Here is a 46,702-nt window from a genome sequence, read left to right as displayed (position 1 = left end):
GATCTAACACGGAATGAAGCTGTAATTTTGTTTGTGCGGATACACCCGAAATGCTTTCGTGCAGTCTTGTTAGATTACGAAGGTTTAAGTGTTGGATCTCCCTTTTTTTATAAGGCTCTAGTTCTTCTTTATAATAAAGTTCACATAGATGAAAGGCATCAAGGGCATCGGTTTTAACCTTCCGTAAGCTTGAACTTTTAGCTCGATAAGCAATAAATGGATTGACGATAATATACACATATTGATGCTCCTCTAAAAATTGAACAATAGGAGTATGGTAGTGTCCCGTTGATTCCAAAATAACCGTAGGCATTTTACCCGCCAGGGTCTCAATTTCTTTTAAGAACTTTAGAAAAACAGTATTAAATTCCTCAACATGATGAAGGATGCTAAAGCTTTTACGATAAGGCTTTCGTTTATCCAAAAATGCTTGAACTTGACTTTCTCCTTTGGCTACATCCAGACCAATGACTGGATTCATACGAATTCTCCTCCTTAATCATACTTAATTGTCGGTATCCCCTAAGGCTTCTTGTAATGTCATAGGTTCGCTTGTTAAACGGGATCTGGTCCCAACCAGCCTGAAACATGTTTATACAAGTAGGAGGTGAACAGTTTAGCTGACGGGATAAAATCCCACGGGAACTTCGTTCTACCCCGACTACCGTAATAATAAGACCCTATGAAAAAAGGTCAACCAGAAATATCTGGCTAACCTTATATTACGAACTGGGAACGATAGTTCAATAAATAAGAGTAGTCTCAAACTATATTTTCTAGTTCCAGACTGCTCTTTGTTGATCGATAATTTAGTTTCATAGGTTCTTATCGAATGTACGAAAATGGATATTTTCGTACATTCAAATCCTTGATTTTACTACCTTCATCCGGTAAACTCATCCTTATATAAGATAATCATACATTCAACGTATGATTCCATCATAAAGGAGCCGGAGTATGACTAAAAAACAACCTACGATGTGCAGCCGCTGCGCTCGCTCCAGGACATCGAGGATATGAAGCAGTCCCTACGTCGCTGGTGCAGCGAACGGGATTATTTTCTGTTTCTGCTGGGGATTAACACCGGGTTGCGCGTAAGTAAGCCGATAAAGGACTTCTGGCCGAGTGATTGGAGTGTTGAGTTTTACGAGCGCAGCGGCTATCAGCGTTGTATAGAAGCTATGGAACTGATGTTGGAATGATGATGAAAGGTGAATGCCCCAACTGAGGCATTTGCGCGGAGGAGCCTATGAACGATTTAAAGCTAATACAAGATTACAAGCATCTGTCCGAATACCGGCTAAGCTTTAACGAGCTGGCTGCCCAGGTCTTTCATATAGATTTTGAACAATGGTACCAGCGGGGCTGCTGGGATGATACCTATACGTGTTATTCTTATATAGACGGAAATACCGTTGTTGCCAATTTATCTGTGAGCAGGCTGGAGCTTGTTTTGAATAGTCAACACTACAAGGCGATTCAAATCGGCACTGTCATGACGCGTCCGGATTATCGCAGCAGAGGCCTCTCCAGAAAGCTATTGGAGTTCGTGCTGTCCGAATATGAAGCAAAGTGCGATTTGATGTATTTGTTTGCGAACAAAAGTGTGCTTGACTTTTATCCGAAATTTGGTTTCAGTCCCGTACATGAAGCCAGTTTTACAGTTCCTGCTTCTAATCTGGAGCCTAAGCGCTCAAGTCTGCGAAAGCTGGATGTCAATGTTGCCGCGGATTGGGAGCTGATTCAGACCCTTGCGGCAGAGCGCCAACCGATCTCGCAGCAGTGCGGAGTGATAGGGGCGACAGGAATCTTTTTGTGGTATTGTCTGAATGTTTTTGGTGAAGATATTTATCTGATTGAGGACACACAAACCCTTGTTATTGCTCAATATGAGGACAAGGAGCTGCATCTATTCGATGTGATCAGTAAGGAGCCGGTTGAACTGACAGCCTTGCTGGCTACTGTTATTAGCAGCGCGATCAGCAGCGTTCACTTTCATTTTACGCCGAAGTTTAACGATATCGAGGTTGCAGCTACGCCTTACCTTGTTGAGCCGGATACTACACTTTTCATTCGTTCAAATTGTCCTCGCATATCAATGCCAAACCCTCTGCGATTTCCTCTTGTGGCACAGGCCTGAGTAAAGGGTAAAGCAGCCTTCTGGAATAGCAAGGCTGCCTGATTGGTTGTCTTTTATTTAATTGATGTCACCACTGTTCACATACTTGATGCCTTCGACTTTTACCGAAATGACCCCGGAGGGTATGGCTAGCTGATACGTCTCATTGATTTGAGACATGAGTAATTGAATCCCCATGGGAGACAAGAACGATATCAGGTTTTGGTTAGGGTCGGCATGTTGGGGGAAAACAATGGTGAAGGATTCGATCCAATCATCGTTTACATACCGCAGCTCCAATCGGCTTCCGATCAACGCAACGGAGTTTAGACGGTCTTCGCTAAGATCAGCGACGATTTTTTCGAGAGTTGAAGTATAATCTGATAATATCCGCTCAAACGCACTGCGTTTGTGATTGTTTTCCGGGAAATAATGATTCAAGAAATTGGTCTTTTCTTCATCAAAATAAACAAGCTGATTGATCAACTGCAATCGTGAACCAACGAGCAACGGACTACGGTTCATAGTAGATCTCGCCTCCTTCACGACTCACGAACTCTCTTGGATGGTTACAATCCATTTTCACACAAATCCCTCCTATATAAATAGAGGTCTCCCTTACGGAGACCTTTACAACAGTATACCAAGTATTATATGTAAATCCAATCCATTCCTTTTTGCAAAAGAGCAATTATTTATTTCGACGTTCAATAACTTTGTTTGACAGTGGCCCCGTAGGGTGCTAAGATAACTTAAAGTGAAGGCATTCCGCAAGTTTTGCGGAATGCCTCATTGTATTTTCACACCCCTCTTACATTAAATGTAACCGAATACAGGGGTGCGCGTCATGGAGCCACTTCTTGTGCTGCATGGATGTAAAACCATTTGAAAAGGAGCTGCTGCAATGATCCAAGTTAAAGAATTTCTCGATACGGATAACTCTTATGCCGAGAACAAAGCGAATGAGTTTTTGGCCGGTTTAAAAGATGATCAATTGATTAACGTGTGTTACGGTTCGGTCATCAAGTCAACACTTTCTGGTGTAGAGCACCAAAGAAGTGCGATTCTGGTCGTTTACAAGACGAACGAAAAAAAGCGAGTGACTTAGAAAAGCCACTCGCCGAATGATGAGGTGGGCTGTGCAATGAATAAGAAACCATTTCTCGATTTCAACAAATTAAGCAAAGACAAAACCCGTTCATTTTTACTGTTAGTATCAGTGTGCTCTACCGTGGTTCTTGTAGTTTTCGCCATTTATGTTGTCCTTACAATTATTTTCAATAAATAGTTTATCAACAGGAGGCTGGTTTAAATGGAACCCTTAGTGTTATCGCATGGTGTACTTGCATCGAGAGTGATCTACAATGAACCGTAGTGAATCATCCAAAGCCGCAGGAACTATGTAACGCTGAGTCGATTCTACACGCGGCTCCTCTGCATAAATTTAACATTACCACTCATATAGACATATCTTGATTCATGGAGATCATGCCCTGTTGTTGAAGGGAGATGGTCTCTTTTTTTACGAGGCTGTCTCAGAAATTATAAATGGTATAATAGAAAGTTAATAAATTGGATCTATAGATAAGGCCAATCTCTTGATATGATTGAAGAAAATGATTCAGGAGCGTGATCGCTTGTTGGAAAAGGTGACTTTAACAGGGAAACGGGTCAAGCTGGTTCCGCTTGAGCAAGGACACGTGCAGGGTTTGTTTGACGCCGGAAATGATCAGCAAATCTGGACGTACCTTCCGAGCCAAATGAATACACTCGAGCATATGAATGAGCTCGTGCTGGAGGCTCTGGAGGCGCAGGAAAATGGACTACAGGTACCTTTTACGATTATGGATGTGCAGACCAACGATATCATGGGATCGACCCGATTTTTGAACATCTCGTTGCCCAACAAGAACCTGGAAATAGGCTGGACCTGGTATTCACCGAAAGTATGGCGAACCCATGTGAACACCGAGTGTAAGTATTTACTGCTGCGATATGGCTTTGAGGAGCTTGGGCTGATCCGTATACAATTCCGGGCAGATGTGCGAAACGTAAGGTCCAATACAGCGATTCTCAGAATTGGCGCCAAGCATGAAGGTACCATAAGAAAGGATCGTGTTCTTTATAGCGGTTTTATTCGAGATACTCAGCAATACAGCATCCTTGATGAGGAATGGCCAGAGGTGAAAGTGCGACTGGAAACTCAGCTCTTGAGAGTATATTGAGATTGGACTGAACAGATTGACAATGTGGATGACGAAGGAAGGCACTTGGATTACCCTCTATGGGTAGCCTGAGTGCCTTCCTGTGTGTATCAGACTCTGTAGATAGCCAAACTGCAAGGTTACACTCATGATGAGACGATGCTCCAGGCCACGTGTTCATGATTACAGGCCAGCCAGCTTGACGTTATCGCTTCGATTTTTTCGTATAACACTTCCGCTTGTGAAAGGAGATGGACCTGTAGGTCCTGGCCAGCTTCTTGATCCTTTTTTGGGGAATTCCAGCCGGATTCATGCTTAGGCTCTTGTTCAGTGCTTTTTTCAGAATGACACGTTTGGGGGAACTGGCATACAGAAAATTTCCGTACGTCTCGAATTCGGAAAAACCAAACTGCTTTGATTTATTAATACTGCGGATGATCGCGGAGTGCCAGCTGGTGTTGTGTCGGGCGGCGATCTTCTTTTTGAGTCGGGACAGCTTCGCTTTTTCAAACAGCATATAGTGGGTGACGAAGGAGGACGGTCTGGGTGCACGCTTCCCCAGCAGTTTTCGATAGGTATTAAAGTATTCAGGCTGACTCCAGTTACGGCAATAAAATATTTGCTTGCCGCCTGATCTGAACAAATGTGGTCGTATAAGCACGGTGTCTGCGTCGATAACGAGATAAAATTTTTGGGAAACCTTCGAGCTGCCTCCAAATTTTAACAGCTGTTGGAACAGCCAGCCGGATCGGTCCCATTTACGGGAGCTGTAATGGATATTTTTTTTGGTTATCGGCAGGACGGTATTTTCATGAACAAAGGTACAATTCTTCCGTGCGCAGAGGCTTTTGATCCGTTCGCTGTCCGGGGATACAATCATAATCTTCCCGATGGGATGCATCACATATTTTCTTACACTGTCAATAACGTAAGGTAACGTAGCTAAATCCTTATCAATGGCAGGGATGAGCACATCGATCTTCGTGCGGCTGCGCCGCTGAATCCGGGTTGCACTGGACATTTGGTCAACTCCATCGGCTATTGGTTTTGGGCGAAAGCGCTTGTGAGCCGATAATTATTGGACTCCACGCCACAGCCCTCTATGAATTAAGAGTATGTGGATGCAGCAGGTGGCGTTCCGAATAAGTCATGCAACTTTGGCCCAATTGCGCTAAAATGAAATCAAAGAGGTTAAGGAGCCAAATATCTATGTTTGAGGAACAAGAGGCGAGACGTAATATTGGGATATTTGCTCATGTGGATGCAGGTAAAACGACGACGACGGAGCAGATGCTATATCAGAGCGGCCGCATTCGCACGCTGGGCAGCGTAGATACAGGAACGGCACAGACCGATTCGCTGGATGTGGAGCGGGAGCGGGGTATTTCTGTAAGGGCTTCCGTTACACGCTTATCCTGGCAGGGGGTTTCGATCAATCTGGTGGATACGCCAGGGCATGTCGATTTTCTATCCGAGGTCGAACGGTCGCTGCGTGTGATGGATGGTGCGGTTTTGATTATTTCAGCCGTGGAGGGTGTGCAGTCGCAGACGGAGGTCATCTGGCAGGCTCTGCGTGATATGCGAATGCCTACGATTATATATATGAATAAAATGGATCGGGTAGGTGCAGATCCGCTGGCTGTTATGGAGCAAATTCGACGGCTGCTCACTCCCGGTGCAGTACCGATTCAAGCTCCAAATGGAGTTGAGGATGCCTTTGCCGGTCCGGTGGATCTGCTGGATGTGAGCAGGACCGAATATGAGGCATGGGCAGCCCCTTACAGGAAGCTGCTTGTCGAGTATGCAGCTGAGCAGGATGATACATTGATGCTGCAGTATATGGATACGGAGGATGTGCGTACCGCAGAGCTGCTGCCTGTCCTCCTTGATTCGGTACAGCGTTCGCACTGTGTGCCTATATGCTTTGGGGCTTCGAATCGGGGCATGGGTGTAGCACAGCTGATGGACATGATGGTGCATCTGCTGCCAGCTCCTGCAGGTGTCAATGAGGCGGAGCTTTCCGGAATCGTCTTCAAGCTGGAAAAGGACGCGACGATGGGACGTATCGCTCACGTGCGCCTCTATAACGGGGTGATCCGCAATCGCGATACAGTGCCTAATCATACGCTTGGCATTGAGGAAAAGGTTACACAGATTCGTAAAGTAGAGGGACAGAAGACGATAGATACAGGGATTTTGCAGGCGGGCGATATCGCTTCTGTATACGGCTGGAGCCGGGCAAGAATTGGCGACATTATAGGTTCCCCGAAGGGCGTGCCGGGAGAGCAGCGGTTGGCGGTTCCACTGCTCACCGTGCAGGTGCATTGGCGTAATGAAGCCGAATATCCGGCAGTCATAGCTGCCATGCAGGAGCTGGCTGATGAAGATCCTTTGCTGGATCTGCAGTGGCTGCAGGATGATCGGGAGCTGCATCTCAAGGTTATGGGACGCATTCAGATGGAGATCATTACACATCTGCTAAGCAGCCGGTTCGGACTCGTTGTCACGCTGGGCGAACCATCGGTGATCTATAAAGAAACACCCGTACATGCGGGGGAAGGTTTTATGGCTTATACGATGCCTAAGCCCTGCTGGGCCATTTTGCGATTTCGGATCGAGCCTGGAGCCAGAGGTAGCGGGCTGCGGTACAGCTCGATAGTCAGAAATGAGCATCTGCTGGAACGGTATCAGAATGAAGTGGCACGGCGGGTGCCGATTGCTCTGGAGCAAGGATTGAGGGGATGGGAGGTCACGGATTTAATCATCACGCTGGTCGAAGGCGAGCATCATGTATGGCATACGCATCCGTTGGATTTTGTTATTGCGACCCCGATGGGGATTATGGACGGATTAGCCAACACCGGCACGAAGCTGCTGGAGCCGATGCTGCGGTTTCGCTTGTCCACACCGGAGGAATACGGCGGCAAGCTGATGAATGAGCTCGTACTGATGCGCGGTCAGTTTGATACTCCCGTGCTGCGGAATGGACGAATGGACATAGAAGGCATACTTCCTGTCGCGACATCGCTCGATTTCCCTTCACGGCTTGGCTCACTGACCAAGGGGCGAGGGATGTTATCCGTGTTTTTTGCAGGTTATCAGGATTGTCCGCCGGAGGTAGAGGTGGAACGTCAACGAAGAGGGGTTAACCCGCTCGATCAGTCCAAGTATATTCTTGCTGTTCGGAATGCGCTTACACAGCTGTAAAGAAGCCAAGAGAATGACATCCATTCAAGATGAAGGAACGAGGCGCTTTTTGCATGATACAGTCCTATGTACTGCTGATTTTGTGCGTGATCTGTTGGGGCAGTAACTTCGTATTTGGCTCGATGCTGGTTCATGAGTTTCCGCCGCTATTGCTGTCGGCTTTTCGATTAACGGCGACTTCGATTTGCCTGCTCAGCTATGCTTGGGGTACACGGAAGCTGGGTAAGCTGTCCCTTCGGGATTGGAAGCTGCTGGTTCCGCTCGCTATTTTCGGAACACTGCTCAACCAAACGGCGTTTTTTACCGGTCTTCAAACTGTTGATGCGACGACAGCTTCGTTGATTTTATCGTTGGCTCCGCTGACGATTGCTTTGCTGGCAAGGATTTTTCTGAAAGAATTAATTACCAAGCAAATGCTGGTGGGCTCTGTGATTGCGATTACTGGTATTTTCTTTGTGGTAGGGGCAGATCAGATGGTCTTCAGATTTCCATAGGGATGCTGTATGTTTTTATAGCGATGTTCACCTTCTCCGTGTCCGTCATTATTATGCGTAAGCTGACGGAGCGAATGGGGGCGTTTACCGCTACCGTGTATTCGACGGTTATCGGCTCGAGCTTGGTCATACCAGTAGCACTGATCAAAGAACCGCTTCATCAGGTGAGCCCGCATCTGTGGGCTTGGGTGCTGTTGTTTGCAACAGGCATTGTGATGCAGGGTGTTTGCTCGGTCATTTGGAATATCCAGTTAACGCGGGTAGGGGCGGGCAAGGCATCGGTGTTTTTGAATTTACAACCGTTTGTCGCAATGCTTGTGGGATTCCTGCTCCTTGGCACTGCGGTGTCTATCGTCCAGGTCGTCGGTGCGCTGCTCATTGTGGGTGGAGTGGTGATGGCGACACTGCAAAGAAGGGTTAAGATTGATGGTGTCGGCAGGACGAGGGCTAAACCGGATTCTGTAAACAAGCTGATGTAGTGTAATAATTAACGGGAAAACAGGAGAAAACATAACTTCATGGTGGGAGTGAGTTCCTTGAATCGGTTGATTCGATCCATCCAGCCCAGCTCGCTAAAGTATCGCCTATTCTTTGCGTTCCTGCTTCTCATCATTTTGCCTTTTTTCGCTTTGCAGGTAAGGAACCATACACAGGTTGAACGCTTGTATGAATATCGGATCAGTGAGCAAAGCCAAAATCAGCTGGATCAAATGAAGCAATCCTTCGAACAGATCAAGAGCCAAATGCTGTTAGCCGCCCTGCAGTTGGAGAAGGAATCTACAGTCCAAACTGCACTGAAGAAAGAAACGGATCCCGGAGCGATGTTCCCTTCTCAGTCGGGAATTATAGCTCCTGCCGGGTCGGGTAAAGAGGACGGTATCGTGGAGATTCTAACGGTATTCAAAAACAGGATGCTCCCGGTCGGTGAGCATCTCCACTATTCGCTCACCGACCTGCGCGGACATCTCTATGTTTCCTATGAACCGAAATCGAATGCGACCTATGGAACCTTTATGGAACAGCCTGCAGTGAAGAATCTGCTAGCGGGTCAGGAGCCGTATGCCTGGGTTACCGATGCAACTAATGATATGCAAACGAATGCTTATGAAAGCTCTCCGCTTATATCACTATATATGGTGTTGAAGGATGAGGACAATCATGCCGTAGGCTTACTGCGTGTTGGCTTTGCTTATCAGGGATGGCTGAAAAAGAATATGAGCAACTTCCTGATCCAACAGGACTATTACATTTTGAATGAAACCGGCCGGGTTGTATACGAGAGCAGACCTGACGGCATGCTTCCGGAGGATATCGGAGCTATCGTGAAGCGACAGAAGGATAGCCTCGGCCGGAAGTACGAGGTGCATGAAGCCACTTCGTCGATAATTAACAGCAGCTATATCGGCTCTATGAATTGGTATTTGATCGCCCAGTTTCCGCTCGAGGTATTCTTCGGGGATATTCGTTCTATGAACCAGCAATTTTTCATAACCTTCGGGTTGTTTACACTGCTTTTTATCATCATTACTTTTTTTATCCTATCCACAATAACCAGGCCGCTTATGCTGTTGAAGAAGAAGATGTCCGAAATCATTGTGAAAAATTTCCTGACCTCCATTCCAACCGACAATTATAAAGGAGAGATTCTGGAAATTGCTGTAACGTTCAACAATATGGCCAAGGATTTGACCCAACTCGTGGACAGATTGAAGGTAGAGGAACGTCAAAAGGAAGCGATCCGGTTTCAAATGCTGCTGCAGCAGATGAATCCTCATTTTCTATTAAATACCCTCAATACGATCAAGTGGAATGTTTTGTCCAAAGGAGATCAAGCTAGCGCGGATATTTGTATCTCACTAGGCAAGCTGCTGGAGACAAGCTTAAACTCGGAAGCGGATCTAATTCATTTGCATGACGAATTGGAATTGATTGAGGCTTATGCCGCCATCCAAAATTTCCGTTATGACCAAAGGTTCGAGGTCCGTTACGAATATGAGGATTCCCTGCGTTATGCTTTGGTACCTAAGCTATCGCTTCAACCTCTGGTAGAAAATGCGATACAACATGGCTTGGCAAAAATGAAAACGGGAGGGTGCATTCTGATACGGATCTATACGCATGTAAATAACCGTTTAATTCTGGAGGTCGAGGACAACGGAGCCGGTTTGTCCTACAAGCCTTCTGCCGATCCCCTAAGAAAGAGAAGTCGGATAGGTTTGAAAAACCTGAAGGAAAGGCTGCAGCTTTTGTTCAGAACCGCCGCTGATTTGGAGTTGATCGAATTAGATAGGGGAACATTGGCTCGTATGAGCCTCCCGCTTCTCATTTCGCCGCCCTATGAACATGGAGGACATACACATGTGGAAGACCATAATCGTTGAGGACGAGCCCTTCGTTAGAAGGACGATTGTCCAATTGGTGGACTGGCGAGCCATGGGCTTTGAAATTGTCGGGGAAGCGGATGATGGGGAGATGGCGTTAGAGCAAATAAAGGCGCATCAACCTGATTTAGTCATCACCGACATCCTGATGCCAGGGATTAACGGCATCGAGCTGCTGCGTCGCGCGAAGGATGAAGGCTTCGAAGGCGCATTTGTCATGTTGACCTGCATGAATGAATTTGAATATGCACGGCAAGCGTTGGAATATGGGGCAAGTGGCTATGTGCTGAAGCTGTCTATGAGTCAGGAGTCCATAAGCATCACCTTGGACAAAGTTAAAGCGGAATTATCGCGAAAAGAACGGCAGCGATCAGACGTAACCTTTAACCAAGCCTATAATGAGGCTTGGCATGCTTTTACGTCTCATGGAGGCGAGTTGCAGAGCTTCGATTGGAAGCGGACGCCTGTTTGGGGAGACCGCATGTACCGCTATTTATGTATTTGCTCAATACTTCACGGCAGCCGGGTATTTGACCAAGCGCCGTATACGGATTGGTTTGGGATGATGAAGGACTCGATCCCGTCTGTACACTCGTTTACTTATTATGGGGTAACGACTGTTTTCTGTTGGAGTGATAGTCCGCTAAAGCTGCAGATGCTTAAAGGCATATTGCCGCAAGGACCGGCGATTTGTTCCGGATTTGTCCCTGCTGAGCAATTCCCGGCCGTTTGGTTTGATGTGCTTCGTCAGTTGAATTCGCACTGGTACAAGGGTCGTCCAGGACTTTACTGGCTTAACCCCGCGACCTTGATGCAGCCTGATTCGTCTCCATTCAACTGGAAGCAAGAAATGGAGCTGTATCATCATCTGGAAGAAGGGAAAATAACAGCAGCCTTGAAGCTGCTTCGTGAAGCTTGGACCGAAATGGAGCAAAAGCAGCCGCATTGGGTGAAGGTCAAAGAAATCGTTAGCCGTTTGGCTAATTGGCTCCAACGACAATACCCTTCCATACCGAAGGAAGCCCTGCGGCAAATGGCTGATAACGCCGGGCATGAGGAACTGCTTACGGTTGTGACCGACACCATTCAATTGCATTTGAAGGATCAGGCTAAGCGTAATCTTAGCCTAACGGACCATCCGGAGGTTAATGAGGCTATCCGTTATATTCACGAGCATTACGAAGAGAACGTGACGCTGAAGATAGTAGCTCAAGAGATCAACATGGATGAGAAGTATGTAAGCGGATTGTTTGCCAAAAAAGTAGGAGAGCCGATGATACAATATTTGCAGCGCGTCCGGGTGGATAAAGCGAAGCAGCTGCTGACGAAAACAGGATTGACGGTGAACGAAATCGGCGAGCGGGTCGGCTTCGTGAACGCCAATTATTTCTATAAAATTTTTAAACGCAGGTCTGGGCTGACGCCGAACGATTACCGGAACCTGTATGGCGGCGAAGGCCAGACTGAAGAATAGGAGGAAGCCCAATATTCCGGTGACGGATATTGGGCTTTTTTTTCTTGTACGGAATAAGTGGATTTTGTTCACTCTTTAAGAGGAGTTTGTTCATTATCGGAAAGCGATTGCACTGGTAATGTATGAAGTAGGTATTCCATCTTAAGGAGGTCGGGAATCATGAAACCCACTACAATCAGATCTGCGCCAACGATGTCCGCCTTGTCTCTACGGCTTCTACACCATGTTAAACGGCTGATGAGATTTAAAGCGCTCTATCTGATGATGCTGCCCGGCGTCGTTTACTATATCGTGTACCGGTATATTCCGATGTACGGTGTCGTCATCGCGTTTAAAGATTTTAACATTTTGGAAGGGATTCTGAGTAGCCCATGGGCTGACCCTTGGTACAAGCATTTTAAACAATTTTACGAATCGCCTTATTTTGCCGAACTGCTAGGCAATACTGTTTTAATCAGTATCTATAAGCTGGTCTTTGGCATCGTTCCGCCAATTCTGCTCGCGCTGCTGCTGAACGAGTGCCGGACATACTGGTTCAAAACATTGATCCAAACCTTAAGCTACATGCCGCATTTCCTTTCGTGGATTATCATTTACGGAATTTCGCTGGTGCTCTTCTCGGAGAGCTCCGGTCTCATTAATTATTGGATTGTTAACAACGGAGGTAGCGCGATTCCGTTCATGACCTCCACAGAGTGGTTTCGAAGCCTTCTGGTTGGATCGGAAATTTGGCAGAATCTAGGATGGGGGGCGATTATTTATTTGGCTGCAATGACCGGCATAGATCCGACGCTGTATGAGGCGGCGCGTGTCGATGGAGCTTCCCGCCTACGAATGATTTGGCATATTACTTTACCAGGTATTCGGCATGTAATTATTATGCTGTTGATACTAAAACTTGGCCATGTCATGGATGCAGGGTTTGAACAGATCTATATTTTTTACAATATTCACGTTTATCCGGTAGCGGATATTCTGGATACATGGGTATTCCGGACAGGCTTGGAACAGCTCAATTTCAGCCTGGCTTCTGCGGTGGGATTGTTTAAATCGGCGATTGGACTTGTGCTTGTGCTTGGTTCGAACTGGCTCGCCAAAAAATGGGGGCAAGGCATATGGTAAGAGGCACAGAAGACAAACTGTTTAATACTTTCATTTATATCATCTTGGGCCTTGTGGGTCTGGCGGCCGTCGTCCCTCTACTCTACGTAGTTTCCGTTTCTCTTACTCCGTATGGTGAAGTACTCCGAAACGGAGGCTACGTGCTGATCCCTAAAGCAGTCACCTTCCAGGCCTATATGAAGATACTGAGCGCCTCTGATATTTGGAGCTCATTCCGAGTTACGTTGTTCATTACCTTTGTCGGTACAGCTATTAGCTTGATTGTCACGATGCTGCTGGCCTATCCGCTCAGTCGTAAAGGGCTACCGTACCGCAAATGGTTTCTATTTATGATTGTATTAACGCTATTATTTAGCGGTGGTATCATACCTACCTATTTGATTGTCAAAAATACGGGGCTGCTGGACACCGTATGGGCGCTGATTCTTCCGAATGCGATCTGGAGCTTTAATGTGCTGATCATGAAAAGCTTCTTCGAGAATTTACCGGAAGAACTATTCGAATCAGCAAGGATTGATGGGGCAGGTGAATTCCGGATTCTTTGGCAGCTTGTTGTTCCATTGTCAATGCCTTCAATTATAACCATAGGATTATTTTATGCAGTTGGCCAATGGAACCAATTTTTCCAAGCTATTATGTATGTGACAGACCGCACGCTATTTCCACTGCAGGTGGTGGTCAGAGAAATGCTGATGCTTTCCCAGCAAGCGATGGAAAATTCGGAAAATATGGTGCCGACGGTTACAATGCAGATGAGTGCTGTTGTGGTGGCCAGCCTGCCTATTATACTCGTGTATCCGTTCCTGCAAAAGCATCTCACCAAAGGCATGCTGCTAGGCTCAATCAAAGGCTGAATCCTTGGTAGGGTATCACGGGATTCTTAATCCCTTTCATATCAATCAACTCATTCATAGACGAAAGCAGGGGTAAGTATGAAAATGAAATTTTGGAACGCTTCAACAGGCATGTTCCTGGTGGTATCCTGCCTGTTGGCGGGCTGCTCAGGTGGAAGCCAGCCAGCTAAGGAAGGTGCTGCGGATGCGAAGAGTAAGGAGCCTGTGAAAATCAGCATGAGCTTAGAAGGAGCCGGTCTGCCGTCGCCTCAGGAGGACTGGATCAAAAAAGAACTCGATAAACGGTTGAACACCGATATTTCCGTAACCACGATTCAGGGTATGAATGACTATATGAATCAAATGAAAATACGCTCGGCGGCGGGGAATATGCCGGATTTGATGATGGTAGATCTGGCAACCCTCAATGACTTCGCCCAGAAGGGTTTGCTGCTGGATTTGACCCCCCATATGGACACAGATTTGAAGCAGGCCAAAGATTTTATGGGAGTTAACCTGCTGAAAAAGGGGATGGTTAACGGGAAAAATTATGCGATTACCCGAATTGCCGATGTACCGTTCTCTTCCTATTGGATTCGTCAGGACTGGCTTACTGCCTTGAATTTGAAAAAACCGACGACGTTGGAGGAGCTATATGCGGTCGGCAAAGCTTTTACCGAACAAGATCCCGATGGCAATGGCAAAAAGGATACTTATGGCTTTACGGGAGTGGAATTCAACACATTTGCTCCGATTCTTGGAAGCTATGGGTTGGGATTGCCCGGCAGCAGCTACGTGAAGGACAACAAGCTTTTTAATGCCTACTACGACCCGAACATGCCGGCCGCATTGGAATATTTGAAAAAGCTTGTTACAGAAAATTTGGTCGAACCGCAATTTATGACCAATAAAGGCACGATGGCACGTGACCAAGCGATTCAAGGAAAAGCGGGCATTGTTTTCGCGGGCTGGACGGAGATAGGCAAGCAGGAGTTCATTGATCAATATAAAACAGTCAACCCGAAGGCAGACTGGGTACAGATGGAATCCCCTAAAGGTCCGAGTGGACAATTTGATTCCGCTTACGATATGGAGAAGCCTTCCAGATTACTTGTCATTCCCAAATCGGTCGATAAAAATCCGGAGAAATTGAAAAAGATTTTTGAATTACTGAATTACGTATCAGGAAAAGAAGGCAACCGGCTTGTCATGTACGGCATAGAAGGCAGGCATTATACCGTAAACGGGGATAAAATAGAATTGACTGAGGCGATGGCTAAAGAAGGTAATTATTTCCATTTATATCAGATGACAGGTCGCCCTAATGAGGAATATTTGAAAGTTAAGTTTCCGAAGGAGGAAGCCTATATGAAGTTCGCATTGAAGCTGCCGCGTTTGAACAACATCGACAGTTCCATTATCCCTCCAGCTGGCTACAATGCCACGGATGCAGATCGCTACGGCAAGGAGGAAATTGTGAAGTTTATATATAATAAGCGTCCGTTAAGCGAATATCCGGCTTTTCTGAAAACGATGGAGGACACCTTCAAATACAAATTGCTGATGGATGAGGCGCAAAAACGTGCTAAAGAGCTGGAGTTTATCAAATAAGTAGGCTTGCTCATATGGTTTGAGGCGTGCTTCTAAAGGATTACAAAAAAATGGAGATGGAGTGTGGAATCATGACAAATTATACATTTCAAAAGGATGTAAGTGTCTACGACAGCGCGGATATTTTGGTGGTGGGTGGAGGACCCGCTGGGGTGGCTGCAGCGATTTCGGCTGCCCGCTTAGGCAAAAAAACGATCCTGCTTGAACATACGGGACAACTGGGCGGAATGGGGACATTAGGCAATGTGAGTGTTTTTATGGGTGTCGGCAATGTGGTTGGGATTTACAGGGAGATCATTGCAGAAACGATGCCGGACCGGCTCCCCAAAACCCATACGGAATCCATCAAGCCGCAATTCGATCCTTTTATCATTCGTCATTATTTAAACCAGAAGCTGGCAAAGGAAGGCGTGAACGTATTGTATCATGCCAGCTTTGTAGGGGTAATCAAGAAGGACGGATTAGTCAGCGGCGTTGTAGTGAATACGCGGGAAGGCTTAATAGCGATTGAAGCAGGAATTGTAATCGACTGCACGGGAGACGCCAGAGTGGTGATCGATGCAGGTGCGCCTTATACAACCGGACGTGATGAAGATGGACTCACGCAGCCAATGACGCTGATGTTCATGATGCGAAACACAGGTAAGCCAGTAAAGCTTTATTTACCGGAGGATGGTTACTATTACGAGCAAATATCTGAGCTTCCGCAGGGGCGGCGATTGTTTTGGGAGCAGGGAGATGAAGGGACTCTGCTGGTGAATATGACGCGTGTCAAAGGTAACGGAGCCAAGATAGAGGATATTAATTATGCAGAGAAAGAAGCGCTGCGCCAGGTGTTCTCGGTAGCTAATTACCTTCAACGCAACGGATTTGAGAATTACGCGTTAACTCACGTTCCAGGCCAGATCGGTGTCAGAGAGACGAATCAAATCAAAGGGCTGTATACCTTGACAGAGGAGGACGTCACCTCCGGCCGACGGTTCGATGATGTCGTAGCACAGACTAACTACGAAATCGACATTCACAGCCCGGACGGTAAAAAAGGCACGGATGAACGCCATGTCAGCGGATACGATATTCCATACCGTTGCCTGGTTCCTCAGGGAGTTTCTCGGCTGTTGGTAGCGGGAAGGTCAATCTCGGCCACGCATGTGGCGATGTCTTCGATGCGGGTGCAGGCGACCTGCTACGCAATGGGGCAAGCGGCAGGCGTAGCCGCGTCTCTAGCACTTGATGATCAATGTGAATTGGCCGATGTAGATATTTCCAAACTACATTCAATACTGAAGGATCAGGATGTTATATTCTTGAAATAATCATGCATGCTGCTGTGCAGTAACACGATGAGATGAAGATGTAAGGGAACGAAGCTGAAGAAATTTCTTCGGCTTTTTGTTTATTTATTAACATACCATTGATTTTGTCATGGATGCAGCGATACAATAATTATAAAATTTTAGATAATTAGGGGGTAACCTAGTGAAGGATCAAGTAGCATTAATTACAGGTTCTGCAACCGGAATAGGTAAAGCCGTCGCACTTCGTCTTGCCAGAGAGGGTGTCCATATAACGATCAATTATTCCAAATCGGACAAGGAAGCCGAAGAAACCCGGCAGGAAATTGAAGCGCTGGGCGTAAAATGTCTGTTATTTAAGGGTACCGTATCGGATGATTCGCTGGTGAGGCAGATGGTGCAGGCCACGATCGATGCTTTCGGGAAACTGGACATATTGGTGAATAATGCCGGAGTGACGGATTTTGTCAGCCATGATGATCTGGAAGGTCTCAAGGAAGAGTATTGGGATCGAGTGATGGATGTTAATGTGAAGGGGATGTTTTTCTGCTCACGTGCTGCATCGGCTGAGTTAAAGAAGAACAGAGGCTGTATCATCAATATCACATCGGTTGCAGGGCTTACTGGGCTTGGCAGCTCCATTGCGTATGCGGCTTCCAAAGCGGCGGCTAACAGTGTGACCAAATCATTGGCACGTGTGATGGCACCTGAAGTGCGTGTGAACAGCATAGCGCCTGGCATTGTGCAGACAAGATGGGTCGAAGGTCAGGAGGAGCATGTGAAGCGCTTGGGTGAAGGAACACCGCTGGGCAGAGTTGCCGCTCCTGAGGACGTGGCTGACGTGGTTTATGCGGTCATCGCGCACTCTCATTTTGTCACCGGTGAAATTATTAAAGTTGATGGCGGTATGTATATCTAGGAGACGGATCTCTTTTGCGTGCTAGTCGTATTTCTCATCGTCAATTCGGCTTCTGTTTTCAAGGATGAACTCTAGTTCGGTCTCGAAATTCAGCAGAAGCGGATCAGGCAGCACTTCGAGGATTTCCTTCACAACTGGTAATCCCATAGCTTCCTCAAGCGTTTGGGGCCGTTGCTCCAGCTCGTCAATCCAATCACGGACAGTCTCGATCCATACATAAAAAGAAGCTTGGAATTGATCTGCCGTTGACTCGGCTTCCTCGCTATCGGACCCAGCCATCGAGTTCCAGTTTCTAATAACGGCAGCTAGTGCTTGCTTAATCTTCTCATTCATAGTGAGTCCTCCTGACATTTACCTGCGTTACACTAAATTATCATAGAGCAGCCTGAATGCAAAGCTAAAGTTCACAGCTTGGCAAGACAGGCTGCTCTTTTCTTATAACATAAGAATTTATAAGTTTTCAGCGGAGCTGAAGGATTCTTATGTTTCAAGAAAACCTACCTCTGAACCGCGGTCGCTCATCTTTGAATGGCCTCGATAGAGGTTTTCTTATGATTTGCTTTTCCACAGACGTTCAATTTGTTCAAGAGATTTACCTTTCGTTTCGGGAACGACTTTAGCACAGAAGATGACCCCTAATAATGAAATCACAGCAAACATCCAAAATGTTGCGGATGTTCCTATACCTTCGATAAGAGAGGGAAAGGTTTGGGAAACAAGATAATCAGCCACCCATAAGCATAGGGATGCGACGGCTGTAGCGCGGCCTCTGATTCGTGTAGGGAAAATTTCCGAAATCATGACCCATACGACCGGACCCAACGAAATGGCAAAAGAGGCGACGTACAGAAGAATGAACAATAAAATCAGGTACCCAGGCACAGTATCGGAATGAAAGCCATAACCGACTATAAACAAGCAGATCGTCATGGAAATGGAGCCGATGAGCAGCAGCAGCCTCCGCCCGACTTTATCAATGAGCCAGAGTGCAATCAAGGTAAACACAAAGTTGACAATGCCCACCCACACCGTTTGGCTTAGAGCGGTATCCGTCCCGGCACCCATTTGCTTGAAAATTTCCGGAGCATAGTACATGATCGCATTAATTCCGGTAATCTGTTGAAGAATGGCCAGAACGACTCCCACCAATAGTGGTATCCGAAGTGCAGGGCGAAACAACTCCCTGAGTGATGCTGTATCGTTGTCCTTCAAGTTCAGAATTTCCTGGAGGTCCGATTTTGCCGCTTCCTTGCCATTCATACGTTCAAGGACCTCCAGTGCGCGAACTTCCTGCTTTTGTTTCATCAGCCAGCGCGGTGTTTCCGGTATTAACATTAGGAGAAGCAAATAAATCACGCCCGGAGCAATGCCAAAACCAAGCATCCAACGCCAGCCATAAGCAATATCCCATGCTTCATCACCGAGTCCCGCAATAGTCGCATTAATAAAAAACGTCACGAATATGCCTGTAACAACGGCGAACTGGTAAATCGATACTAGACGTCCACGGTTTCTGGCTGGTGCGATTTCTGCAATATACAACGGAGACAATGTGGAAGCCATACCAACGCCCAGCCCTCCTATTATTCGGGCTATGATCAATCCGGTTACGCTGTTCGGTATTGCAGAACCAATCGAACCGACTACAAACAGGAAGGCGGACAGCATCAGTATTTTTTTGCGCCCGAATGTATCGCTCAATACTCCTGATAAGGCGGCACCTATCGCAGCCCCGACGATTAAACTTGAAACCATCCATCCCAGCATGCCTGCATGCAAATCGAACCGCTCTTTAATGAAGCCAATCGCGCCAGAAATAACAGCTGTGTCGTATCCAAACAGGAAACCGCCTATGGCCGCGATAATGGAATATAGTGTCGCAAATTGCGGAAAAGATTTACGCTTGGGGTTTGTAGTGGTCAACATCATATCTCCTTTACAATGGAAATGCCTGCAAATTGAAAACAAGAAGTAGTTTATTCTAACCCGTATTTCATCAAAATATTTGTATCTATATGACAAAATAACTGCAATAATCAGCGTTTTTTTATTTATTGTTATACGAACGATCTACTAGGGTAAGAGCTCATAGAGCTGTGTTGCGAAGGGTACTAGATGAATTTAGTACTTTTTTTATGGATCTATTGTAGTAAAATGGAAATCAATCGAATATCACTGAGAAACGGAGGGGAATTCATGGACGAATTTAAAGATCGGATGGTTTCGATCAAAGATAACCAGGCTGCGTTGATGAAGGAGTATCAGGCTTTAATCAATGAATACGAATCTCATGATTTGATTCATGAAAACCAGATGCTTCGTCAGCAATACGAGGATTACAAAAGCCGTTTATCCGAGCTGCAGGAGAAGTACAGGCATAAGGATGAAGAAAATGCCAAACTACGGGTTTCCCTGAACGAGCAAATGCTGGATGAAAAGCTGAGCCTGATCAAAGTGTCCCGTGAAAAGCTCAATACCTATTTCGCTGGCGCCGACCATGCTCATATGAATCGGTTGGCAGCCTTTGAAGCCGAGGCCAAGAAAAATGTCGACAAATTGATGCAGAGGGCCAACACAGAGCTTGGTGAGGAGAAGCAGGAAATCCTCAACAGGATTGTGCAGCTTTCCAGCGAGCTTAATGAGCAAATCACCGCCCATCGCGAGCGGCTGGCTGAGCAGGAGCGGCAGCGACGTCAGGACGTTAAGGGCGGGTTTGACCGCTTGGAGGCTGAAGGGGTCAGCGAAGAGGTAATGCAGAAGCGAATCAAGCAGAACCAGTTTGAAATGAAAATTGGCTTGAACTGGATCAATAAGCTCGGTATTCTGTTAATTATTCTCGGAGTGGGCGCTGCTTTTCGATACACCTATTCCACCTGGTTTAATGACTATATGAAGGGCAGTGTGTTTTTCCTGCTGGGAGCGCTGCTGCTGGTAGGTGGAGAATGGCTGTTTCGCAAGCAAAAGCAAACGTTTGCGCTCGGATTACTGGGCGGCGGGATTTCGATTTTGTATGGCTCGATCTTCTACAGCTATTTTTTACTTCATATTATAGATCTTTACGCCGGATTAACGCTGTCTGTGCTCGTTTCCTTAACGGCCGTGCTCTTATCGCTGCGTTATCAGTCGCAAACGGTATGCGCATTGGGTCTGGTTGGCGGCTTTTTGCCGCTGTTTTCTTACGCTGGAGCGATTGGTTTGGAAGGAAACGCCATCTATGCCGCGATGGGTTATTTGTTCCTGCTGAATCTCGTTATTCTGCTGGTTTCATTCCGTAAGCGGTGGACGATTATCAGCTATATCAGCTTTGCGTTTAATGCCCCCTCCATGATTGCTCTGGTGCTGTACGCACCAAGTGAAGCTGTAGGCATGCTCTACTCCGTGCTGACCTTTGCGATGTACGTGGGTGTCACCTTGGCTTATCCATTTCGATATCAAGCAAAGCTGTCGATCGGAGACGTATGTCTGCTGGCGCTTAATACATTAATCAGCTGTGGCATTCTGTATGGCCTGATGGGCAGAGCTGGATTGCAGGATTACATGGGCTTGCTGGCGCTGATTTTCTGCTTGATCTACATTGGCTTGGGCCGATTTATCGAGAAGGTCATGCATCAGGAAAAAGCTACGATGATGCTGTTCTATGCGACCTCGCTGACGTTCGCCGTCCTGATGATTCCGTTTCAGCTGGGTGTTCAGTGGCTGGCGATGGGCTGGCTTATCGAAGGTGTCATTCTGATCATGTTCGGCCGCATTAACGGTTTGAATAAGCTGGAGGGAGCGGGCTGGGGCATATTCCTGCTGTGTCTGGGTTCCTTTTACTTATGGGATGCGGCACTGCTTGAAGTACTGCTGTCCAAAGGCCGGTATTTTGATATCAAATACAGCTCTGTGATGATCGGCATGCTGCTGGTTATGCTGTTCTATGCTGTTGGTATCCATCGTGGGCAAGGCAACCTTCAAGAACCTTTGCGGTCGGCGCACCCTATCGTCCGTCATGGTTTAACAGGCTTTAAATATTTCACGCTCGCGAATCTGTGGGTATTCCTGTTGATCGAGAGCAATAAGCTGTATGAGCATTGGGTGCCCTATACATGGGTTCAATATGACTTTTACGAGCTGCTTATGGCGGCGATGATCACGATAGGGCTTGCTTATGGGCTGAGTCGAACGGCTATGCTTTATGATAGGATCGTCAAATATTTCAGCTGGTTCCTATACATGATCGGGTATATCTTGTGTCTGGTTATTACAGTAGGAGAACCTGTGCTGCAGCCAAGCTATATGGATAATACGGCAGCCGACTATTTTGCCTTGGTACTGCTAATCGGGTTTCATGTGCTTGTATTTTTCAGTGCACGCGATTTCCTGCTTGCCGCACTTCGTCGCACGTATACCAATTCGGAGCTGTATCCGGTCATACTCGGTGTATATTTGCTCGGGATTACGACCGCGTTCCTTGACGTCCAGCTTCGTTTAGGCGACATCAGCCTGATGTTCAGCTTCCTGTACCTGTTGCTGGCTATCAGCTATATCGTATATGGATTCCGTTACAAATATGTGTATATTCGCAGGCTAGGCCTCGGGTTGACGCTGTTTGCAACTGCCAAGCTGGTCTTCTACGATCTCAGCTTCATGTCGTCCGGAGGCAAGATGGTAGGCTACTTCTGCTTCGGTCTTGTACTGCTAGGTATTTCCTATGGCTATCAAAAGGTTTCGAGTAAGCTGGAGGTGCCGCCTAATGATAACAATCCATCACAGCTGGCTCCCAAAGAGTAGTCTCCTAAGAGTGATGGTCATCACGACTTTGGTGGTCAGCCTGCTGCTCTGCCTCAGCAGCACCGGGTTCGCCGCGGAAGCCGCCAACCCTAGCAATTGGAGGTATGCGAAACCGATAGAGCTGCAGGGGAGCGGTAAATATGGGGCGTTGTTTCTGGATGACGAAGTGTATAAAGGCGCACGTGAGGATCTGGGCGACCTGCGGATTATGGATGATAAGGGACAATTCGTCCCTTATTATGTGGACAGTGGTGCTGCCAAGGCTGTGGATACACAGGTTGTCTATAAATCGAATGTGATCGATACGGTCAAGAAGAATAACGATACCTTGATCGATTTTCGAATTTCTCCGATTGATGCTACCAAGGATATACAAGGCAATGGGGTAGTACTGAGCTTGCCCGAGCAAGCCTTTCTCAAGCATCTGGAGCTTTACGGTAGCTACGACGGCAATCAGTGGGAGCTGCTGCACAAAGATTATGTGTATCGGACCGAGCAATTGGAGAAAAATACAGTGGTGCTCGACAAGACGGTGAAATTCACTTACTATCGTGTAAAGATTATCGATAATGCTGAAAATCTGGCATTCCCGCAGCTGCAGCTGATACACCGTACACGTGCAACGAGCTGGCAGGAATTTGCCAAGACAACCTCGCTGCTCTATGACACGAAGCAGGAACAGGGACAGACGTTATTGCAGGTTCGCAACGATAATCGGCTGCGGATTACGAAGGTGCAGCTGGAAGCGCAAGGAAGCTTTCGACGTTCCTATACGGTACAGACGGCAGATGGGCAGGATGTTCCCATCGAGGGAAAGCGTGAGCTTTATCGTCTTGACTTTAAGGATGTGCAGCTGCAAAATACGACGATAGTCGGGGCTGTGCCGATCACGAATCCAGCATTTACGATCAAAATCAATAATCAGGATAATGCGCCAATCCAGCTCACCGGCTTGAAGGTAGACTATGTGATCGATAAGCTGGTATTCGAGCGTCAAGAGGGACGAACGTACCTGTTGGTGTATGGTAATAGCGGCGCAGGTAAGCCAAGCTATGATATCGCCAGCTTCCGAACACAGATCGAGCAGGAAAATCCGACTCTTGCCAAGCTGGCCGTACAGACCGAAGCCCCTGAGGTAGCTCGTGGAGGGCAAGCGAATTCATCATGGTTCCAGACCAAAGCAGGATTTAATATTATTATTATTGCCGTATCCGTGCTGCTGGCTGTTATACTGGGTATGAAGCTAAGCAGGTCCAAAAGATAGTAGCAATTGCCATAAACCTACACATCGATCAAGGAGGAACAGGGAATTGAGCATTCATATCGAGCAGGTCATTGAAGTTTTGGACAAGGTGAGGGCAAACAATCCGCTTGTTCACAATATTACGAATGTGGTTGTCACCAATTTTACCGCTAATGGGCTGTTGGCTCTTGGAGCTTCCCCGGTTATGGCCTATGCCAAGCAGGAGGTAGCGGATATGGCCAAGATCGCTGGAGCGCTTGTGTTAAATATGGGCACATTGGATAAAAAGGTGATTCGCGCTATGCTCATTGCAGGCAAATCAGCGAATACGCATCAGGTTCCGATAGTTTTCGACCCAGTTGGAGCGGGAGCGACACCTTACCGTACGGAATCTGCTCGGCTGATTATGAAGGAGCTGAAGGTCTCTGTACTCAGAGGTAATGCGGCAGAAGTCGCTAATGTGATCGGGGAAGCATCAACAATCAAAGGTGTAGATGCCGCAGGTTCAGACAACGGGAATGCGGCCGAGCTTGCTGTCCATGCGGCTCGTACTCTGGGCTGTGTCGTTGTTGTGACTGGCAAGGACGATTATGTTAGTGATGGAGAGACCAGTTATAAGGTAAGTAATGGCACACCGCTGCTAACGAAGGTGACAGGCACAGGCTGCCTGTTAAGTTCGATTATTGGCGCTTTTGCTGCGGTTGAGCCGGATCTGGTTCTGGCCTCAGCAGCCGCGCTGGCCTATTATGGAGTTGCTGCAGAAGCAGCAGTCGCCGTGTCCGGTGCGGATCGTCCGGGAGCTTTCCAAATTGAGCTGATTGATGCTTTGCATCGCACAGGTCAAGAGGCGCTGCAGCAGGGCGCTGTGATTCAGCAGCTGGTGTAGCGGGTGAATAACGAAGCGGAAGCGAAGCACGAGCAGTACGAACAACAGCCCTGCCATCATGAATGGTGGGGCTGTTGTTTGTGCGCATCCCGTTTGTGGTAATAATGGATATACAGACATTTCAAGCTGTGCAATCCATAGGGAGGGAATCAGAATGAGAACAATTCAAGTGTTGGTTCTGCTGCTGCTCGTCTTTATTTTCAATTCATCCATTCATACCGTGTACGCAGCCAATGTACCTGAACGCTCGGGAGCGGTGACAGACCCTGCCGGACTGTTTACTGTCGAACAAGTCAAACAATTGCGTGAAACCTTGCAGGATCAAAGCTTTGAGCTGGTTGTTGTTACAGCAAAAGGTTTGGATGAGGAAGCGATTCAGCAATTCGGCAATGATGTGTATAACACATGGAAGCTGGGAGCCAATCAACTGCTGCTTGTTGTCACCGACAAGTCTGGCACGGCCCAGCTGGTTTATGATAATGAACAGATGGCGAAGGCAGTATCGAGAACGGACGCAGGTAATGCGCAAGGGATTATTGATCTTCAATATAAACCGCTGGCGGCAAAAGGAAGCATGATCGAAGGTATCAAGAGTGTCAGCAGCTATGTGAATGGTCTGAATGTGCCGGTTACCAAGGAACCGTCTCCACAGCCTGTCCCGAGTGGGGTAGGGGTGACACCACCCGTTCAGCCTTCGGCCTCAGAAGGGGCTCCTGGATCGGTGACTCCGGTCCCACCAAAAGGAGAAACACCAACAGCACCAGTTACTTCTTCCCCATCGGGTCATGTTGGGGGAACGGGTGCAGCGGACGGGGCGAACCCGAATTCCTCATGGACAGCCTCAATAGTTACCATTATAGTGAGCATACTGATTGTAATCGGTGGTATTGTGTATATGATTATGATGAAACGTTCCCGGAGAACGTAATAAATCATTCTACAAACAGTACAACGATAACCACGCCATGTTCTGATGGGGTGGTTTTTTGTTTTCTATTGAACAGTTATTTATTTAATATATTATCCTCTAATACTGCCGATTTATCCCCGTAAACCTTTGTAATATGAATTTCTCCCCAATTGCACAGTGCGCTTAATATACTGTCCAGACTCCATCCATATTCACTCAGCTCGTATTCAACCTTCGGCGGAATTTGATGATAAATAATTCGCGTAATGACCCCATCATCCTCTAGTTCCCGTAACTGCTGGGTGAGCATTTTTTGTGTAATTTCGGGCATCAGGCGTTTCAATTCACTGGTGCGCTTTTTACCATGAGTTAGATGGCACAGAATGACGCACTTCCATTTCCCACCTATGACTTCCAAAGTCGCTTCGACTGATATATTATATTTTTTTTTCAGCATGGTGATCCTCCTTATTTATAGGTACTAAAAAGTGCCTATAGTACTTATTGGAGCCTATAGAACTTAAAAGTACGTACTTTTAATTATTGTCCATATAGATCATAATAACATTTGTCGACTCGTTACCACAACATCAAACAAGAATAGGAGGTTATGAAATGGTCCTGGATAAAAGAAGAAGCACACTAGCGCTGCTGGCTTTGGCGGTCAGTGCATTTGCGATTGGAACCACCGAATTTATTAGTGTTGGCTTGCTGCCACTCATAGCCGAAGATTTACAGGTATCTATGACAACCGCAGGGTTAACCGTTTCGATATATGCGTTAGGGGTCACCTTTGGGGCTCCGGTATTAACGGCTCTCACCTCTAGTATGTCACGTAAATCGTTATTGTTATGGATTATGGTCGTTTTTATTATAGGTAATGGCATTGCGGTCAGTGCTACCAGTATTGGTGTGTTACTCTCAGCGCGTGTCGTATCCGCGTTGGCCCATGGTATTTTTATGTCGATTGGCGCTACAATTGCTGCTGATTTGGTACCGGAAAACCGCAGAGCCAGCGCGATCGCGATTATGTTCACAGGGCTTACTGTAGCGACGGTGACAGGGGTTCCCTTTGGAACATTCATCGGACAACAATTTGGCTGGCGCTTTGCCTTCCTCATTATTGTTGTCATTGGTATTATAGCCTTGGTGGCTAACAGCATTCTGGTTCCGTCGGATATCAGAAAAGGCGCGCGTACCACCTTGCGTGATCAGGTCAAGCTGGTTACGAATGGTCGGTTGCTGCTTGTCTTTATTATTACGGCACTTGGTTACGGTGGAACATTTGTAGTGTTTACCTATTTGTCTCCATTGCTGCAAGAGATAACCGGTTTTCAGGCAAAAACGGTTGCGATTATTTTGCTTGTCTATGGTATTGCGATAGCTATTGGGAACACGATTGGCGGCAAGCTGGCTAACCGCAATCCGATTCAGGCTTTATTTTATATGTTTCTGGTACAGGCAGTAGTGCTTGTGATCCTGACGTTCACGGCTCCATTTAAGGTAGCGGGTTTAATTACGCTTTTTGTCATGGGACTGTTTGCTTTTATGAACGTGCCGGGACTTCAGGTGTATGTCGTGACGCTGGCCCAACGTTTTGTACCGAGTGCGGTTGATGTGGCTTCTGCTATCAATATCGCCGCGTTTAATGTCGGAATTGCCCTCGGTTCCTTCCTGGGCGGGATGATCGCTGATTCTATTGGACTCATCCATACAGCATGGATAGGCGGAGTGATGGTTTTTGCAGCTATGCTTCTGACAGGGTGGAGCCGCGCTCTGGAACGAAAGGATCAGCAGGTTCAAAAAGCTCAAGCGGCTCAAGCCGTAATCGAATAACACATCATTTAAGCACACAACTCAGTAGATGCTTACGAAGTAAGTTTTCTATCGAAAACTCTTAGGAGGTTTATCCAGATGACGAACAACTTACAGGATACAATTACTTTGCATAACGGTACAGAGATGCCGTGGTTGGGGATTGGAGTATTTAAGGTAGAAGAAGGGCCGGAGCTGGTTCAAGCTGTGCAAACCGCGATTGGGCACGGCTACCGCAGCATAGACACAGCGGCCATTTATGGCAATGAGGCTGGTGTGGGACAAGGCATCCGGGAAGGGATCGAGAAAGCAAGTATTGCCAGAGAAGCGGTATTCGTCACCTCGAAGGTATGGAATGCCGATTTAGGCTATGAAGCAACATTAGCGGCCTATGAAGATAGCCTGAATAAACTCGGTCTGGACTATTTGGATTTATACCTCATTCACTGGCCTGTTCAAGGTAAATATAAAGAGGCATGGAGAGCGCTTGAGACGTTGTACCAAGCAGGACGAGTGAAAGCTATTGGTGTAAGTAATTTCCAGATCCATCATCTGGAAGACCTGATGAAGGATGCAGTCATCAAACCGATGGTGAATCAAGTAGAATACCATCCGCGGTTAACCCAAAAGGAGCTTCAAGCATTTTGCCGACAGCACGATATTCAACTGGCTGCTTGGTCTCCTTTAATGCAAGGGCAGCTGCTGGATGATCCTGATCTTCAGGAGATCGCCACGCGCTACGGTAAATCTGTCGCTCAAATTATTATCAGATGGGACCTGCAAAACGGCGTTGTGACGATCCCCAAATCCACTAAAGAGCATCGGATTGTTGAAAACGCCGCGGTGTTCGATTTTCAATTAACAGATGCCGATATGCAGCGAATAGATGGATTGAATCTCAACCAGCGAGTAGGCCCCGACCCTGACAACTTTGATTTCTAAAAAAGGATACAAGGGCGCCGCTGCGGGGGGCAGGCTCGGAGAATATCCTCCATCCTGCAGCAGCTTCCTTATATAAAAGCACGACTCCAAGTAATAATCCTGAGTAGTTGAGGGTTATTGCTTTTTTTATGTAAGCAGCCTGGATGTGGAACGATGTATTGGGGTAATACCAGCATCGCTGTCACCATATGCAAACGCATGGGTTAAATTGAGAATGTAGGCAAAACCATAAAATGTCTGCTGCCAATAAACAGCGTTGTAACGAGCATTTTCATAGTTCAGTTTTAAATTGTTCAGCAACAAAGGACAATATGGCAAATCTCTCTTGACAATATAGGGTAGGGGGGTATACTATTATTACGTCGACACAAAAAAATAATAATCGGTTACATAAGGAGGAGGAAGAAAATTATGAAAAATCAAGCACAGAATTTACCGCAAGCAGATCCCAAGCGCTGGATGGCGCTGGCCTTATTATGTCTTGCCAATTTTATGGTGATCATGGACACATCCATTATTGGCGTTGCACTGCCAGCCATCAAAGTATCGCTTGGCTATACGCAGGCAAGTTTGCAGTGGGTGTTCAACGCGTATGTCATTTTCTTTGGCGGGTTATTGTTACTCGGTGGTCGATTGTCCGATCTATTTGGTCAGCGGCGCATATTCATGTGGGGATTCACGATTCTAACGTTAGCTTCCTTGCTGGCAGGACTCGCTTGGAACGAGGATGCGCTTAATGTTGGCCGCGCCCTGCAAGGATTTGGTTCCGCATTAATAGCCCCATCCGCGTTAACGATTGTCATGATGCTCTTCGGTGGCAACCCCAAAGAATTAGGGAAAGCATTAGGCTTCTGGGGCGCATCAGCTGCTGCCGGCGGTTCGGCCGGCGTGTTTCTTGGTGGGGTCATTACCGAGTGGCTAAGCTGGCAGTGGACCTTTCTCATTAACATACCCGTTGGTATTATTGCGTTGCTCCTGTCTCCTGGACTTTTGGCCAAGGGAATGCGAAGAAAAGGCAGCATTGACGTGATTGGCTCCATCTTCGTCACAGCGGCCTTGGTGTTGGTGGTATATGGCATTGTTACTGCAGAACACAATGGATGGGGAGCGCCGTCCACGTTGTGGACGCTTATTTCAGGAGTTGTGTTATTTATCCTGTTCCTGATCGTTCAGGCAACTAAAAAAGAGCCGCTTGTTCCACTGAAGATTTTTAAAGCGCCCAATCTGGCTGCAGGCAATATCGCGCTCATTATGCTGGCCGGTGGTTGGATTCCGCTGTGGTATTTCCTCAATCTCTATATGCAGCAGGTGCTAAAGTTTTCTGCTTTCGCTGGCGGAGTCGGCTTACTGCCGATGACGATCCTAATTGCTATCTTCATGATTTTGATTACCGGTAAATTAATCGGAAAATTCGGGATAAAAGCAAACCTGGTCATTGGATTGATTGCACTCGGAGGTTCGATGCTTCTGTTCGCTGGCAATACGCCGGTTGATGGGAACTTCATCGCCAACGTGCTTCCAGCTTCCTTGCTTGGCGCGCTTGGTATGTCGCTTGCCTATATTCCGGCTACGATGTCCGCCATGTCGGGGGTTAAACCCGAAGAAGCAGGGCTTGCATCGGGTCTCGCCAATACGAGCTACCAGATTGGGTCAGCTATCAGTTTGGCCATCATGGTTGCGATTGCGGGTTCAACAACTGCTTCCCAAACCGGTGTTGACCCGGTCGCCGCGCTAAACGAAGGCTTTCAACAAGCGTTTTTGTGGTCCGGTATCGTCGCTTTTGCAGGTGCAGTTCTAGCGTTTCTGTTTATCCGTTCACCTCAGCAGGGTGAGCAAAGCAACACGGCAGCCATGTAATCCATGAATCGAGCTCCAGAGCCAAATCATTGTAGTTGACTGGATCCTATCGATTTAACAAATTTATATTTTCTTTATATAGGGGTGGGGGGGATGTTATCATGATAAGAAAGGAGGGATTCCGATGAGCGAAGAATCGATACTCTTGGAACAAGCGATAGAGCAAAATCCCGGCTTCTGCTCTCATGGAGAAGGTGAGCGCAAGAGCCATCATTCCGATAAAGCCAAGAGTGGTTTGCTCAACCGATTGAATCGAATAGAGGGACAGGTTCGTGGCATTAAAGGCATGATTGAGAAAGATATTTACTGTGACGATGTGTTGAATCAGATCGCTTCGGTGCAAGCTTCTTTGAACGGTGTCGGGAAGCTGCTGCTTGAATATCATATGAAAAGTTGTGTCATGGAACGGATTCAAGAAGGGGATACGGAAGTATTAACGGAATTAATGACGACGATCAATAAACTGATGAAATGAAGGTCGGACCGCTTTCAAGCAGCAGCGATGCTGCTTTTTATATCCTCGTATTTATAGGGTACGGGGGTACTGTAAAAATGTAAATGTCAGGTTCGGGGAGTACAGCGGCAAATGGAACGAAACGACAACTGCGATCAAGTGCTACATCAATTAGCAGCCGTTCACGGTCGTGGGCGGCATGCTAGAAACCATGAACAAATTAATCCGCTAAAGGAGAGAAAGAACATGAGAAAACAAACATTGCAAGTCGAAGGTATGAGCTGCCAGCATTGCGTAATCTCCATTGAAGGCGCGCTGAAGGAAATAGGAGCAGCTGGCAAAGTGAATCTGGCAAGCGGCACGGTGGACGTCGCGTATGAGGAAAATCGGGTTTCCATCGAGGCAGTTAAAGAAGCGATTGAGGAGCAAGGGTACGACGTTGTTTAATCAACCCCAGGCGAGATAAGGAGTGAACACCAATGGCAACAGCAATCGCAGCAAACAATCAAACTACCTTGCAGCTCACGGGCATGACCTGTGTGGTCTGCGCGAATAAGATTGAGAAGGGTCTTGGCAAACTCGAAGGCGTGGCAAGCGCGAACGTAAACTTCGCATTGGAAAAGGCGAGCGTAACGTATGACCCGGCGAAGGTCGATGTCCGGCGGTTGGAGGAAACCATCAAAAAACTTGGCTATGGCACGGCAAAAGAAGTGGTCGATTTCAAATTGGAAGGCATGACGTGCGCGGCTTGCGCGAATAAGATTGAAAAAGGTCTCGGCAAATTGCCCGGCGTTACGGACGCTTCCGTTAACTTTGCGATGGAAACCGCACGGGTCGAATATAACGCGGCGGATGTATCCATCGCTGACATGCAACAGCACGTGGAGAAGCTAGGCTATAAAGCGATTGCGAAGCATGACGCAGCCGATCCTTCGGAGCATCGCGAGAAAGCCATTTCACAACAAAAGCGCAAATTGCTCATCTCAGCCGTACTTTCCTTGCCGCTGCTCTGGTCGATGGTCAGTCATTTCTCGTTCTTATCCTGGATCTGGATGCCGGATCTATTCATGAATCCATGGTTTCAGCTGGCAATGGCAACACCGGTTCAATTTTACATTGGCAAGCAGTTCTACGTGGGCGCCTTCAAAGCGCTGCGGAACAAAAGCGCGAATATGGACGTACTCGTCTCGCTCGGCACATCGGCTGCTTACTTTTACAGCGTATACTTAACGATTGAATGGGCTTCGATGGGCAGTATGGCTCATCACGGTCCCTCAATGTACTACGAAACGAGTGCGGTCCTCATCACCCTAGTCATTCTCGGAAAGCTGTTTGAATCGCTGGCCAAAGGCCGCACATCAGAAGCCATCAAGACGCTGATGGGCCTTCAGGCGAAAACGGCCCTTGTAATTCGGGACGGACAGGAATTGACGATTCCGGTCGAAGACGTGCTTGCTGGCGACATCTTGGTGGTTAAGCCCGGCGAGAAGATCCCGGTGGATGGGGAAGTGCTCGAAGGCAGCTCATCGGTTGATGAATCGATGCTGACCGGCGAGAGCATTCCAGTTGATAAGAAAGCCGGAGATACCGTCATTGGTGCTACAGTCAACAAAAACGGCAGATTGAGATTGAAAGCGACAAAGGTCGGCAAGGAAACTGCGCTTGCCCAAATCATTAAAGTCGTGGAAGAGGCACAGGGCTCGAAAGCACCTATTCAACGGGTAGCAGATGTGATTTCTGGCATCTTCGTGCCCATCGTCGTAGGAATCGCGGTTGCCGCGTTTGTTGTCTGGTACTTCTGGGTTACCCCCGGCGATTTCGCAAATGCACTGGAAAAAGGAATTGCGATCCTAGTCATAGCCTGCCCTTGCGCACTGGGGCTTGCTACACCAACATCGATAATGGCCGGATCGGGCCGCGCCGCAGAGCTTGGCGTATTGTTCAAAGGTGGCGAGCATCTGGAATCTACGCATAAGATCGATGTGATCATTCTCGACAAAACCGGTACCGTAACTAAGGGTAAGCCAGAGCTTACGGATGTTGACGCCTCACATATAGAGGAGCCTGTTTTTCTTCGCTTGGTTGGCGCTGCCGAGAAGGATTCCGAGCATCCGCTTGCGGAAGCGATCGTGGCCGGAATTAGAGCCAAAGGCATCGATCTTCCGGCAACGGAACAATTTGAGGCAATTCCGGGATTTGGGATCCGCGCCGTCGTCGAAGGCAGAGAGGTTCTGGCTGGTACGCGCAAGCTGATGGCGAAATATGAGGTTTCGGTTGAACAGGCGCTTGACCGGATGACGCAACTTGAGGAAGAAGGAAAAACGGCGATGCTGATCGCGGTCGATGGAGCGTATGCAGGTCTCGTCGCGGTGGCTGATACGATCAAAGAAACATCGAAAGAAGCCGTAACGCGGCTGAAAGAAATGGGTATTGAGGTCATCATGATTACGGGAGACAACGAACGCACCGCACTGGCGATTGCGGGGCAAGTCGGCATCGATCATGTCCGCGCTGAAGTGCTTCCGGAAGGCAAGGCGGAAGAAGTGAAGAAGCTGCAGGCGCAGGGCAAGAAGGTGGCGATGGTCGGCGACGGCATCAATGATGCCCCGGCGCTGGCTATGGCAGATATCGGCATGGCGATTGGTACTGGTACGGACGTGGCCATGGAGGCCGCGGACGTCACCCTGATGCGCGGCGACCTGACGAGCATTCCTGATGCGATCTACATGAGCCGCAAAACGATGAGTAATATCCGGCAGAATTTGTTCTGGGCGCTCGGATACAACACGCTCGGCATTCCAATCGCCGCGATTGGACTTCTCGCCCCTTGGGTGGCGGGAGCAGCAATGGCGCTTAGTTCGGTGTCCGTCGTACTTAACGCTTTGCGGCTGCAGCGTGTCAAGGTGCGCTCTGCATCCTCCAACTTATAATGAATCGGAGTTGTACGAAACATGAAGAAGAAAATCATCCTCGTCGCTGCAGCGGTGCTTGCTTTTAGCGTATTGGCCGCATGCGGCAAAGCGGAGGACAAGAAGTCCGCAGGCGGAAACAACCATGCCGGTCATGCAGCCAGCAGCGGGCAAGAGAACGCCGTGAAGCCTGGAGGAAATGAGAAAACGGAGGCGAAAAACATGGAGCACGGAGACGGCCACGGCGGTCATGGCGCGGATGCCGCACCTGCCACGAAGGAGCTTAACGTATTGTATGCCTTCCCCGCAGGCGCTGCAAAGGCAAACGAAGATACGGAATTTACCATCCGAGTTACGGACAAGAACGGGAAACCGGTCGATAAGTATGAGGTCAATCATGAGAAATTACTTCATCTCATCATCGTCAATCACGATTTGTCGTTCTTTAACCACATTCATCCCGAGTTTAAGGGAGACGGCACATTTACGGTGAACACTTCGTTCCCGGCTGGCGGTGAGTACAAGGTATTTGCAGACTTTATCCCGACTGGCGGCGCCAATACAACGCTCAGCGAGTGGGTAAAGGTAGAAGGTAAGGAAGGCAAGCATGCTGCGATTGCAGTAGACGCGAAGTTAGTGAAAGAAGTTGATGGCAAGGAAATCGAGCTGATCATGAGCGCCGCTAAACCGAAAGAAGACGTGACCTTGACCTTCAACATTCGCGATGCGAAGACAAAGAAGGGGATCGATAGCCTACAGCCTTATTTGGGCGCGGTCGGTCATGTCGTGATTCTCTCGGAAGATGCGAATCAGTATCTTCATGTCCATCCTATCGATGAAAAGGCGACCGGACCGGATGCGAAATTCGCGACTTCTTTTCCGCAAAGCGGGACTTACAGAATCTGGGGACAATTTCAGCAGGGCGGCGAAGTGTTCACTGTACCGTTCGTCGTCAATGTAAAATAACGAAAGCGCAAAGGAAGAATGATCATGGGAGAAAAGACAAAACTGGCGGTATCGCCTGCCATTCAAGTCGGTGGAAGCCTGTTCACGCCGGAGCAGCTTGCCAAAATTGGTACGGTTACAGGTTCAGACGCCAAAATTGAAATGACCTCCTTCAAGCAGCTCTACATGGAAGTGTCTCTTGATGAGAGAGCATCCATCCAGGAAGAGCTGGATCGAGCCGGTCTGGAAGTGTATCCGACTGGGTTTGTGACCAAAAGTCTGATTGCCTGCAACTTCTGCAAAGGCGCGGAAGAAGCCGGTCTGGAGACGGCGCGTATCTTGAATCGAGCGATTGCCGGCATCAAGACACCCACGCCATTGAAGATTGGTTACGCAGGCTGCGCGCTGGGCACGAGTGAACCATTGCTGAAAGATATAGGCGTCGTTAAAATGCGAGACACGTTCGATATTTACGTTGGAGGAGAGCCCAAAGGAATCAAGGCCGCGATGGGCCGGCTGCTGATCTCCGGCATAACAGAAGAACGGCTTGTACCTGTCGTATCCACGCTAATCGATTTCTACAAGGAACAGTCAAAAGGGAAAGAAAAATTCAGCAAATTCGTGGATCGAATCTCGATGGAGCAGTTGAAACAAATCGTCGCTTAAAGGAGGAGAACATCCATGTCAGAAATCAATCAGACAGAACCGCTCCAGATTTACACGATTCCGACCTGCAGTGACTGCCATTTTGCCAAGCGCTACTTCAATGAGCAACAGATACCTTTTATCGAATACAACTGCGAAGAAGATATGAAATATGCGAAAGAAGTGCTGGAGCTGACCGGAAAGCAGATCGTACCGACCATTGTCATTCAAGACAAGGTGTTCGTTGGTTTCGCTGAAAGCTTCAACGAGATAAGCAAGCTCCTGCAGCGTCAATCGGATGAACTATGAGATTAGCACCCTTCAAGCCCCTCCATGATAAGTTGCGATGCAAAGAAATAAGGGTGGTTGGCGCGAACCGGTACCGTAATCCAGATGAAGACCTATCTGCCGACTTTGAAGAACGCGTGTTGAAAACTACCCCGTATTGACTTCTCTCCCATTTATATTTAAACTTAATCTAAATATAAATAATAAAGGGTGAGCTTGCGATGACACGAAAAGGAACACTAACCATACAGCGCAAGACGATTTTGGATATCGTAACGATGGCAACAGATCATCCGACTGCTGCCGATGTGATGGAGAGGCTAAAGGAACGCGGCTGTCAGTTCGCCTATGCGACAGTGTACAACTCACTTCGCTATTTGACAGACGAAGGGATGATTCGCGAGCTGAAACTCGATGGAGACTCCAGCCGCTACGACGCGCGAACGGAAGATCACCAGCATATCGTCTGTGTTTCCTGTGGCCGGGTCGACGAGGTATTCACCGATGCACCGCAGGAGTGGCTGCACCGTGTAGCGGAAGAGACCGGCTATGATATACAGGAGCAGCAATATTTGTTTAAAGGAGTGTGTGCGGCATGCAAAATATCAACCAAACCGATCCATTGAGTCCGAGTTCGCAGTCGATTCCACAGCAATCGGTAGCAGCAGACTACCCGATGGATGGCGACTTTTGCGTCACCACACGAAGAATTATGATCATCAGTCCATGGCCAGCCTCGCTGCACAGCTTGGTTGGGGAATTGACAGTCAAATGCTATGATGTTCTCTTATTTCACCATGCCGATGATTCGGCACTCAATTTGCTGCAGGGTGATCTGCTGCTGATTGATCAGACACGGGGCAGTATGTCGGGTGAAGAGATTCAGCATTTGCGTGCGCGCGGCATTCCGATGTTGTCCCTGGTCAGTGAAGGAACGCCACCGAATCAGGTTGGGAGTGATTTCATTGTGTGGCCTTCATCAATGGAAGCTCTCGTGGAACGTATCCAATCGTTCGATGCTCCAAGCAGCCGTCCTGTATTCGGTGGCAATGATCAATTACAGCACAAAGATATCAGGATGGACTTGAAACGGATGGTTGTATCCCGTGGAGAGGTGCGAATTGATTTGACCAAAACCGAGTTTGATTTGCTGAAGGTGCTGCTCAGTGCTGACGGCAGTGTGCTCTCACGTCAGACGATGATGGATCTGGTGTGGGGAGATCAATATTTCGGAGGCAGCAATACTGTAGATGCGCATATCAAAAGCTTGAGGCACAAGCTGGGCGACGATCCGAAGCAGCCGCAATACATTGTTACCGTTCGTGGTGTGGGTTACAGATTGACCGATTAAGCTCTTCATGAAACCTTCACGATACCTTCATTATACCTTCATGCAGCTAACTTGCTTGAATGGTATTCTTTTTTTAGCAAGTTTTTAAACTTAGTCTAAATTTAATAAAGGGTCAAACGAGACCCCATACAAGGAGTGAAATGATATGTCCACAGCTGCAGCGAACGTCATCGTCTACACCGGTAACCATTGTCCCTATTGCAATCAGCTCAAAAAATATTTAAACGAGCAAAATATCGAGTTCGAAGAACGCAATGTCGAAACCAATGACCAATATGCTGACGAGTTGCAAAATATGGGGATGAGCTCCATACCGGTAACCGTCATCGGTGAGCACACCATTCTCGGCATGAACACGACACGAATCAAAAAAGCATTAGCCGGAGAATAAGCTGTTGCACGACCATCTATTTAACCCCAATATATAACCCAAATTAACGATCAGGAGGAACATCAAATGACATTACTGACACAACCATTTCCAGCCGTATCGCAAGCCAAAATAGGGGAAAAAGCTCCAAGCTTTAATTTACCCTCCACCAAAAATTTAACGACGCTAGAGGAAAATGTCGCTTTAGAGGATTATGCAGGCAAATGGCTGCTGTTCTTTTTCTGGCCTTATGATTTCACTTACGTATGTCCGACTGAAATTATCGCCTTTAGTGATCATGCCGCGGCATTCCGCGAGCTGGATTGTGAGATCGTAGGTGCATCTGTAGACAGCGTGTATACGCACCGTGCCTGGATTCAAACGCCGCGTGATCAAAGCGGTATTGGCAGCATTCAATATCCAATCGCCTCCGACTTTACGAAGGAAACCGCACGTGCTTATGGTATTCTGGACGAAGCTACAGGCTCTGCGCACCGTGGATTGTTCATCATTGATCCCGAAGGTGTGCTGCGTTATCAAGTCGTCACCGATATGAATGTGGGCCGCAGTGTCGAGGAAACGCTTCGTATCCTGCAAGCACTGCAAGCTGGTGGCTTATGCCCTGCCAACTGGAAGCCAGGACAAAAGCTGCTCGGGTAAATGACAGCTGTGCTCCGAGGATGAAGCAAATAGCTATGAGCAACAATGCACATATACACGAAAAGGAGCTGCCGCGGCAGCTCCTTTTGCTCGTACACAATGATTCTATTCGCTCTGAATATACACATACCCGAGCATGTCCATATTCATAATCCTAACAATTAGACGCCTATTAACTCACACTCGAACGCCGTAATGGATCTAATAAACGTGGGTACCGTTTTACGATGACAAGCCACAGCTGTGCAGCAATGAAAATCGAAGAATAAGTTCCACTTATTAAACCAAGAATCAGAGCGAGGGAAAAAGCATGCAGCCCCTCTCCCGCGAACCATTGGAGCGACATCGCGCAAATAAAGACAGTCAAAACCGTATAGATCGAACGACGCATAGTCTGCCACAGGCTTCGATTGACGAGCTCGTCCAAATCTGTAACGGTCCACGACGGAGTTCTTTTTAAATTCGTTCGAATCCGGTCGAAAATAACGATGGTATCGTTAATCGAATAACCGACGATCGTCAGGATGGCCGCAACGAAGGTAGGATCGATTTCAATCCGGAAGAAGGCGAATAGACTGACCGGAATGAGTACGTCATGAAGCAGAGCGACCACACAAGCAATACCAAATGACAATTGAAAGCGAATCGCCATGTAGATAACAACCCCACCCGAAGCTATGAGTAAAGCCAAGCCTGCTTTTTTCACCATTTCTTGTGCAATCACCGGGTCCACCGTAACATCCTGTTTACTAACCTGGTCCCCGTATTTGGCTTTAAGATCGGTTTCCATCGCCTTTAAGCGGTCTGCTGCGACCGGCCGATCAAACGTAGTTGTAGCGTACAGATTGCTGTCGCCGTATTTCGTCACGGGTTTCATTTCCGATTCAGGAGCATTTGTATGAATAATATCAGCTACTGCCTGCACCTCGAAAGGCGTACCAACATAGACATCCAGCCGCGTCCCCGATTGTGAAATCCACACCAAGCGTGAGCCCTTTAACCAGAGTGGTCCCTGTGCCGCAGAGCAGTATAAACAAGGACACGTATAAAAACCATTTCTTCACCTTCACAATATCCCAAGAGATTTTAGCTGCAGCTTTTCCGGTATTGTTGCTGCGGATTCCATACCATGTTAAGTGATTGAACCATCCAGTGCTCAGCACGATCCAGAGGATAAAACGCGTGCCGAATACGTTCGTAATCATGCTTGCAATAAGGGTCATGATCAAAATCAGGGAAAAACCTTGCACCGAGCTGCTTCCTGCGTTCAGTAAAACAACAGCGGCAATCAGCGTAGTCATATGAGCATCCAGAATCGTTACAAACGAATCCTTCTGTCCCTTGCGAAATGCCGACAATACACTTTTTCCGTCATGCAATTCTTCTTGTATCCGTTCGGAAGTAATAATATTGGCATCAACAGCCATGCCGACAGCTAGAATAAAGCCCGCGATACCAGGCAGCGTCAATGCTGCATTCATGAAATCAAGTATAACCAAACATAGATAAATAAATCCGACTAATGATAGGATGGCGACAAAACCCGGCAGCCGATAAACGACCAGCATAAAGACGCATATGAATAAAAAAGCGAGAAAACCGGCAAACAACGTTTGCTGTAAGGCCATTTCACCGAGAGAAGCGTTAACGGATACAACTTGTTTTTCGATCAATTTGGCAGGCAGTGAGCCCGCGTTGATCAGCTCCTTCAGCTCATTGGCAGATTCTGTCGTAAAGTTACCTTCGATGGTCGCAGTTCCGCCAGAAATGGGCTGCAGAATTCGGGGAAAAGAGATAACCTCATCATCCAGGGCGATAAGCAATAGTTGCCCCACATGGGCCTGCGTAGCTCGTACCAGCTTGTCAGGATCCAAAAAAGTCACGGTAATAACCGGCCTGTTGAGATTATCATAGTTCAGCTTAGCACCAACGGGCGCCAAATCGCGTCCATCCAAAAGTAATTCGCCCGACGAATTTTTAAAGGTAAGATTAGCGGGTTTTCCTATTAATTGTCGAAGCTGCTCTTCATTGGCGGCTCCGGCAATTTTCACTCTGATTCGATCTGTACCTTCAATCGTAATCTCCGGCTCGGCTACCTTGCTGATATTGACGCGCTTATCTATCATTTGCTCCATTGCGATTAATAGATCTGCATTCAAGGTTTGCTGCGAATCCAACGGTTCCACCTGATACAAGATTTCAAAGCCGCCTTTTAAATCCGATCCGAGCTTGATATTGTTGACAACCGTAGAGGTAGTCGAAGCAACGAGGGAACCTATGCAAACCAGAAACAGAAATAACCCACACAATCGGGCCCATTTTTTCATATTTAATTCTCCTTTTTTCTAAGTTTAATTTAGAAGAAAAGGAGCACACCTAAATAACGGGATTTATATTTAATGGGGAATAGAAGTAGAAGTCGCTTGAGCATAGCAGCGAATGCATATAAATGAGGCATCAACAATTGGGAGGGAAACAAGGGATATATCATCATAAACAACAGGCAAAAGAATATAAAAATCGACATAGGGGAAGAAACGAGGTTTGAACTTTCTTTGAGTACAGCATCGTAATGTAGAGTGTGATCGATACTTGCAAGCAGTGCTTGTTCGGACTGAACGTTTTGATCCAATGAAATGCCAAAAGGCACGACGCAGCACAGACAAAGCATAATGGCAGTCAGCAACAATTTAGTGAATCTTCCCATGGGCTCACCTCCTTTAACTATCGATACTTACCAAGATTATAGTTATGGTAGTCGAATTATACGGACAAGTCAATCACTGGAAATAGCAAAGTGAAATGTGAAATTATTCACGGCTCTGTGATCTTTGTCATAGTTTGGTTTCCAAATCATGTTTAATCTAAAGGTAGAACAACAAGATGGTGGCTGCAGCATGATGAGAAGAGTATAGGAGTGGATGATAACATGACAGCAAAAGAAGCGAAAAAGATTGAACAGCTTTCTGCTCAAGACGAAGTCAACCAGCTGGTGGCCAGAGCCAGGCAAGCACAGCAGCAATTTCTTAAGCTCGATCAAAACCAGGTAGATCAAGTTGTACAGCAAATGGCATTAGCTGGTATCGAAGGGCACATGCAGCTCGCCAAGCTTGCTGTCGAGGAAACAGGCCGCGGTGTCTATGAAGATAAAATCACTAAGAATTTATTTGCTACGGAGTATATTTACCACAGCATTAAAAATATCAAGACAGTTGGCGTGATTGAGGAAAATGCTTATGAGCACTACCAGCTGGTAGCCGAGCCCGTTGGCATTATTGCGGGAGTTACGCCAGTTACCAATCCGACGTCAACGACCATGTTCAAGTCATTAATTGCGACCAAAACCCGGAACCCGATTATCTTTGCCTTCCATCCATCCGCGCAGCAATCGAGTGCAGCGGCTGCAGCGACGTTACTTTCGGCGGCTGTTCAGGCGGGTGCGCCAGAGCATTGTATTCAATGGGTAAAGCATCCATCTGTTGAAGCTACCCAGCTGTTGATGAATCATCCTGATGTAGCACTGGTTCTTGCTACGGGAGGATCTTCGATGGTAAAAGCCGCCTACAGCACCGGTAAGCCGGCTTTGGGTGTTGGACCCGGTAATGTTCCCTGCTTCATTGAGAAAACAGCGAACTTGCAGCAGGCTGTTCATGATTTGATCCTATCGAAGACGTTTGACAACGGTATGATTTGCGCTTCTGAGCAAGCCGTCATTATTGAGGACACGGTATATGTAGAAACCAGAAAATTGATGGCTGATTCGGGCTGTTACTTTTTGAATCCGGAAGAAATCGAAGCGGTTTCCAAATTGGTGATTAACCCCGAGAAATGTGCGGTTAACGCTGTGATTGTAGGTCAATCTGCTGCCGCAATCGCCGAGATGGCTGGCATTCAGGTGCCTGTGGCAACAAAAATGCTGGTTGCGGAGTTAGCTGGAGTCGGTGAGAAATTTCCGTTATCGGCTGAAAAGCTAAGCCCCGTGCTCGCATGCTACAAAGTGAAGAATGCTGAGCAAGGAATTGACCGGGCTGTGGAAGTTGTCAAATTTGGCGGTATGGGACATTCGTCCGTTATTCATTCTCAGAATGAGGAGGTCATCCAGGCGTTCTCCAATAAGCTTCAAACAGGACGTGTTATTGTTAATTCGCCTTCCACTCACGGTGCAATCGGCGATATTTATAATACAAATCTGCCTTCCTTGACACTTGGCTGCGGCTCTTATGGTCATAACTCGACAACCTCCAACGTGAGCGCCGTGAATCTGATCAATGTGAAACGGATTGCTTACCGTACCGTCAACATGCAGTGGTTCAAAATACCCCCGAAGATTTATTTTGAAAAAGGGGCTACGCAATATTTAGAGAAAATGCCTGATATTACAAGAGTGATGATTGTTACGGATCCGATGATGGTGAAGCTGGGTTATGTAGAGCGCGTAGAATATTATTTGCGCAAGCGTCAGCTGCCCGTGTATATCGAGGTGTTCTCGGATGTGGAGCCGGACCCGTCGGTTGACACGGTGGAGCGTGGTCGGGCACAGATGGCCAGCTTCCAGCCGGACTGCATTATTGCTCTGGGTGGCGGATCACCTATGGATGCGGCGAAAGCGATGTGGCTGTTCTACGAATACCCGGATACCAGCTTTGATGCGTTAAAGCAAAAATTTATGGATATCCGTAAACGGGTGTACAAGTATCCGCGTCTGGGGCGCAAAGCCAAATTTGTTGCGATTCCCACAACTTCAGGCACAGGTTCGGAAGTGACATCCTTCGCCGTGATTACAGATAAGGACAAAGGAAATACCAAATACCCGCTTGCCGATTATGAGCTTACACCTGACGTTGCCATTATTGATCCTGATTATGTGTACAGCTTGCCTAAGACAGCGGTGGCCGACACGGGTATGGACGTTTTAACCCACGCGATTGAAGCCTATGTGTCTGTGATGGCTAATGATTACTCCGATGGCTTAGCGATGAAGGCAATCCAATTGGTATTTCAGAATCTTGAAAAGTCATTTGCTACCGGTGATCCTGCAGCGCGCGAGAAGATGCATAATGCCTCAACAATTGCCGGTATGGCCTTTGCGAACGCGTTCCTTGGTATTAATCACAGCCTGGCGCATAAATGGGGCGGAGAATACCACACAGCTCATGGACGTACCAATGCAATCTTGATGCCACATGTCATTCGCTATAATGCAAGTCAACCAACGAAGCTCACTTCGTTCCCGAAATACGATCATTTCATAGCGGATCAACGTTATGCCGAAATTGCGCGTATGCTCGGGCTTCCTGCGAAGACAACGGAAGAAGGAGTGAACAGTCTCATCCAGGCAGTACGCAGATTGAACACCGTTCTCGGTATTCCTGAGAAATTTCAGGATCTTGGATTCGATGGCGAGCAATTCGAGACGCGAGTCGATTACTTGGCGGATCGGGCGTTTGAAGATCAGTGCACAACAGCCAATCCAAGGATGCCTTTAGTGACAGAGTTGGCTGATATTTATCGGAATGCGTTTTACGGCAGGTTTTAATCGTGCAATAAGTACACATTGGAGTAGAATGAACAGCCTCACGCTGTTTGAGATGAATGCAGTGTCTGTAAATAGCGGCGTGCAGGTCATGTATGAACAATACTTCAGGAGGTGCCATGATGGCGATACGAGAGGGCGATATACAGACAGACAGTTATTGGCGAGGGTTTGCCAAGGGGAAATGGGAAACAGCAATCGATGTTAAAGATTTTATCGATACCAATGTCACGGTGTATACAGGGGATTCGGCCTTTTTAAAGGGTCCAACGGCAGCGACGGAGGAGCTGTGGCGTATGGTTAGCGAGCTAACCCGCCAGGAGAGAGACAATGGAGGCGTTTTGGATATCGATGTCCAGACGGTGTCCACGATTACATCGCATGCGCCAGGGTATATTGCACAGAGCATAGAGAAAATTGTCGGCTTGCAAACCGACGCTCCGCTTAAGCGATCCGTACAACCCTTCGGCGGTATTCGCATGGTTATCGATGCTTGTGAAGCTTATGGCTTCAAGCTGCCGGACGAAATCGTACGGTTGTTTACAGATATTCGCAAAACGCATAACCAAGGTGTGTTCGACGCCTACACCACGGAGATGAAAACAGCACGTAAGGCTGCAATCATTACAGGTTTGCCAGATGCTTACGGACGTGGTCGCATTATTGGCGATTACCGGCGTGTTGCTCTGTATGGTGTAGACCGATTGATCAAGGAAAAGAAAAAGGATCTGCTGCAATTGGAAGTGGATTCGATCACTGAAGAGGTCATTCAGCTGCGTGAAGAGCTCTCCGAGCAAATTCGCAGTTTGGGCGAATTGAATCAGATGGCCACAACCTACGGCTATGATGTGTCTAAGCCGGCTATGAATGCCAGTGAGGCTGTGCAATGGTTGTACTTCGCTTACTTGGCTGCGATCAAGGAGCAGAATGGCGCGGCGATGAGTCTTGGACGCGTATCCAGCTTTCTGGACATTTATATCGAACGGGATTTACACGATGGGACGTTAACTGAAATGGAGGCGCAGGAGCTTGTTGATCATTTTGTCATGAAGCTTCGTATCGTCAAATTTTTACGTACACCCGACTATAATGAGCTTTTCAGTGGAGATCCGACCTGGGTCACTGAATCAATTGGCGGCATGGGACTGGACGGCAGAGCGCGTGTGACGAAAAATTCCTTCCGTTTCCTGCATACCTTGTACAATCTGGGTCCTGCCCCTGAGCCGAACCTGACTGTGCTGTGGTCGACTCAGCTGCCTGATGGCTTCAAAGCTTACTGTGCCAAGGTATCCGTCGAAACCAGCTCGATCCAGTACGAAAATGATGATCTGATGAGGCCTTATTTTGGCGATGATTACGGTATTGCTTGCTGTGTATCTGCGATGCGCATAGGCAAGCAAATGCAGTTCTTCGGCGCCCGGGCCAATCTGGCTAAAGCTTTGCTCTATGCGATTAACGGTGGTGTGGATGAGAAGCTGGGCATACAGGTAGGCCCTCGTTTAGAACCCATGACTTCTGACGAGGCTCTAAACTTTGAAGAAGTGATGGAGAAATTCGATACCATGATGGAATGGCTGGCAAAGCTGTATGTGAACACACTTAACGTCATTCATTTTATGCATGATAAGTACTGCTATGAGCGGCTGGAGATGGCGCTGCACGATCGTGAAATTGTACGCACGATGGCTACGGGTATTGCGGGACTCTCCGTAGTTGCTGACTCGCTTAGCGCGATCAAGTATGCAAAGGTCCGCCCGATTCGCAATGAAAGCGGGATTGCCGTCGATTTTGAAATTGAAGGCGAATACCCGCAGTATGGCAATAATGATGACCGTGTGGATGCGATTGCTGTTCAATTGACGGAAACGTTCATGAACAAGATCAGGAAGCATAAGACGTACCGCGGCGCAGTGCCCACGATGTCTGTGCTGACCATTACCTCCAATGTCGTGTACGGGAAAAAAACAGGATGTACCCCGGATGGCCGCAAGGCTGGAGAGCCCTTCGCACCAGGCGCCAATCCGATGCACGGACGTGACCGGAAGGGGGCGTTGGCATCCCTGGCTTCTGTAGCCAAGATTCCCTACGAGCACTGCCAGGACGGGATTTCCAATACGTTCTCTATCGTGCCAAAGGCTCTCGGTCGTGAGGAAGATACACGTATTTCGAATCTGGTTTCACTGCTCGATGGCTATATGGCTAATCTAGGTCATCATTTGAATATTAATGTATTTGACCGTGCACAGCTCCTGGATGCGATGGAGCACCCAGAGCAATATCCGCAACTGACGATTCGTGTTTCAGGCTACGCTGTTAACTTTATCAAGCTGACGAGAGAACAGCAGCTTGATGTGATACATCGTACCTTTCATGGCTCGATGTAAATAGAGAGGGGTACAGAGCGATGAAAGGACGCATACATTCCTTCGACACCTTTGGCACCGTTGATGGTCCGGGCATCCGCTTTGTTCTTTTCATGCAGGGCTGTGCACTGCAGTGCAAGTATTGTCATAATCCGGATTCATGGGAAATGAATGCGGGCAGTCAGATGGAAGTTGAGGAGATTCTTGGTGAGATCGAACCTTATCTGGAGTACTATCGCCGGTCAGGCGGAGGCATTACAGTGACGGGCGGAGAGCCGACGCTGCAGGCTGCTTTCGTAGCCCGTTTGTTTAGCGCATGTAAAGCTCGCTGGGGGCTGCATACTGTGCTGGATACGAATGGCTTTTGTGAGCCTGAGCATGCACAGGAGCTGTTGAAGGTGACAGATTTGGTGCTGCTGGACCTGAAAATGATCAATTCGGATAAGCATATCGCGCTTACGGCACAGCCTAATGATCGTATCAAGCGCTTTGCTCATTATTTAAATGAGATCCAAAAAAACATCTGGATTCGTCACGTGCTGGTACCCGGATTTACAGACGGGTATGAGGATCTAAGCGAGCTCGGTCAGTTCATCGGATCATTGAATAACGTTAATAAGCTGGAGTTGCTTCCTTATCACAGAATGGGTGTCTATAAATGGCAGCAAATGGGGAAAGAGTATCTGCTTGAGCATTGTCCGACACCAACAGACCAAGAAGTAACCAGAGCCAGAGACATTATTGATCTTGGTATACGAGCACGTCAAGCAGATATGAAAGGAATAGGCGATTAAAGGTTCAACTATCCATACGAACATATGTGTGGTATAGTCGGAATAGATATGTACCTCGAAATGCTATTCCTGATTAATGGACAGGTGATACGATGCAAGGGAACGAACCGACCCAGCCCACAACACCCGTGAACCCAGCAATTTCTGAAGATGTACCTACACCGGGCGTATCTACTAAGCCTCCATTACCGATCATACAAATAGCGGTACGAGCCTTGGTGGAATATGTGTGCCGCAGCGGAAGCATCGATTCCGGATTTCGGACGGTCAGCTCGCTGACCGAAGGTACGAAGGCCCATCAGCAT

At 47.6% G+C, this 46,702-nt stretch carries 42 protein-coding genes and 2 pseudogenes (1 of these 44 running past the window's edge); 36 read left to right on the top strand and 8 right to left on the bottom strand.

All coding sequences use genetic code 11. The features are described from left to right. Nucleotides 1-481, bottom strand: a 481-nt coding sequence (locus BK127_RS30360; protein ID WP_144026606.1) for an IS110 family transposase, incomplete at its 3' end; no start/stop codon positions are given. Between the two features lie 499 nt (nt 482-980). Here BK127_RS30360 and BK127_RS30355 point away from each other — a divergent pair. Together BK127_RS30355 and BK127_RS30350 are read left to right on the top strand one after the other, a co-directional pair. Further along, nucleotides 981-1,112: pseudogene (locus BK127_RS30355) on the top strand (site-specific integrase); the annotation flags it as partial. A 137-nt stretch (nt 1,113-1,249) separates the two neighbouring features. Next, nucleotides 1,250-2,140, top strand: a complete 891-nt coding sequence (locus tag BK127_RS30350) for a GNAT family N-acetyltransferase (protein ID WP_076235852.1) — start codon at nt 1,250-1,252, stop codon at nt 2,138-2,140. Between the two features lie 57 nt (nt 2,141-2,197). On the opposite strand, the gene BK127_RS30345 is transcribed toward BK127_RS30350, so the two are convergent. After that, nucleotides 2,198-2,644 carry a GreA/GreB family elongation factor gene (locus tag BK127_RS30345; protein WP_076235851.1) on the bottom strand — a complete coding sequence of 149 codons (447 nt, stop codon included), beginning with the start codon at nt 2,642-2,644 and terminating at the stop codon, nt 2,198-2,200. Between the two features lie 379 nt (nt 2,645-3,023). On the opposite strand from BK127_RS30345, the gene BK127_RS30340 reads away from it, so the two are divergent. Then, on the top strand, nt 3,024-3,227 hold the full coding sequence (locus tag BK127_RS30340) for a sporulation protein Cse60 (RefSeq protein ID WP_076235850.1): 204 nt from the start codon (nt 3,024-3,026) through the stop codon (nt 3,225-3,227). Between the two features lie 508 nt (nt 3,228-3,735). After that, entirely contained in the window at nt 3,736-4,344 is a 609-nt protein-coding gene (locus BK127_RS30335; RefSeq protein ID WP_256711517.1) for a GNAT family N-acetyltransferase, read from the top strand. A gap of 184 nt (nt 4,345-4,528) precedes the next feature. On the opposite strand, the gene BK127_RS30330 is transcribed toward BK127_RS30335, so the two are convergent. Further along, on the bottom strand, nt 4,529-5,344 hold the full coding sequence (locus BK127_RS30330; protein ID WP_076235848.1) for a DUF6492 family protein: 816 nt from the start codon (nt 5,342-5,344) through the stop codon (nt 4,529-4,531). A gap of 188 nt (nt 5,345-5,532) precedes the next feature. Between BK127_RS30330 and BK127_RS30325 the strand changes: the two genes are divergently transcribed. From BK127_RS30325 to BK127_RS30285, 10 genes are all read left to right on the top strand, one after another. Then, nucleotides 5,533-7,530: an elongation factor G gene (locus BK127_RS30325; RefSeq protein WP_076235847.1), complete on the top strand. Its 1,998-nt coding sequence runs from the start codon at nt 5,533-5,535 to the stop codon at nt 7,528-7,530. Between the two features lie 29 nt (nt 7,531-7,559). Continuing rightward, the gene (locus BK127_RS45040; RefSeq protein WP_256711512.1) at nt 7,560-8,024 is read left to right on the top strand and encodes a DMT family transporter; all 465 of its coding nucleotides are present in this window, start codon (nt 7,560-7,562) and stop codon (nt 8,022-8,024) included. A gap of 2 nt (nt 8,025-8,026) precedes the next feature. Next, nucleotides 8,027-8,503: a DMT family transporter gene (locus BK127_RS45035; protein WP_256711511.1), complete on the top strand. Its 477-nt coding sequence runs from the start codon at nt 8,027-8,029 to the stop codon at nt 8,501-8,503. Between the two features lie 39 nt (nt 8,504-8,542). After that, on the top strand, nt 8,543-10,405 hold the full coding sequence (locus tag BK127_RS30315; protein ID WP_076235846.1) for a cache domain-containing sensor histidine kinase: 1,863 nt from the start codon (nt 8,543-8,545) through the stop codon (nt 10,403-10,405). Then, entirely contained in the window at nt 10,383-11,879 is a 1,497-nt protein-coding gene (locus BK127_RS30310) for a response regulator (protein WP_076235845.1), read from the top strand. The genes BK127_RS30315 and BK127_RS30310 overlap by 23 nt, the downstream gene beginning before the upstream one ends. A gap of 192 nt (nt 11,880-12,071) precedes the next feature. Then, nucleotides 12,072-13,001, top strand: a complete 930-nt coding sequence (locus BK127_RS30305) for an ABC transporter permease (RefSeq protein ID WP_076235863.1) — start codon at nt 12,072-12,074, stop codon at nt 12,999-13,001. After that, on the top strand, nt 12,995-13,855 hold the full coding sequence (locus tag BK127_RS30300; RefSeq protein ID WP_076235844.1) for a carbohydrate ABC transporter permease: 861 nt from the start codon (nt 12,995-12,997) through the stop codon (nt 13,853-13,855). The genes BK127_RS30305 and BK127_RS30300 overlap by 7 nt, the downstream gene beginning before the upstream one ends. Nucleotides 13,856-13,933: 78 nt before the next feature. Continuing rightward, entirely contained in the window at nt 13,934-15,445 is a 1,512-nt protein-coding gene (locus BK127_RS30295; protein WP_076235843.1) for an extracellular solute-binding protein, read from the top strand. A gap of 71 nt (nt 15,446-15,516) precedes the next feature. Beyond that, on the top strand, nt 15,517-16,761 hold the full coding sequence (locus BK127_RS30290) for an FAD-dependent oxidoreductase (RefSeq protein ID WP_076235842.1): 1,245 nt from the start codon (nt 15,517-15,519) through the stop codon (nt 16,759-16,761). 163 nt (nt 16,762-16,924) lie between these two features. Next, nucleotides 16,925-17,659: an SDR family NAD(P)-dependent oxidoreductase gene (locus BK127_RS30285; RefSeq protein ID WP_076235841.1), complete on the top strand. Its 735-nt coding sequence runs from the start codon at nt 16,925-16,927 to the stop codon at nt 17,657-17,659. A gap of 21 nt (nt 17,660-17,680) precedes the next feature. Here BK127_RS30285 and BK127_RS30280 read toward each other — a convergent pair whose 3' ends face one another. Together BK127_RS30280 and BK127_RS30275 are read right to left on the bottom strand one after the other, a co-directional pair. Beyond that, nucleotides 17,681-17,992 (bottom strand): hypothetical protein, encoded by a 312-nt coding sequence (locus BK127_RS30280; RefSeq protein WP_076235840.1) that lies wholly within the window; start codon nt 17,990-17,992, stop codon nt 17,681-17,683. 216 nt (nt 17,993-18,208) lie between these two features. After that, the gene (locus BK127_RS30275) at nt 18,209-19,582 is read right to left on the bottom strand and encodes a sugar porter family MFS transporter (RefSeq protein WP_256711510.1); all 1,374 of its coding nucleotides are present in this window, start codon (nt 19,580-19,582) and stop codon (nt 18,209-18,211) included. 273 nt (nt 19,583-19,855) lie between these two features. Between BK127_RS30275 and BK127_RS30270 the strand changes: the two genes are divergently transcribed. From BK127_RS30270 to BK127_RS30255, 4 genes are all read left to right on the top strand, one after another. After that, nucleotides 19,856-22,432: a DUF2339 domain-containing protein gene (locus tag BK127_RS30270; protein WP_076235838.1), complete on the top strand. Its 2,577-nt coding sequence runs from the start codon at nt 19,856-19,858 to the stop codon at nt 22,430-22,432. Beyond that, the gene (locus BK127_RS30265) at nt 22,395-23,696 is read left to right on the top strand and encodes a DUF3999 domain-containing protein (RefSeq protein WP_144026605.1); all 1,302 of its coding nucleotides are present in this window, start codon (nt 22,395-22,397) and stop codon (nt 23,694-23,696) included. Before BK127_RS30270 ends, BK127_RS30265 begins: the two co-directional genes overlap by 38 nt. Before the next feature lie 52 nt (nt 23,697-23,748). Continuing rightward, nucleotides 23,749-24,561 (top strand): hydroxyethylthiazole kinase, encoded by an 813-nt coding sequence (gene thiM, locus BK127_RS30260; RefSeq protein ID WP_076235862.1) that lies wholly within the window; start codon nt 23,749-23,751, stop codon nt 24,559-24,561. A gap of 154 nt (nt 24,562-24,715) precedes the next feature. Further along, nucleotides 24,716-25,489 (top strand): TPM domain-containing protein, encoded by a 774-nt coding sequence (locus tag BK127_RS30255; protein ID WP_076235836.1) that lies wholly within the window; start codon nt 24,716-24,718, stop codon nt 25,487-25,489. Nucleotides 25,490-25,565: 76 nt separating this feature from the next. Here the strand turns inward: BK127_RS30255 and BK127_RS30250 are convergent, their stop codons facing one another. After that, the gene (locus BK127_RS30250) at nt 25,566-25,928 is read right to left on the bottom strand and encodes a winged helix-turn-helix transcriptional regulator (RefSeq protein WP_076235835.1); all 363 of its coding nucleotides are present in this window, start codon (nt 25,926-25,928) and stop codon (nt 25,566-25,568) included. 158 nt (nt 25,929-26,086) lie between these two features. Between BK127_RS30250 and BK127_RS30245 the strand changes: the two genes are divergently transcribed. From BK127_RS30245 to BK127_RS30185, 14 genes and pseudogenes are all read left to right on the top strand, one after another. Continuing rightward, a complete protein-coding gene (locus BK127_RS30245) occupies nt 26,087-27,307 on the top strand; it encodes an MFS transporter (RefSeq protein ID WP_076235834.1) in 1,221 nt (406 codons plus the stop codon). A gap of 78 nt (nt 27,308-27,385) precedes the next feature. Continuing rightward, nucleotides 27,386-28,228 (top strand): aldo/keto reductase, encoded by an 843-nt coding sequence (locus BK127_RS30240; protein WP_076235833.1) that lies wholly within the window; start codon nt 27,386-27,388, stop codon nt 28,226-28,228. Nucleotides 28,229-28,639: 411 nt separating this feature from the next. Beyond that, nucleotides 28,640-30,085 carry an MFS transporter gene (locus BK127_RS30235; RefSeq protein WP_076235832.1) on the top strand — a complete coding sequence of 482 codons (1,446 nt, stop codon included), beginning with the start codon at nt 28,640-28,642 and terminating at the stop codon, nt 30,083-30,085. 124 nt (nt 30,086-30,209) lie between these two features. Continuing rightward, nucleotides 30,210-30,560: a metal-sensitive transcriptional regulator gene (locus tag BK127_RS30230; RefSeq protein WP_083689711.1), complete on the top strand. Its 351-nt coding sequence runs from the start codon at nt 30,210-30,212 to the stop codon at nt 30,558-30,560. Nucleotides 30,561-30,659: 99 nt separating this feature from the next. Next, nucleotides 30,660-30,716: pseudogene (locus BK127_RS45790) on the top strand (hypothetical protein); the annotation flags it as partial. Between the two features lie 69 nt (nt 30,717-30,785). Then, the gene (locus BK127_RS45030; protein WP_076235831.1) at nt 30,786-30,986 is read left to right on the top strand and encodes a copper ion binding protein; all 201 of its coding nucleotides are present in this window, start codon (nt 30,786-30,788) and stop codon (nt 30,984-30,986) included. Between the two features lie 32 nt (nt 30,987-31,018). Beyond that, entirely contained in the window at nt 31,019-33,469 is a 2,451-nt protein-coding gene (locus BK127_RS30220) for a heavy metal translocating P-type ATPase (RefSeq protein ID WP_076235830.1), read from the top strand. A 21-nt stretch (nt 33,470-33,490) separates the two neighbouring features. Continuing rightward, nucleotides 33,491-34,414 (top strand): hypothetical protein, encoded by a 924-nt coding sequence (locus BK127_RS30215; protein WP_076235829.1) that lies wholly within the window; start codon nt 33,491-33,493, stop codon nt 34,412-34,414. A gap of 24 nt (nt 34,415-34,438) precedes the next feature. Beyond that, nucleotides 34,439-35,059, top strand: a complete 621-nt coding sequence (locus BK127_RS30210; protein WP_144026603.1) for an NAD(P)/FAD-dependent oxidoreductase — start codon at nt 34,439-34,441, stop codon at nt 35,057-35,059. Nucleotides 35,060-35,074: 15 nt separating this feature from the next. Beyond that, nucleotides 35,075-35,347 carry a glutaredoxin family protein gene (locus BK127_RS30205; protein WP_076235827.1) on the top strand — a complete coding sequence of 91 codons (273 nt, stop codon included), beginning with the start codon at nt 35,075-35,077 and terminating at the stop codon, nt 35,345-35,347. Nucleotides 35,348-35,547: 200 nt separating this feature from the next. Beyond that, on the top strand, nt 35,548-35,952 hold the full coding sequence (locus BK127_RS30200; RefSeq protein ID WP_076235826.1) for a Fur family transcriptional regulator: 405 nt from the start codon (nt 35,548-35,550) through the stop codon (nt 35,950-35,952). Then, nucleotides 35,922-36,677 carry a winged helix-turn-helix domain-containing protein gene (locus BK127_RS30195; RefSeq protein WP_076235825.1) on the top strand — a complete coding sequence of 252 codons (756 nt, stop codon included), beginning with the start codon at nt 35,922-35,924 and terminating at the stop codon, nt 36,675-36,677. The genes BK127_RS30200 and BK127_RS30195 overlap by 31 nt, the downstream gene beginning before the upstream one ends. 145 nt (nt 36,678-36,822) lie before the next feature. Next, complete coding sequence (locus BK127_RS30190; protein ID WP_076235824.1) at nt 36,823-37,068, top strand: glutaredoxin family protein; 246 nt, start codon at nt 36,823-36,825, stop codon at nt 37,066-37,068. Between the two features lie 66 nt (nt 37,069-37,134). Continuing rightward, a complete protein-coding gene (locus tag BK127_RS30185; RefSeq protein ID WP_076235823.1) occupies nt 37,135-37,707 on the top strand; it encodes a peroxiredoxin in 573 nt (190 codons plus the stop codon). Between the two features lie 172 nt (nt 37,708-37,879). On the opposite strand, the gene secF is transcribed toward BK127_RS30185, so the two are convergent. After that, a complete protein-coding gene (secF, locus tag BK127_RS44550; protein WP_218639053.1) occupies nt 37,880-38,689 on the bottom strand; it encodes a protein translocase subunit SecF in 810 nt (269 codons plus the stop codon). After that, a complete protein-coding gene (gene secD / locus BK127_RS43145) occupies nt 38,616-40,034 on the bottom strand; it encodes a protein translocase subunit SecD (RefSeq protein ID WP_256711509.1) in 1,419 nt (472 codons plus the stop codon). The genes secF and secD overlap by 74 nt, the downstream gene beginning before the upstream one ends. Nucleotides 40,035-40,597: 563 nt before the next feature. Between secD and adhE the strand changes: the two genes are divergently transcribed. The 4 genes from adhE to BK127_RS30150 all read left to right on the top strand — a co-directional run. After that, a complete protein-coding gene (gene adhE, locus BK127_RS30165; RefSeq protein ID WP_256711516.1) occupies nt 40,598-43,243 on the top strand; it encodes a bifunctional acetaldehyde-CoA/alcohol dehydrogenase in 2,646 nt (881 codons plus the stop codon). A 119-nt stretch (nt 43,244-43,362) separates the two neighbouring features. Continuing rightward, the gene (gene pflB / locus BK127_RS30160; protein WP_076235820.1) at nt 43,363-45,624 is read left to right on the top strand and encodes a formate C-acetyltransferase; all 2,262 of its coding nucleotides are present in this window, start codon (nt 43,363-43,365) and stop codon (nt 45,622-45,624) included. Between the two features lie 20 nt (nt 45,625-45,644). Then, nucleotides 45,645-46,397: a pyruvate formate-lyase-activating protein gene (gene pflA / locus BK127_RS30155; protein WP_076235819.1), complete on the top strand. Its 753-nt coding sequence runs from the start codon at nt 45,645-45,647 to the stop codon at nt 46,395-46,397. Between the two features lie 227 nt (nt 46,398-46,624). Further along, a protein-coding gene (locus tag BK127_RS30150) for an ATP-dependent DNA helicase (protein WP_256711515.1) crosses the window boundary here: on the top strand, nt 46,625-46,702 show its 5' end (the start). It continues 2,163 nt past the right edge of the window; only the first 78 of its 2,241 coding nucleotides appear in the window; the start codon lies at nt 46,625-46,627; the stop codon falls past the right edge of the window.

It is taken from the genome of Paenibacillus sp. FSL H7-0331 (assembly GCF_001956045.1).
The sequence above is the reverse complement of the archived record's forward strand: the minus strand, read 5'-3'. Positions and strand labels throughout refer to the sequence as shown.

Bases quoted from the DNA above. Each gene is read 5' to 3' on its own strand.
- BK127_RS30350 (WP_076235852.1), top strand. From the start codon at position 1,250: ATGAACGATTTAAAGCTAATACAAGATTACAAGCATCTGTCCGAATAC.
- BK127_RS30345 (WP_076235851.1), bottom strand. From the start codon at position 2,644: ATGAACCGTAGTCCGTTGCTCGTTGGTTCACGATTGCAGTTGATCAAT.
- BK127_RS30340 (WP_076235850.1), top strand. From the start codon at position 3,024: ATGATCCAAGTTAAAGAATTTCTCGATACGGATAACTCTTATGCCGAG.
- BK127_RS30335 (WP_256711517.1), top strand. From the start codon at position 3,736: ATGATTCAGGAGCGTGATCGCTTGTTGGAAAAGGTGACTTTAACAGGG.
- BK127_RS30330 (WP_076235848.1), bottom strand. From the start codon at position 5,344: ATGTCCAGTGCAACCCGGATTCAGCGGCGCAGCCGCACGAAGATCGAT.
- BK127_RS30325 (WP_076235847.1), top strand. From the start codon at position 5,533: ATGTTTGAGGAACAAGAGGCGAGACGTAATATTGGGATATTTGCTCAT.
- BK127_RS45040 (WP_256711512.1), top strand. From the start codon at position 7,560: ATGAAGGAACGAGGCGCTTTTTGCATGATACAGTCCTATGTACTGCTG.
- BK127_RS45035 (WP_256711511.1), top strand. From the start codon at position 8,027: ATGCTGTATGTTTTTATAGCGATGTTCACCTTCTCCGTGTCCGTCATT.
- BK127_RS30315 (WP_076235846.1), top strand. From the start codon at position 8,543: ATGGTGGGAGTGAGTTCCTTGAATCGGTTGATTCGATCCATCCAGCCC.
- BK127_RS30310 (WP_076235845.1), top strand. From the start codon at position 10,383: ATGTGGAAGACCATAATCGTTGAGGACGAGCCCTTCGTTAGAAGGACG.
- BK127_RS30305 (WP_076235863.1), top strand. From the start codon at position 12,072: ATGTCCGCCTTGTCTCTACGGCTTCTACACCATGTTAAACGGCTGATG.
- BK127_RS30300 (WP_076235844.1), top strand. From the start codon at position 12,995: ATGGTAAGAGGCACAGAAGACAAACTGTTTAATACTTTCATTTATATC.
- BK127_RS30295 (WP_076235843.1), top strand. From the start codon at position 13,934: ATGAAAATGAAATTTTGGAACGCTTCAACAGGCATGTTCCTGGTGGTA.
- BK127_RS30290 (WP_076235842.1), top strand. From the start codon at position 15,517: ATGACAAATTATACATTTCAAAAGGATGTAAGTGTCTACGACAGCGCG.
- BK127_RS30280 (WP_076235840.1), bottom strand. From the start codon at position 17,992: ATGAATGAGAAGATTAAGCAAGCACTAGCTGCCGTTATTAGAAACTGG.
- BK127_RS30270 (WP_076235838.1), top strand. From the start codon at position 19,856: ATGGACGAATTTAAAGATCGGATGGTTTCGATCAAAGATAACCAGGCT.
- BK127_RS30265 (WP_144026605.1), top strand. From the start codon at position 22,395: ATGATAACAATCCATCACAGCTGGCTCCCAAAGAGTAGTCTCCTAAGA.
- BK127_RS30255 (WP_076235836.1), top strand. From the start codon at position 24,716: ATGAGAACAATTCAAGTGTTGGTTCTGCTGCTGCTCGTCTTTATTTTC.
- BK127_RS30250 (WP_076235835.1), bottom strand. From the start codon at position 25,928: ATGCTGAAAAAAAAATATAATATATCAGTCGAAGCGACTTTGGAAGTC.
- BK127_RS30245 (WP_076235834.1), top strand. From the start codon at position 26,087: ATGGTCCTGGATAAAAGAAGAAGCACACTAGCGCTGCTGGCTTTGGCG.
- BK127_RS30240 (WP_076235833.1), top strand. From the start codon at position 27,386: ATGACGAACAACTTACAGGATACAATTACTTTGCATAACGGTACAGAG.
- BK127_RS30235 (WP_076235832.1), top strand. From the start codon at position 28,640: ATGAAAAATCAAGCACAGAATTTACCGCAAGCAGATCCCAAGCGCTGG.
- BK127_RS30230 (WP_083689711.1), top strand. From the start codon at position 30,210: ATGAGCGAAGAATCGATACTCTTGGAACAAGCGATAGAGCAAAATCCC.
- BK127_RS45030 (WP_076235831.1), top strand. From the start codon at position 30,786: ATGAGAAAACAAACATTGCAAGTCGAAGGTATGAGCTGCCAGCATTGC.
- BK127_RS30220 (WP_076235830.1), top strand. From the start codon at position 31,019: ATGGCAACAGCAATCGCAGCAAACAATCAAACTACCTTGCAGCTCACG.
- BK127_RS30215 (WP_076235829.1), top strand. From the start codon at position 33,491: ATGAAGAAGAAAATCATCCTCGTCGCTGCAGCGGTGCTTGCTTTTAGC.
- BK127_RS30210 (WP_144026603.1), top strand. From the start codon at position 34,439: ATGGGAGAAAAGACAAAACTGGCGGTATCGCCTGCCATTCAAGTCGGT.
- BK127_RS30205 (WP_076235827.1), top strand. From the start codon at position 35,075: ATGTCAGAAATCAATCAGACAGAACCGCTCCAGATTTACACGATTCCG.
- BK127_RS30200 (WP_076235826.1), top strand. From the start codon at position 35,548: ATGACACGAAAAGGAACACTAACCATACAGCGCAAGACGATTTTGGAT.
- BK127_RS30195 (WP_076235825.1), top strand. From the start codon at position 35,922: ATGCAAAATATCAACCAAACCGATCCATTGAGTCCGAGTTCGCAGTCG.
- BK127_RS30190 (WP_076235824.1), top strand. From the start codon at position 36,823: ATGTCCACAGCTGCAGCGAACGTCATCGTCTACACCGGTAACCATTGT.
- BK127_RS30185 (WP_076235823.1), top strand. From the start codon at position 37,135: ATGACATTACTGACACAACCATTTCCAGCCGTATCGCAAGCCAAAATA.
- secD (WP_256711509.1), bottom strand. From the start codon at position 40,034: ATGAAAAAATGGGCCCGATTGTGTGGGTTATTTCTGTTTCTGGTTTGC.
- pflB (WP_076235820.1), top strand. From the start codon at position 43,363: ATGGCGATACGAGAGGGCGATATACAGACAGACAGTTATTGGCGAGGG.
- pflA (WP_076235819.1), top strand. From the start codon at position 45,645: ATGAAAGGACGCATACATTCCTTCGACACCTTTGGCACCGTTGATGGT.